Here is a 57,671-nt window from a genome sequence, read left to right as displayed (position 1 = left end):
ATACACGTACAAAAAATCCAACACGTTCGATTTTAGAGGCTGGTATAGCAGATTTAGAGAGTGGCGACGCGGGCTTTGCCTGTAGCTCTGGCATGGCAGCTATCCAACTTGTGTTATCACTCTTTAAACCTGGTGAAGAATTAATCGTTCCAGATGATTTATATGGTGGTACATATCGTCTCTTTAATTTCTTTAAAGAAATGTACAACATTAATCCTGTCTACTCAAAATTTGAGTCGGTAGAACAAGTAGAATCATTAATCAATGAAAATACACGTGCCATTTTCATTGAAACGCCAACAAATCCATTAATGCAAGAATTTGATTTAGCTATTTACGCAGAGCTAGCACATAAGCATAACGCTTGGCTAATCGTCGATAATACGTTCTATACACCGTATTTCCAACGCCCAATTGAATTAGGTGCTGATATCGTCCTACACTCAGCAACAAAATATATAGGCGGTCATAATGATGTTTTAGCAGGCTTGGTTGTTTCTAAAGGTGCCGAACTATCAGAACGAATTGCGTTTATCCATAACGGTAGTGGCATGGTACTTGGCGCAATGGATTCTTGGCTATTAATTCGTGGATTAAAAACAATGCACCTTCGCTTAAAACAGCATGATGCAAACGCTAAAGCAATTGCAGCTTACTTAGAACAAGAAGAACTTGTAACAGATGTATTATATACAGGTCAAGGTGGAATGCTTTCGTTCCGCTTACAAAAAGCTGAATGGGTAGATGCATTCCTACGCAATATGAAGCTTATTACTTTTGCTGAAAGTCTTGGCGGTGTGGAAAGCTTTATCACCTACCCTGCTACGCAAACACATGCAGATATGCCTTATGAAGAGCGCGTTGAGCGTGGTGTTTGTGACCGCTTATTACGCTTCTCTGTAGGAATTGAAGAAGCTGAAGATTTAATTACAGATTTGCAGCAAGTATTTGATACGCTTAGAAAAGAGGCCTAAAAGTTATGACACAACATATTGAAACAGCATTAATTCACGCGGGTGTGCGCGATGGCTTTGCAAATAAAAAAGGTGCCGTTAATGTACCTATGTATGTATCGTCAACATTCCACCAAGAAAGTATTGATGAATTCGGTGAATATGACTACGCTCGCTCTGGTAATCCTACACGCGATGCATTAGAAAAGGCAGTAGCAGAGCTTGAAGGTGGAGTTCGTGGTCATGCGTTTGCTTCTGGTATTGCTGCAGTATCAGCAACGTTAATGCTATTATCACAAGGTGATCACATTGTCATTACTGAAGATGTTTATGGTGGTACCTATCGTTTCGTAACCAAAGTACTTCCACGTTATGGCATTACACATACATTCGTTGATTTTACAGATTTAGCAGCGGTTGAGGCAGCAATTACACCAGCAACAAAGCTATTATTTTTGGAAACACCTTCAAACCCAACCCTAGGTATTACGGATATTCGAGGCGTTGTTGCAATCGCAAAGCAATATAATTGCCTTACATTTTTAGATAATACGTTTATGACACCGTTACATCAACGTCCGCTTGACCTTGGCGTTGATGTGGTCATTCATAGTGCGACGAAGTTTTTATCAGGACATTCAGATATTATCGCAGGACTTACGGTAGCAGCCGACGAGCAACTTGGAAACGATTTATACTTCATCCAAAATTCTTTTGGCAATATTCTAGGTGTACAAGATTCGTTTACATTACTCCAAAATATGAAGACGACGGATGTACGTTTTAGTCGTTCATGTGAGTCTGCGCAAAAAATCGCCGAATTTTTAGACGCAAATCCATTAGTTGAGCAGGTGTACTACCCAGGGCTTGCCTCACATCCTGGCTACGATGTCCATCATGGGCAGTCTACTAGTTCAGGTGCAGTATTATCGTTCCGTCTACCAACCTATGAGAAAGCTAAGGCACTTGTAGAAGCAATGAAAATCCCTGTATTTGCAGTATCTCTTGGCGGTGTGGAATCCATTCTTTCATATCCAGCGAAAATGAGTCATGCCTCAATGGAGCCTGAAGAACGTGAAAAACGCGGAATCACGGAAGGCCTATTACGATTCTCTGTAGGCCTAGAGCATGTTGATGATTTAATCGCTGACTTTGCACAAGCATTAGAAATTGCTGCGAAGGCATAAGCACAACATCTACTTTATGAAATAGGAAAAAGGTGACTCAGATTTCGTTCTGAGTCACCTTTTCCCTTGTTCGTTTCTTTATATCTTTTACTAATTGATAAGCTATAATACAATAGCCGATTACCAATATACTAAAATAATTTTTCGTACTATACTGTCCTGAGGCCTTTAGCCATACATAAGGCAAGACTGTAATCAGTAAGCCCGAAATAACCTTTTCGGTAAATCTAAAATGCCATTTTAAAGGTTTAAATACCAATCCCAAAATATTTAAGCTGTCACTCAAGATAAACAAGCTGAAAATGATAGATAAAGCTTCTTTATTTATTGGATTATTTTTTTAGGAAATTTATCATTAACAGTTGTTAATATATATTGTTGTAGTTCTTCCTGCTCGCTAGCACTAAGTGTTATAGTATGAGAATGTGTAAGTAGTGCATCTTCTAAAAAAAACGTAAATGGTATGGTTAGTATAGTTTGACGAGAGCTTACTAAGGGCGTCTTTTCCTCAATTGTATAATAGTGAGCGACCTCAGTTTCTAAGTAATTACCATTTCGGTCAAACACATCAACTATCACATACCGCGTACTGTTAATCACGCCACGCACCATTTTTTCTGTAGTATAAGCGTTGACCTTATGAAAGCCGATTGTTTGTCCTCTTTCTTGTACTTCCTCCACATAAGCTTCCATCGTTTCTTTTTCTTCTTTTTCCTTACATCCACCCAATAATAGACTCAGCAGACATATTACTAGAACGAATACTAGTTGACGTCTGATATACATGCCCATAAACTAACCACTTTGTACTTTTGATAGTACGCGGTATAAATAATCCCCATGCCCTTTTGCAAGTAAAACTTCCTGTGAATTATTTATCCAATAAAACGTAAACAGCAAGCCACTCTCATTCAAACCTGTTGGACTATGGTCCCATGAATCACGCAGCTCATGTGTAGTTAAATGATAAAAATAACGTTTATGCAAAACTCCTGTATAATGCTCGAAATAATCTTGTGCGATTAAATTATGAACAACTAAGTCAGTCAAACCCGTCTCCTCAAACATCTCTCGAGTAATTGCTTCTAACGGTGTTTCTCCTTGTTCAATCGTACCTTTAGGTATTTGAATACCCGAGCCTTCAGTATTTTGCTCAAAAACTAGTACTTGTAAACGTCCTTCATGTTCTCTCGTAATATAGCCATATGCTTTTTCCACAACTTGCATAACATCATCCCCTTTTGCACTCTATTATGCTATGATAACTAAAAATTCAGAATTGAAGGTGAATATTAATGACACTAATTATACGTCACATGACGCAAGATGACATCCCTTTCGTGCAAGAAATTGCCAAAATTAGTTGGCATACTACCTATGAAGGGATTATTCCAAGAGCGATTCAAGATAAGTTTTTACAAAATGCTTATAGTATAGATCGATTAATGCAACGCCTCCAAGGTAGCCCATTTTTTGTAGCTGAACTTAATGGAACACTTGTTGGCTTTGCTCATTTTTCTAATACGAAAGAAGAACAAGCAGAGCTTTTTGCCATTTATTTAATGCCGGATTTACAGAACCAAGGTATTGGGACAGCACTTTTACAGCATGGTATCCATGTGCTAGAAGATGCTGAAACGCTCACTGTTTGTGTAGAAAAAGATAATCTGACGGGTATTCATTTTTACAATGCGAAGGGTTTTAAAATCTTGGATGAGTTTGAGCATACATTCGATGATCATGTTTTAAAGACGGTACGGATGGTACTTGAATTACGAGAGGAATAGTGTGATTTCATCTGCAAAATATTTGTAAAAAACGTGTTACAAATGCCGTAAAGGCAACTGTAACACGTTTTTAACGTTATGAATATTCGAACTAATTAGAAAGCGATAAGTCCTTCTTAGCATCTTCATATGTTTTAAGCTGATTTCGACCACTTTCTTTAGCGACATAAAGAGCTTGATCGGCTTTATCAATCAACGATTCAATCTTTGATATATTGTCATAGGTAATTGATTCAGCAATACCAATACTCACCGTTACATGAATGAACTTGTCCGCCAATTCATACGGATTTGTTTCAATTGCTCTTCTTATTCTTTCGGCTATTCTCATAGCGCTATCCAATGATGTACTTGGAGCCAGTATAACGAATTCTTCCCCACCATATCTTGTAACAATATCTGTATCGCGTACGGAATCCATCATTATTTTGGCAACATGTTTCAGTACCTCATCACCAATTAGATGGCCATAAGTATCATTAACCTTTTTGAAAAAGTCGATATCCAGCGCTATACACGAACAATAATCCTCGTTTTTTAGACACTCATCAAATACTAACTCCCCATGCTCTATCAGATAGCGTCGATTATACAACTTCGTCAATTGACAGGTAATAGACAGCTCCTTCAATAAAATGGTATCCGCTTTCACTTTAGCGCTCATTTGATTGAAGGCCGAGCAAAGCTCTTGAAATTCATTCGCATATGGTGCAATTTGCTCTTCATCGATTTTATAATCATAATGCCCTTGTTCAACATTTCCAACCCCTTCTAGGAGTTGTTGAACAGGTTCTTCTATTTTCCGAGTAATATAAAGCATAATTTTTATCGTAAAAAATGACCCTAATAGAATAAAGATTGCTAGCAATACAAATTTCTTTATCAAAGGCATATAAGCTTCCCATACTTTTAACTCTGAAATAATATACCATTTCCCTTGGTTAATTGTTTGACTTTTTGCCAAAACCCAATCGCCCTTTGCATTTTTATAGCTTGCTGGCGATTGGGTTGATTCATCCTTTGCCAGCGCTAAAGCGTGCTCATCAATTATAAAATTTTTCGAGAATATATCTTTCTTTTCCTCGTCCACATTTTGTTTTTTTGAAGTGACCTCTGTTAACAAAACTCCATCTTGGTTCACGACATAAGCACGCCCTAAAAAACCAACTCTTGACTCATGAAGTAAGTGATCAACTATATTTAACTCCATTGTTCCAAAAATGACACCGTTAAACTGCTGCTTTTCATCAAGAATAGGCGACGCGAAGGCAATCATAGGTTGATTTGTTACTTTACTAATAAGAATATCCGTTATATGTGGCTCTTTTGTTTTTTTCGCTACTTGGAAATACTCCCTATCATTCACATCAATACCAACACCATTTTTACTATGATCATCGACAGTATCAAATTGAACGATTCCTTCTTTATTGACAAATATTAAATCCGAAAACTCCGTATTCTTTTTAAATTCTTTAAAGTATACTATCGACTCTTCATAATTATAGTCTTTAACAATATCCAAACTAGCAATCATATGTATATCCATCGAGCGCTCAGTCACCCAACTATCAAAAAAATAGGCTTGAGCGTCTAAATAATTCGTCATTTCTTCATCTTGATGCTTAATCGTTTGACGATATTCAATATAAAAGGTAGGAATAAAAATAAATAAGCTTATAATAACCGTAATAACAATTAGCCATCTACGTAGCTGGCTTTTTATAGTATTTTCAAAATTAATATTTTTAAAGATTTTCAAAAAATCCCCCCGTAAAAGCCATACCTATATATTTTCATATTGGGCTATAATCTCATTAAACACTATCTTTTATTGTACTCTACTTTCGGATCGATATAAGTTACCCTTTTATTACAATTTTGTTAACAAACCCACTAAATCCTACTCTCAATTTATTTATTTCTTCCGTCAATATCTCATAACCTACCGATCTTCGCTAAAATCAATTTTTAGAATTCTATGTATACATAAATAATTCTCTTCTAATGATAGGGGGCACTAGTTATTTTGCTACTAGTACCCGGCTTATACTTAAATGCTATCTCTAGTGAGGAATTTTTGGAATTGTTTTAAATCATTCGCTAAAAAATCGTTGGAAAGTGACGTATTAGCTGTTTTGATATTTTCTATAAAGTTAGAAAGGGATGTTTTATCAAGATTGCTAAAATGATTTGGAATTGTCGTATTTTCAATCATTTTTTTCCATTCAGCATAATTGCTGATTTTCTGTTGTACCAAATGTGGCTGATTTTTATATACATTTTTCGCCAAATTATCATACTCCTTAAAAGCAGCTATAAGAGCGTCGTAATCTTTACTTTCAAGCGCAGCCTGTCTTTTTGCTCTATTGGCTTCCCATTCCTCTGGATATGCTTCTTTTATGATATCACCCATATTAACATTATCATCTGGCGCACTGTTTAGCGGACCTTTCTCAATGGCAAAAGTATATTTCTCATCCTCGTTTTTCACACCATTAACAGCAAATTTCGCAATGGTCGTCATAGCGTCCATATAATCTATTGCTTGTTGACCTTCTAGATAATTATCCGCAATATATCGTGCTTTTTCTAAGCCAAGTGAAATCATAGCCTGGCGTTGTTCTTCAGTCATATCTCCAACATCTCGAAGTAAAAAGTTTTTAGAAATTGTAGTGAAGGTTGCATCACGTACTTGTTGACTTGCCCCCTCTAAACTATCTTGCAATTTACTATTTGTTTGGATATGGGGAATAATCAGTGTACCAACATTATGGTGGATTGATTCCTCAAATTCCGCCTGTTTCTCTGCACGAATAGCAAGTTCCTCCTCACTTTCAACATAGTGAAGTTTGCCTCCATTCACAAAGTGAGATGCTATTTTTTGGGCTATCTCATCTGAAACTTCTCTAAGTTGAGATTGCTCACCAAATAGATCACGTGCCTCCTGCCCAATTGTTACTGCATCTTCATTTTCTGTAATGGATGATCTATTCGTTTCCTTTGCCTGCGACGCTACATTCATTGATTGATAAAGAGTTACTGAGTTTGTGTGTGATGTGACTCTCATAGCATTCAATTCCCCCTTGAATATATGTACTACTATAGTTTATCGGTAAATTTATCCATTTATTGAATAGAAATGTCTATTTATTTCACATAATCTTTAGTCAATTCTCACTTGATTTCATGTATGCAAACTAAGATCAAATAACTCAATTGTTACTAAATACATAAGGATTAAGGAAATTGAACTCTACTTTTGTCTAAAGTTCCTATGAAAAAATCCAAATTCTAATAGCTAGAATCTGGATTTCAGTTACTGAATATTCATATCATCTATTTACTTTATAAAACGATTGCCGTTATTGACATCCACTAGAGCTAAAATGCTAAGACTGATTCCTACAATTTATTGCTCTTCCTTAATAAATGCACTAATAGCTGGCAGTAATTCTGGATGTAAAGGAAGTTTTGGATTTGCATATGTTGCTATGTTCCCTGCACGGTCTGTTGGTGCATCCTTTAAAACATGATTCATCCCTTCTACGTTTAGAAGTGTCGCATCCTCTTTGGCTTTCTTTAAAATCTCTGCATCAGTAACTGTAACTTGTATATCATTCGTTCCTTGAACAATCAATGTACGATTCTCGAGTTTTTGAAGAATGCTCGCAGGGTTATATTTTAACCACGAAATCATATAAGGTTGTATGGAAGGTCTAAACAGTCCTTGTAACTCTGCTGATACATTCTCGACAAGCTCACCTTTTTTTAGTGAAGCTAGCGCGTTCTTTGCTTCAGCTGCTAGCGCTGGTGTTAACTGACCTGCTAACTGTTCAAGTAATAATTCATCTACTGCTCTACCCGCACCTGCAAGAGATACAAAGGAATCCACATCTGTTTTTTGCGCTGCTAGCATACCGATTAAAGAACCTTCACTATGCCCCATGACATGTACGCTTGTAAATGCATCGTTTGATTGGAGATACTGAATAATTTGAACCGCGTCTTCTGCAAACAGCTCGAATGATACGTCCTCTTCTTTCGTGAATAACCCTATATTATCGCCTACTCCACGCTTATCATAACGAATTGTCGCTATACCTTCTTTTGCTAACCCTTCCGCTAACATTTTGTAACTGTCATTTTTCAAACCTGCAGCTGAGTTGCCATCTTTATCTGTTGGACCGGAACCCGCAATAATCAGTGCAACTGGCGAAGGCTTTCCCTCTGAGGCCGTTTCTAATGCTACTTTTAATTCCCCATTTTCAACGGGTATGCTAATTGTTTCATAAGTGACCGGCTGTTCTTCATATCTCATCAATGTAATTGGGAAAGTGCCACCATTTTGTGTGAATGTCGCCTTAATTTCTTCACCTTTTAATTCACCAGTAATTTTAATAACCATGCCTTGTAAATCTATAGAAATGTCTACTTGATCGCCATCGTACGAAAGACTTTGAAAAGGAAGACCCTTCACCCCCTGTGCAGGTACTGATAGCGTGCCAGCTTCTTTTGTTAACTCCACAATAATCGGCAGTGGTGTATTCGGAATTTCAATATTTCCAGTCCATTTCCCTACAAACCCTGAATTCATTTCACTCATTTCGTTCTTCTCCTCCTTCTTTGTACAAGCAGTTAATAACAACACAACTACACTTAAAAATAATATTCTTTTCATAAGTCCCTATCCTTTACCTAAAAATCACCACTATTGGCAATAAAATTTACAATCGAAGGCCAAATCCCTCTCTTACATGCTGTATTAATTCGTATGTATGTTGCCAACATGTTTATTACATTCTAGATCCGAACCTCACCTCCAAAATGAATTTTTTCACAGCTAAAACACATCTGTTATATAAATGGTATTACAGACGTGTCCTTAAAGTCAAATTTTTCTAAAAATATATAAATTGATACCCATTGCACTTCATATTTGCCAATGTATTATCTTTAGATTTATATCCTAATTTTGGCTTTGAATTGATGAAGGACTTCGCAGCAAAAAGAATGTCTGTATCTCCAATGCTGGATTATCTCTAAATAAGAAAATGATTTTGAGATAGAAGGTATAAGAAGATACTCGTTAGCGATAGATGTAGTATTTTTCGCCATTATTTATGACCAAATTATTAGAGGGTCTGGTCGCTTTTCATAACTAAGCAACTAATACTATTCATTCTTATAAGGCTATTAACAAAAAATAAATCCCTACTTTTTTATTGCAAAGTAGGGATTATTTTATGTTATAGATTTGTCTTTTGCACAAAGTACTACGTTTAAGCATATGGAAAGCAGCTTTATCATCCCCATACTTCTTTCAATGTGTTCCTAAACAAATCATCTAGTTTTTCAGTAGGGTCATCAATTTCAACTGTGAGTGTTTTAATATACGCTTCAAGGCGTATCATTTCGCTCTCCAAGAACTCATTGATCACTGTAATTCTCGGTTCAATATCTAATTCATCACCAATTATCTTCCGCTCTAAAAGTTTGTCTATTTCAGTTCGCAACTCGCCTTCTGGTACCATGGATTGTAATAATTCATGAAAATCGATTGGTGGAACTGTTTTACGCTCTTCAATCCATTTACAAGCCAATACTGGACGAAGAACATAAAAATATTTCTTGATTTTCACTTCTGTCCCTCGCAGGTATTCGCGATAATTATTTTTCGCCATATTTAAATAGTGATACAAGCTAGCGTTTGGATAGAATACTTCTGATTCTAACGATCGCAAATTATCGATAAATGAATACTGCTGAAAATAAAGTATATCGCTTCTCATCCATTCTAATAGAGGAGGATTACTTTTTCTAAAAAGCCGTAATGCTTTTGTGATTTCCCAACCGCTTATATCCAACAAATCATTAATTGGCAACTCAATTACATCTCTCTTCGCGCCAATCCCTTGTGGGTCAATAGAAAGATACCACTCTGGTTGATGAATATAAATAAAACGAACATCATAATCGCTGTCTTTTGAAGGAAAACCCCAAGCCCGACTTCCTGATTCTACAGCATATAGAACCTTTATTTGATACGCTTCTTCTATTTCTATTAATTTATTTTGAATGATCTCTTTCGTACAATACACTTCCCTAATACTATAAATTTTGAATACACCTATATCACTAGAACTAATATCAGATGAACTTTTACATTACTATATCCTATCCTCTTAGCTTTAACCTACGACTGCTTAAAAGATTTTTCATGTTGAAGTAGCCATTCTTTTCTCCATAAACCACCTGTGTAACCCGTTAATTTTCCGTTTGTACCAATAATACGATGACATGGAATGACAATACTTAATAAATTTTTGCCATTTGCACTTCCTACGGCTCTGATAGCTTTTTCATTTTGAATGGAAGCAGCAATTTCCTTATAAGATCCTGTTTCAGCGTAAGGTACTAACGTCAAAGCATTCCAAACCTTTTTTTGAAAATCCGTACCTTCTAAAATATATGGAAATGTAAATACATATCGCGAACCTTTAAAATACTCATGAAGTTGCTCCATGCAGTCTACCAAAACCTTTGGCGTTTCATCTTGTTTCACGTTTACTATTGTTTCTCGTTCAGAAAACATGATTGAACTGATAGCTTCATCTGTACCTATAATCTCAATTACGCCAATTGGAGATTCGTAATCTAATTTATACTGTCTCGTCATATAAAGACCTCCATAAATAAAAGGTAGCATATGCCTGCCAACCTTCCCAATGTGTTTCAATTTCTTTAAGTTCCTCTATTGTTGGTTTACGATTTAGTCCTAATTGGCTTTTTAATGCGTTATGAAGACCCACATCCGCAACTGGAAAGGCGTTTGGATCGTGAAAGCATTTCATCATTACATAATCTGCTGTCCACGCACCCACCCCTCTAATCCCCATTAAAAATTTTTTGACTTGTTGAGTATCTTCTTTTTGAAGCAACATATCTTTTGTCAATTCACCACTTGCCATACTCTTCGCAATGTCTATGATATATTCAGTCTTCCTACCAGTAAATTGAAGTCCTCTTAAATCATCCTCATTAACAGAAACAATCCTTTCAAATGAAGGGAATAACCAATATGTTTCTCCTCCAAAAGTTAAACATTCCCCATAATGTTCAACAAAGCGTTTTTTTAACGTATACGCGAATGTTAAGTTTATTTGTTGTCCCATTATCGCCCATACCAGAGCTTCAAATAAATCTGGCATACAAATCATTCGTAATCCGTAATATTTGTGAGTCAGAGGCTGCAAAATTTTATCATTACTTGCCATTTCATAAAAACGACTCAAGTCCCTTTCTAAGTCAAACCATTCACAGATGTATGCTGCAATTTTTTCTCGAATGCTTTTGGTCGGTGTACCTAATGGAAAGTCAACTTGAATAGAAGTTTGATCACAGCCAATTTTACATAAAATTAATTCTCCAGCTACCTTTAACAATTTATTTAAATTATCACCTTTTATTTGATGTAGCACTTCTTGATCAGACCTGCCTAAAAACTTTAAGCACTCCCTAAAATTGAATTCCAAGGGTGTACAAATCTCAATATATGATTCATAATCAAACCAATTCATATCTGTAGCTCCTTATCTATGAAGGTTTCGATATTCACTAGGTGAACAATTTTTAAATCGGCGAAATACTTTATAAAAATTTGATGGGCTTTGAAATCCACTATCATAACAAATTTCAAGATTTGTTCGATCTGTATTTATAAGAAGATTTGAAGCTTTATCGATTCTTATTTTTTCTAAATAAGTACGTGGCGTTTCGTCAGTTTCTTGTTTAAATAATCGTTCAAGATGAAACGGGCTAATACCAACATGATTGGCAATATCTTGTAGTGTTAGATTTTGTTTATATTCATTAATCAAAAAGGAGGTTACAGTTCTAATTAATTGTGTGTGCGGCGAGTGCTCAACTTTAGGCTGACACCTTTTACAAGCACGAAAACCAGCATTTTCAACTTTACGGATGTCATGATAGAATTCCACGTTAATCCGTTTTGGCTTTCTTGATCTACATGAAGGACGGCAGAAAATTTTAGTAGTTTTCACTGCCGTAAAAAATAGTCCATCGTATTTTTCATCACAAGCAATGATTTTATCCCACATTTCATCAAATGAAAGATTAATGCTGTCAATCATCGAATTCACCGTCCTATTTAAGTTAGTCCTCATATAAAAATGAAGTATCCTGCGACTCCATTATTAGTGTAGCATTCTTTGTTAGATAGGAAATAACTTTATCTGACAACGCATTGCCAAAGCTAAAACGTTTAACGCCCAACTCTTGAAGAGCTTTACAATTAGTTAGTCTCGGTAAAGATAGTAAGTTAATAGGGGCATCTACAGTCAACGTGATTTCCTTAATCTCACCATAATCGATCAATCCAGGGACGAATATGCCACTAGCTCCACTCTCCACATAAGCCTTTGCTCTATTTATTGTTTCAAGGAATGGTCTCTCGAGTTGAAGGTAAGTATCCGTTCTTGCATTTACATAAAAGCCTTCATAACCATGTTTATCTAATGCTGTTCTAATATCTGAAAGAAGATTACAATGTTCATTTATTGCTCTTAATCCTTTTTGTTTTTTGAGTGAATCCTCTATATTGATTCCAGCAACACCAACATCTGCGGTTCTTAATACATTTTCTACAATGGTTTTCGTGTCACTACCATAGCCTGCCTCAATATCTGCTGAAACAGGTATTTTTACATTCTCTGTAATCGTTTTGATGATTGCTAAATGTCTATCAAAATCAATTAATTCCCCGTCTGCATACCCAAGTGAATTGGCTATTCCCCAACTTGTTGTCCCAATTGCTTTGAATCCTGCCTTCTCGAGGGTTAATGCAGATAATAGATCCCAGGCATTTCCTATAAATAATAATTCTTGTGATGCATGTAGCTGATTGAACTCCAGAATTTTCGTCATGTTAATTCCTCCTAATAATTATTAGTCATCATATTAACAGGGAATCTACATGCATTTCGTCCTCATTCTTGCGCTTATGGTCTACTTAGGAAAATAACATATCAGCAAAATAAGACAGGTGGAAAAATGTGCAATACTTTTTTCCACCTGTCTTTGATTATTATTTTTCTTTAACAAAGATACCCCAGACTGTTTTAGAAACACATGATAATGTCCCCGATTTCCAACTTAGTTAAGAATTAAATACAACCAACTTCTGTCAATTACAATAGTTTATTGGTAAATAAAATCCAACAATATTACAAAGATATTACACCACAAAATAAAGTTCTAAAATACTTTTATAAAAGCACCGATTTTCTACTTCGTGATACAAATTCCATTTTTACTTTTGAGTTATTACGTAACACAAATGAAAAATTAAATATCGTTATTTTGTGATAATATTATTTTAGTCAAAAAAGTACTAGATTTTTGAGAGGAGTAAGTTTCCAGTGAAAAAAAAGTGGTTACTTCCAGTTTTTGCATCTTTCATGTTTTTTACAGGTGTTGGAATAAATGATGCAGAAGCAGCGACAATTACAGAATTAACAAATACAGCAAAATCATATATTGGAACTCCCTATAAATATGGTGGTACAGATATCAATACGGGTATTGATTGTTCAGCCTATACACAAATTGTATTCTCTAAATTGGGAATTTCATTAGATCGCAATACAAGAGCACAATATCAACAAGGTACTTCTGTATCGAAAGCTAATTTACAAGAAGGCGACCTAGTATTTTTTAATACTACAGGAGCCGGTATTTCTCACGTAGGCATATACATAGGAAGCGGTAAATTTATTTCATCTACAACAAGTTCAGGTGTTGTAGAAGATAACATAAACGATCCATATTATTGGGGATCTCGTTACATAGGTGCAAAACGAGTTGCAAACTTCACTGCACATGAAATGGAAGAAGTTAAAGATGCAGGAATCGATTTTAGTATATACGCATCACGTGGCGAAGTAGCTCTTCAACTTGCTAAAGCCTTAGGATTAGATACAAGTAACACAAATTCAAGTTTCCCAGATGTCAAACCATCTTCTAAGTATGCCGGTGCTGCGGTAGCCCTAAATAAACTTGGCATTTTTAATGGCGATTCGAATGGGAAATTCAATCCAGGCTCTCCGCTTACACGCGCTCAACTAGCAAAAGTATTAGTTGAAGCATTTGATTTACGTCTACAAGGACAAGCAGAAAAATTCACAGATGTTCCTAGCTCTCATTGGGCAAGTAATTATGTAGCAATCCTTTCTTCAAATAAGATTACGACAGGAAAAGGCGATGGTACATTTGGGATAAACGACAAAGTAACATTAAAGCATTTAAATGTCTTCTTGGATCGTTTGACTAAATAATTCTTCTATTATTAAAGAAAATTTTGCTCTTTAATGTTATTTGTACCTGATTTTAATCGAGGCATTGCTTGCAAACAAATTTTTGGTATAGGAACAAAATATCATATAAAACTTCGAAGGGTACTTCTCTATCACATAGTAGAAGTACCCTTCTTTTAGCCATTTTCCTTTAAAACCTTACCTATACTGGTATGGCTGTTCAGATATACAATCTAAAAAGCCCAGAATAAATTCTGGGCTCGAAAACACTAAATGCTTCTAGCTGATTAAAACTGTCGGGCTTTCGCTTCACTTCTCAAGAGTCGGTTATGCAGAGTAATCTCCGTTTCACCATTTACTTGAGATTTCGAATGCTTAATCCTTGTCCAGTTACGGTGGATTTTTTGAGATTTTGGGTCTAAATGTTCAGGCCTACTCATGCTCCATCCTCCTCATCAATTTAGACTTCATCAGTGAAATCTTTATTATTATGGCTACATTACGTAAAACTATACAGTCAATTTATTTTTTCTGCACTTTAACCTTACCTAGTGCTTTAGATCATTTCAATTTTCGAATTGCCGAACTTTAGATTGATTTTAGTTAACAGGTCTGAATTACAATCAATTACGATATGAAACGGAGTTGGCGGAAATATTACCGCTCCATGATCTCTTTCAATAATCCACTCCTTTATTGCACTATCCAAGCATTCAAGGAATGTATCTAATTCTTCTTCATCATGTAAGCAAATCATGTCAAAATCCTTAATAAATAAAACATATTTGTTACTCTCTGGCCACCCAAATTCAGTAAAACATTCCTCAAAAGCATCCCAATTATAGCCAAAGTAATCTGGGAAGTTTAATTTTCTTGAAAATTCCTCAAATAGACTTTGTTTGTCAGTACATTTTATTCCCTCAATGATTGTAGTGAACATACCTGCATCTTTTTTGTAAACTTCATTAACTAGTTTAAATTGATTAATCAACTTTTCAACGTCAAATGTAAAATGTACATATGGTTCATTTAGACAGTTAATGTTTTTTACAATTACTTCCATTAAAATCACCTTTACTATTTGCTAACATTAATTCAGTTGTGCCGTATCCACTAATCCCTCAGAATGTCATCTTAACTCTAATAATGTATCTTATCAATCAATGAAATCTCAGCTGCTTTTTATCAAGTTTGCCTAAAGGTGTATAGGGCATACTAGCAACGAAGACAATAGCTTTTGGCATTTGGAACCTCGCCACTCTTGGACGTAACCATTCCAGTAGTGCTTCTTCCGTGAGTTGAGTATTTAATGGCTGTACAAATGCCTGCAACCTTTGTCCAAATTGCTCATCGTCAATACCGATTACGGCTACAACTTCTACTTGAGAATGTTGAATTAGGACTTGCTCAATTTCAATTGGATAGACATTTTCACCAGCTGAAACCACCATATCATCTGTTCGCCCACGTAAAAAATAGTACCCATTTTTATCTCGAAAACCTAAATCACCAGTTTCAATCCAGTACTTTCGTTTATTTTGCATTGACCACCTGTTTTTAATGCAAAACTGACCTACTGTATCATCTTCAACTGGATTATTATTTTGATCCATTACCATTAATTGAACACCCTCAATTTTTTTACCAATAGTGTTCGTTGCATATCGCAAGTCCTGTGGTGTTGCAATCATATTCAAACCGGCTTCAGATGTTCCGTAAAGATTGTATAATACCCCGCCCAATTTACTAAAAACCTCTTCTACAAGCTTTGGATTAAGCTCTGCACCGCCCGAAGCAATACAAGTAAGAGAAGTTAAATCGGCCGCATTGGTTTTTAACATTTTATGTATCATTAACGGCACTACTGAAACTACTTCAACATTATGTTTACGAATGAGCTGACACGCCTCTTTCGCATGAAAGCCCTGACTAATAACAACCTTCTTTCCTAACGCAATACACGAAATTAAGATGGCTATCCCATACCCATGGAAAATAGGTGTTGCAATATATGCAGTTTGACATTTGAAAAGCTTCAATTTTGTCAATATCGCTAAGAATGGATTTAGAAAATTAAAAAGTGATGGCTTATGAGCGACTTCCTTCGATTTCCCTGTAGTCCCACTTGTCAGCAGTATGATTTGACCGCTAGAACATCGTGGTAATTTGTATTTATCATCAATCCTCGAATGCAACAATTGATTGATTGCTAGTAGGTCCTTATGGTAACTCAAAATCTTATCTTTCATGTACTCCGAATCTTCAAGAAAATGACTCAGTTCAAAATCATAGATCAAAAAATCAAAGTTATGCTGATGAACTAATTGTTTAAATTGCATTTTACTCATTTCTGTATTGAGTAAATATATGTCTAATCCTAAGCGTGACGTCGCAAAAATGGCTCTCACCATTGAAGCATGGTTTCTACATAAAAAAGCTACTTTTTGTCCTGCTTTCAATTTATATTTGTCTTTGAAAATAATTGCAAGTTTTTCAGCCTCTGATTGCAATTGTATAAAACTGACAGTTTCATCACCATCTACTAACGCAACCTTATGACTATAGGTTTCCCCAGCTATTTTCAACAAGGTCATCATATTTATTCCATTATTAATAATTGAAGCTATTAAACTGTATATCCCTACTGGCGTAAGTAATTTCATATGATATAAAACTATTATTAACCTAACGATCACCCTTTCCCCTCCTTCTCAAAACGGTAGGCATCACAGCTTCCCAAATCCCTCTAAAGAGGAGCGATGCCCACTGCCCAAAAATTAACCACCACGGTCTATATATCTTCTTTTTGGTATACATAGATTTACAGATAATTTTCGCCACATGACTGGGGCACATAGCTGGCATTTTTTTATATGCGGCTGTTGGCGCAATCATTGGCGTTCTCACTAACGGAAGATACAGAGTAGTTGTGGATATTCCCATTACATTCAGCTCTGGTAATGCTGAGCGAAACCAGGTGTCAAAGGCTGACTTTGAAGCCTGATATGCAGCCCAGTAAGGCATTGGTAGTAACAAAGCATTAACTGTCGATATATTGATAATTTGACCGTTATTTTTCTCAAGTAGCGGAATGACAGACAACATCAATTGAACCGGTGCAAGATAATTGATTGCTATCGTTCTTGTAAAATCATGATAGCGATTTAGTGAATGCTTTATAGAGCGATTAATTGATATACCAGCATTACTAATTACGATATCTACGCCTTTTGGTAGTTGATGAATAAATAAAAGTAACTGCGCCATCTCCTCCATATTTCTTAAGTCTGCCCTAAAAATGCTAACCTTCGCAGTCTTCTTTTCGATTGCATCTTTAATTGTTGCGAGCTTTTCCTCTCTTCTTGCCACTAAAATCAAATGAACATTTATATCAGCTAATAGATACGCTACCTGCTCACCTATCCCTGAACTAGCACCAGTTATCAGAATTGTCTTTCCTTTTACTGTGCGTTCCAGCTTCTCTTTATTTAAATTCGTTGAAAAAAATAAAAATCTCTCTAAAAGATTATATTTAAGCATACATAACAAGCCCCTTTTCGTGTTATTACACGGTAAAAACAAAGAAACAGATTTAATACAACATGCAACTTATTTCACATTTTGAATGATTAAGCTTGATTTTATTGTACATTGGTTGGAAAATAAATACATGTAGATATGCATGTATTCTGCAAACTTGTGTTATTTAATTTTAAAAGAGCATATAAGGGTTCAAAAAATTGATCCCATCTATACGTCAAAAGAATTTTATTGATAAACCGTACTTTCGGCATAAAAAAAGACCCAGAATAATTCTGGGTCCGTGGTCACTTATTGCCTACAATTGACTATAACTGGTTCGATTCAGCTTCAGATCTTTAGCAATAGCTATACAGAGTAAACTCTGATTTACCATTACATCTAAGATTTTTTGAAGCCTACTCCTTAATCAGTTGTGGCGGACTTTCCTGAGATTCTTGGTCTACCGGCTTCGAATTACTCATGATGCATCCTCCTCATCAAATTAGATTAATAAGAGTTACCTCAATCAGTATGAGCTGATTACAAACAATTTATACATAAACATATCGCTATTTTTTTCTCCGACGATATGAATCAAGAATACGCTGAGAAACTTAAGCGCCGTGATTAGATCGAGAAATGCTCATTAACATATCAAATGTTACACGTATTAATCCGTTAAAAAAATCCCTTTAGTTTAAGTACTGCCCTGTAATATTTAAATTCCACCTTTTTCGAAAACAAAAAAAGACCCAGAATAATTCTGGATCTCTTAACACCTATTGCCTACAATTGACTATAACTGGTTCGATTCAGCTTCAGACCCCAAGCAATAGCAATACAGAGTAAACTCTGAAGGACTAATTCACATGAGATTTTTTTGAAGCTTACTTCTTATTCAGTTGTGGCGGACTTTCCTGAGATTCTTGGTCTACCGGCTTCGAACTACTCATGATGCGCCCTCCTCATCAAATTAGATGAATAAGTGTTACCTTAATAATTATGAGCTACTTACAATAATTCTATACACGCAATGATAAAATTCCTCACTTTTTGTAAAATCAAAAACATTTCTCTCTTTCAACATAAATAATTTGAATAATTAGGGAAATCATATCAATCATTACTAGTTCCTCTAATTAATTCTCAATGATTTATAATAAAAACAGGTTATACTTTTTCAATTTTTAACGCTACTAGATTCATTGCTTCATTTACTAGTTTTTGCATTGTTTGTAGTTCATCATCGCTAATCTCTATTAGTTCCTCGAACATTTCAACAGACTCCCTGGAGATAAAGGCGATCTCTTTAATTGTTTTCATTATCTGCTGGGAACTAGAAGATAATTCTTCTGTACTTGCTGAAGCATTTAAATTATTTTCAGCAATGATCTCTGTAGTAGCTAGAATCTTTTTGAACATGGTACCTACTTCTACTATGGTTAAATTGGCATTTGAAAATTCTTCTGTTCCCTGATTCATGGATTCTACAACTATTCCAGTTTCTTCTTGAATATCCTTTACAATTTTTGATACTTCTGAAGAAGAGAGACGAGTTTGTTCTGCCAATTTTCGCACTTCATCAGCAACAACCGCAAAGCCTTTACCGTGTTCACCTGCTCGAGCTGCTTCTATTGCAGCATTCAATGCTAATAAATTAATTTGTTCTGAAATTCCTGTAATCACTTTTACAATGGTCCCAATTTCATGTGATTTTTCTCCAAGAATTTTTATCGCATCAAATGTTGCATTTATCGTTTTATTAAACTGCTCCATTTTTTCCATAGAGCCCTTTAACATATTGTTACCTTCTTGCGTCAATTCTAACGTTGTATTCGATTCTTCTGAAATTTGATTCGATCTTAGAGATAAATCTTCGATAGCCTGTGTCATATCTTCCATAGATACGGAGCTTTCTTCTATACCTACTAATTGTTTCTGTAATCCTCTACCTACCTCATCAATTGCTGCTCTTACAATATCCGCCTTCTCTGAAGCATATTCCCCGCTTTCAGCAAGATTTTCTCCTATTGCGGATACATTTTTTGAGTAAGAAAGAGACTTCTCTCTATCACGACTGAAAAAATCAATTAGTTGATTAAATACAGTATGGTCAGAACTTCTTTCCGCAACTTTGCTTGTGATATTCCCAGCTGATAATTCCTTCATTCCATTTATTATTTCAATACTATGAGGATGTTGTTTTACCGAAAAATATCGATAAGCAAAATACACTGATGTCCCCATTAAGATAACAATAATACATAATAAAATAGCTTCCATTATAAATACCCCCTTTTCTATCTATTGGTACTATCGTGATATAGAATGAGATACTTTTTCGATAAATGTACCTTTGAATTCAATTCTTTCAAGTATATTCCTAATTTGCACTTGTGCAATTTTAGAAGAAGGTTGTACTACTAACATATCTCTAAAACCTAAATTAGAATAAAATTGTATCGTTTGCTCCAACTGCGGTACAACTTTTGATGGGACAGGTGTTTGGTGAGTTGCATCTAAAACAAACGTATATGCATTTCTTGATACTTTATTAATCGTATCGTTTAAATCAATCAAATAACCTTCTACATCTTCCTCTCTTATTAGTCCATGTAGCTGTACATGTACTTCCTTCGAGACCTCATTTATCGCCATTTTGTATTTCTTCTTATCTACGACTATCATCTTCGATCACCTTTCCAGCTAAAATTTGTTATATGTCATTGTTACATTTGCATATTTTATGATAAGAGTCCAATAAAAAAAGCCATCCCAAATATAGATAAGGATAGCAAAAAATCGCTTATTATCAATATTCTTGGCAACCCGACTATCATTACCCAATGGGATTTAGACTCGTGGCTTTGCGTCCTTACCTTTCGATAAGTTTGCCTTTTCATTTAAGGAAAAACAGTACAAATATTACATTGATATATTATAACAGTATAAATTACTTGTCACTTTTTGTCGAACAAATTTTTCCTTTTCCATTGTATTTGATGCAAATAATATGTTCACGTCATGTCACAAAGTACTTTTATAGCGCTTGTTTTGTTTATTTAGCTGTTTTACAAAAAGATTCTATAAAATTCGGCTTAAATACTCCGAAAAACAATTTTTACCGTTTCGGGATAATCGGATTCCCTTACATATTCAACGACACCTTCCCTAAACTAAAATGAGCACGATACTTTACTATACTTAATGCTCAAATTCATTATTCTTTCACTGTTAGGTTCTTTTCTTGAAACACTTGTTTAGCGATGGTTAACGCATTTTGCACACGCGGGAAACCTATGTACGGTACTAGTTGTAGCAATGCTTCCACGATTTCAGTCGGTGTTAAACCAGCATGTAAACCACGCGTTATATGTGTTTTTGTTTGTAGTGCGGCACCTTGCGTGACAACGGCTGTGATCACAACTAACGCACGACTTTTGGCATCAAGTCCAGGTCGTGAATACACATCACCATATGCAAATTCAACAATCATTTTACGTAAATCTGGCGCAATATCAGCTAAAGCATCATGCTCCACCATACGCGTTGCCTCTTCTTCTGTCACATACTGCTTAATCGTTTCAAACCCCTTTGTAAAACGTTCACTCATTGTAAATCCCCCCACTAAATGGTAGCATATTTTTCACATACAAAGACCCCAATTCCACGTCTCCGGAAATGGGGATTGTCCTTCACATATGTAAGGTGCTCTTTTTCGATTCACCCTCTGGCTCTATCCGAAAAAGGAAAGTGTGTTTTTCATAGTGCCTCACGGGACATCTTTAATGAAATATCTATGCAAAAGTCACAAGGACATGCACGCAAGTAGAAAAGTGCATTTGCGCCCGTCAGCATGCGACAAGCGCTGGAGAGCCCGAAGCGACCTCGAGCATGCGGCGCAAATGCCTAGACATGAATTAGAGGCAAGCTTTGGCTTTCTCAATTTGGATTTTCACTTGATCAAAGCCAGTGCCACCTAATGAGTGACGGCGACGAACTGCCGCTTCTGGTGCTAACACATCGTAAATATCCGCTTCTAAAAGTTCGCTTTCTTTTTTCATGTCTTCAATCGGTAAATCCAGTAAGAAGATCCCTTTTTGAATACATGTGAAGACAAGTTTACCAGTCACTTCATGCGCCTCACGGAATGGCATACCTTTTGTTGCTAGGTAATCTGCAAGTTCAGTCGCATTTGAGAAGTCAGAGTGTACAGCCTTATGCAAACGCTCTGTGTTAACTGTCATTGTACGCACCATACCTTCAAAGATTTTAAGCGATCCAAGAATTGTATGCACTGTATCGAACATACCCTCTTTGTCTTCTTGCATATCTTTGTTGTATGTTAACGGCGTACCTTTTAAAACTGTTAATAAGCCCATTAAGTTGCCGTATACACGACCTGTTTTTCCGCGAATTAACTCTGCCATATCTGGATTTTTCTTCTGTGGCATAATTGATGAGCCTGTAGAGAATGCATCATCAAGCTCAATGAATTTAAATTCATCTGTTGACCAAAGAATAATTTCTTCAGCAAAACGCGATAAATGCGCCATCATTAATGATGAATTGCTTAAGAATTCGACGATGAAATCACGATCACTTACTGCATCCATAGAGTTTGCATAAACTTCGCTAAAGCCTAATAGCTCCGCTGATTTTAGACGATCGATTGGGAAAGTTGTGCCAGCCATCGCACCTGCACCTAGAGGTAAAATGTCAATGCGTTTCATAGATTCTGTAAAGCGTTGTTTATCACGCTCAAGCATCCAGAAATACGCCATTAAATGATGGGCAAAAGAAATTGGCTGTGCACGTTGTAAATGCGTATAGCCCGGAGCAATTGTTTCTACATGCTCTTCCGCTTTTTCAAGTAATGTTTTTTGGAATGCTTCAATTAAGCCAATTGCTTCTTTGACACGCTTTTTCAAGAAAATATGCATATCCGTTGCCACTTGGTCGTTACGGCTACGACCTGTATGTAATTTCCCGCCAACAGGACCAATCAAATCAATCAGCATTTTTTCTAAATTTAAGTGAATATCTTCATTCGCTACTGAGAATTCAAGCTCACCTGCGATTGCTTTTTCATGTAATTGTGCAAGACCACCAAGAATAGCTTCTACGTCAGCTGCTGGTAAAATACCTGTTGCGCCAAGCATTGTCACGTGTGCCACGCTACCTTCTAGATCTTCCATTACTAGTTGTTGGTCGAAGCCGATTGATGCACCGAACTCATCAACCCAAGCTTCTGCTGATTTTTGGAAACGTCCGCCCCATAGTTTTGTCATCACAGCTCACCTTTTCCTTCATATCTTATTGAAAAGGTGCAGTACAGCGCGAATGCTGCAATACACCTTTGTAAATTCATTGTTATTTTTTGTTTACAGAAGAGTTTACTACTGTTGGTAAGCCCCATAATTCGATGAAGCCAACTGCTGATGCGTGGTTGAATTGGTCTTCCTTCGAGTAAGTTGCTAATTTTTCACTATATAGTGAGTTTGGTGATTTACGTCCTTCAACGATAGCATGACCTTTGTAAAGTTTCACACGCACAGTACCATTTACGTATTGTTGTGACTCAGCAAGGAATGCTTGTAGTGCATCACGTAAAGGTGAGAACCATAAACCATCATAGATTAATTCAGATAATTTTTTCTCGATTACTGGTTTGAAGTGAGCTAATTCTTTTACAAGCGTTAAGTCTTCTAACTCTTTGTGAGCTGTTAAAAGAACTTTTGCACCCGGAATTTCATATACTTCACGAGATTTAATACCAACTAGACGGTTTTCTACGTGGTCGATACGTCCTACACCGTGTGCACCAGCTACTGCATTTAATTCTTGGATTAAATCTGCTAGTTTCATTTCTTTGCCGTTTAAAGCAACTGGTTTACCAGCAACGAATTCGATTTCTACAAATTCAGCTTCGTTAGGTGCATTTTCCACTGGAACAGTTAAGCCGTAAGCTTCTTCTGGTGGAGATACCCATGGATCTTCCATGACACCCGCTTCGTTTGCACGGCCCCATAAGTTTTGGTCGATTGAGAATGGTGAATCAAGTGTCGCAGGAATCGGTACATTATGTTTCATTGCATATTCGATTTCCTCGTCACGGCTCCAGCCCCACTCACGTACAGGTGCTAACACTTCTAAATCTGGGTTAAGTGCTTTAATAGAAACTTCAAAACGAACTTGGTCATTCCCTTTACCTGTGCAACCATGCGCTACTGCATCTGCATTGACTTCGTTTGCAATCTCAACTAATTTTTTAGAAATTAACGGACGAGAAAGTGCTGATACTAATGGATATTTTTGCTCATACCATGTATGTGCTTGTAAAGATACTAATGCATATTCTTCAGCGAATTCATCTTTTGCATCTACCATATATGATTCTACCGCTCCTACTTGAAGCGCTTTGTTTTTAATAAATTCTAGGTCTTTTCCTTCTCCAACATCTAGACAAACTGCGATAACGTCCCATCCTTGTTCTTTTAACCAAGGGATTGCTACTGATGTATCTAGACCACCTGAGTATGCTAAAACTACTTTTTTATTTGCCATGAAAAATGCGCCTCCAATTGCTCTATTCGATGTATGTTTATACATTCTATTAAAAGTTTATACACGAATAGTATCATGTTATAAAAATAAATACAAGTGCATTTTTATAAAAAATTAGACTTTTATGATTTATGTAAATAGTAAGGCATAACAATGTTTAAAGGCTCTATTCGAATAGGGATTCTTTTTACTCGAAAATACGTTATCTTCCTAAATCACCCAATGTATATGATATAAAAAAGATTCTGACATTGTTGATTTCCACTGCGGGCGGTTGCTTTCCACCCCAATCAACTAAATATGTAAATGAACATTACAATCTACTATAACTATGTAGACAGTACTTCCGAGGTGTCGAAAATGGATAAAGAAGAATCAAATCAGTGAACCTGAACAGTTAGAAAAAATGACAGTAGGTCAATGAATTATTAAAAGCAAATCTCTTACACCTCTTCGTTGAAATGAAACAAATTTATGCAAAATGTAACGAAAAAATGACAAAAGGCATCGAGAAGTCCATTCTCGATGCCTTTCATTCTGTGGATGAAGGATCTTGTCCATAAAAATTGAATTTGTAAATCGTTCTTAAAGATGTAGACACAGGCTCTTTCCTGCATGAGTAGCGTGGATTTTGCTAAATAGATAGTTCTTCTAAAATGTCTGAATAAGATCTGTCACTACCTTCTTACAAAATTAAATTGGACAATCCCCTTTTACTATCTCATTAAATACAAAAATCTAGTGAATTGGAGTGGAAGGTGGCGACTCCTAGGGAATCAGCGAGCAACTTGAGACCCTGCAGGAGCAGTGTGGTTTGCGACGAAAGCAAAGCGACGAAAGCAAAGCGACAGGAGCACAGCGACGAAGCGGCTCAAGGCTCGACCCCTGGAAAGCGTCCACCTATAACGGAAATTAACAGGTTCCTTAAACAACCAAACATCAACGTTCACAAAAAATGATTATCTTAATTGTTTTCAACAATATGAAAGATTCTGCAGTTGCAGAATCTTTTTATTTCTTATTAAAAAGTGGTTTTGCTAGACGTTCAATCGTAGCAGGAGCTAGCGCATACAGCCTACTTGTTAACCCCATAATACGTGGTAAATTCACCTCACGTACCGGACGCCCAATTGTCTTTATAGTCTCTTGTGCTACATGTTCAGGAGTAAGTAAAAAACGACCTAACGATTCTCGGTAACCACTTTCGTCATTCGCCTTGTCTAAAAATGGCGTATCAATTGGCCCTGGGTGAATGGCAGTAACGTTAATATTATACGGTGCTAGTTCCATACGTAAACCGTTAGTAAAACCGACAATTGCATGTTTCGTTGCTGCATAGACACTTGCTTTTGGTGTCGCAACCTTTCCTGCCTGTGAACCAATGAAAATAAGTTGGCCATAACCACGCTCCATCATTGGTGCAGCTAGACGTTTTGCCAAATACATCGGTACGGTTACATTTAAATCAACCATTTGGGCAATCGCCTCATCTGAAAGTTCAGGTGCAATACCAAACTTTCCAACACCAGCAGACAGTATAGCAACATCAATTTCAGGTAATTGAGCACAAACCTGATCAATTGCATCTAATGACGTTAAATCCGCTTGTATGACATTTGCTCCGAGACGCTCTAGCGCCTTGAGTGCTACTACATTGCGTCCGGTTGCATGTACTTGATGCCCCTCGGCAACTAATAATTCGGTAATTTTCAAACCAACCCCACTAGTCGCTCCAGTAACAAATATCGTTTTTTTATTCAAATTCATGTATAAACCTACTTTCGTTTAAACAAATAGACGCCCGCTTCATTTTTCTCCGCAGTAACAAAGTCATTTGCTTCTAAATAATCTAAATGTCCAATTGTTTTTGAAAGCGTCAACCCTAGCTGACGTTGGAATATTGAAGGATATAAGCGCTCTGTTAATTGTACAGCTGTTAATTGCTCCTCGCCTAGTAGCTCATGTACCTTCTTGGATTGCAGCTGCTGGCGCTCTAAACGCTTTTTAATAAGATCAGGTATATTTTCTAAATCCGCACCATGCCCTGTATACATCTTATTCACTGGTAATTGTCTTAGAATTTCGAGTGAATCATTATATTGTAGCAATGATTTTGTTCTTCCAAGCATTCGATCCAATGGTGGCTCAATTAACGGGTTGGGTGTGATTTTATCTAATAATAAATCTCCACCAATGACATTGTTTGTTCTCTCACTCCAAAAAATGAAGTGACTTTGCGCATGTCCAAGTGTCTCGATTGCTTTTAAGCCTGGATGGCCGGGCACCTCGTCACCATCATGGAGTATTTGAGTGAGCGGTCGCTCGCCGACAAGCTCCATCTCACGACGAACATGTACACTAGCTTGAATATATTCCCGTGGTACACCATGCTCATATAATCGCTCGCTATAAAATTGTTCATGATAATTTAGAAACTCCTCATCATGACGTAGCCATTTATCATTATATTCATGTCCAATAATTTCAGCATTTGGGAATGCATCTACCCAGCCAGCATGATCGGGATGATGATGTGTTAGCACGACTTGCTCAATATCTTGCAATTGATAGCCAGCTGCATGAACTCCCCATTTTAGCGCATCATACGCCTCCATTGTTTTTGGTCCAACATCAAAAATCGTTAGTGCATCGCCTTTGACTACAAATGCATTAACATCACCTACTGGATAGGGTGTTGGTATTTCGATTTTGTGTACCGACAAAGCTGTATCCCCCTCTTACTTAATGAATCTTCATTCATACTATTCTACAGGTTTTTTTCCATTTCGTCACGCTAGTGTTGACAGTGCACAAGTTTATCCCTATAATTTTGAATAATCTAAATTAAAAAAGGCTATGACGAAGCCAAGTATGCATTTGGTGAAGGTGTTGAAAGAGAGTGTTATATCTGCTGCAAGTAACACCACCCACTCCCACTGCTGAACCTACTTCTGAGCTGTTATGACAACATAACCGTCCCCCATTGCGATAAAAGGGTTTATGAGTTGTGCCCTATGGCAAACAAAGGTGGTACCGCGGAATGCAATAGCGTTTTCGTCCTTAATTTTAAGGACGGGAGCGCTTTTTATTTTATCAATTACGCCTCGGCGTAATTACGTCCAGATTTTGAATTGTGCTTACACAATTCACTCCTTTCAAAATCTGTGACATCCGCCGGAGGCTTAAACTTTATTCAGTCATCACTTGAACATCCACTGAATAAAAAACAAAACCAATTATACTTATTACCATCTATGGTGATAGGAAACATCTACTGAAGAAAGTTTAACTGGAGGTTTTTATTGTATGAAGAAAATTTTATTTATCGGTGCTGGCTCGATGGCCGAGGCACTTATGCAGGGCTGGATTAAACAGCAAGTTTTTAAGCCCCACCAAATATACATTACGAATCGTTCAGACAACGAGCGCTTACAATGTTTACATGACAAATACGGCGTGTCTATCCTACAAGACGATGAGACTTTCGCTCAATTAGATTCAATTATTTTAGCGATGAAGCCAAAAGATGCAGTTGCAGCTATGCAACTTCTACACGCTAAATTAGCTGATCATACGGCTGTCCTCTCTATTCTAGCAGGTATACCAATTGATACAATCATAGAAAACCTTGGCAATCGCCCCGTTGCTCGTGTCATGCCAAATACTTCTGCCACAATCGGGATGTCAGCAAGTGGCATTGCCTTTAATGAAGCTGTATCAGATGAGCAGCGTACAATATTCCTTCAATTATTAGAAGCTGTTGGTTCAGTGATTGAAGTAAAAGAAGATCAACTTCACGCGGTTACAGCCCTTTCAGGTAGTGGACCCGCTTATATTTATTATTTAATGGAAGCATTTGAACGTGTAGGCACAGAAGTTGGACTTGATAAAGATACAGTGCGTCTACTCATGACACAAACTTTAGCCGGTACTGCAGAAATGCTCAAACAATCCCCAGAAGAGCCAAACGAACTACGCAAAAAAGTAACTAGCCCTGGTGGCACAACGGAGGCTGGCATCAAAGCACTTGAACATTATCACTTCAATGACGCTATTGAAGCATGCATTAAAGGTGCTGAAGCTCGGTCTCGCGAACTTGCAAAAAGCAAATGATACAGGCAAAATACAGTATATCACCAAGAATTAGGAGGCATACCTTTGAATAAATTATTTGAACCTTATCAATTACAAAATATTTCTTTAAAAAATCGCGTTGTCATGGCACCAATGTGCATGTATTCTGCAGAGGATGATGGGCTTGTTACACCGTTCCACGTTGTGCACTACGCGACACGTGCAGCCGGTCAAGTTGGGCTAATCGTATTAGAAGCCACTGGTGTTTTACCAGAAGGACGAATTTCAAACAAAGACCTTGGCATCTGGGATGATGTACATATTGAAGGCTTAAAACAAGTCGTTGATGGCATTAAGGCATACGGCGCGAAAACAGCCATTCAATTAGCACACGCTGGGCGAAAAGCAACGGTTGAAGGTGAAATTTTCGCCCCTTCCGCAATTGCCTTTAACGATTCCTATAAAACTCCGACAGAAATGACTTTAACTGATATCGAAAAAGTCATTGAAGCTTTCAAACAAGCAGCGATTCGTGCAGACAAAGCTGGATTTGATGCCCTCGAAATTCACGGAGCACACGGTTATTTAATTAGTGAGTTCTTATCGCCTGCAACGAATAAGCGTACAGATGCATATGGCGGCTCACAGGAAAACCGCTATCGTCTCCTTCGCCAAGTAATCGATGCGATTCGTAGTGTTTGGGATGGACCGTTACTTGTACGTGTTTCTGCCGAGGACTATGCGGAAGACGGCACAACGATGGATGATTTCATCGTCTTTAGCCGTTGGATGAAATCTCAGGGTGTCGATTTAATCGATGTCTCTACAGGTGGTGTTGTCCCAGCCCGCATGAATGTATTCCCAGGCTATCAAGTACCACATGCAGAAGCCATCAAACACGGAGCTGGCATTCCAACAAGTGCGGTTGGTCTCATAACAACAGCCAACCAAGCGGAGGAAATCTTGCAAAACGATCGTGCTGATCTCATTTTCTTAGCACGTGTATTGTTACGCGATCCGTATTGGCCACTTCACGCAGCAAAAGCATTGGGTGAAGAAGTGACACCACCGACACCTTATGTGCGAGGTTGGTAAACACTTATTTAGGGATTCTATCGGCTATATTTCAAGTTCTATCAGCGATAATCTTAATTCTATCGGCGATTCTTAAGGATCTATCAGTAATTACATCGAATCAGAACAAACTATCTACTAAGACATGATCTAAAATAAAAACCGCTTTTGGCTATGCGCCAAAGCGGTTTTATAGTTAATTGTAATACTAAAAATCATACTCCGCATCTTTTTTCGTTCGAATTTCTGCGAAAGCATCGACTACCATCACAGTATCCTCCGCTAAACGTTCTAAGCGGAATAGGACGTCATCATTGATGATTTCTTTCCGTAAAAAGTCTTTTTCTTCTATAAATACATACGTTGGCACGATGTGTGCTTTCATATAAGCAAGAATTGGTTTTAATTGCTGTTCGACCATTAAATAATGTTTTGATGTACCAGCAGTAACGACTGTACTCACGACTTTGTCTCGGAAGGCATTCACCGGCAGTAAGTCGAAAATATTTTTTAATGTCGCTGGAATTGATGCTTGGAACGTTGGTGTACCAATAACAATTGCATCAGCTGCCATAATTGTTTCAGTCACATATTTTGTATCCCCATCGTATTCAAAGTAATTACGCCCATCACTAAATTCTAATTTGTATTCGGCTAAGTCCAGTAATGTCACTTCATGCTCAGGATATTTTTGTTGAAGCATTTCAACAACTTTCACCATCGCTGTTTTTGTTTTAGAGCCGACAATTGAGCCAGCTAGTGCTACGATTTTCATGTTGTTCGCTCCTTATTTCGCTGTATATTTTTTAATCGTTGGAAGAATGTCATTCCCGATTATTTCGATGTTTTTCATAATTTTATCGAATGGTACGCCACCAAAGTCAAGTTGAGCCATAAAACGTTGCATACCATATAGTTCAATTTGGTAAAGCATTTTTTCAATAATTTGTTCTTTGCTACCAACCATCAGTGCATCACGTGGGTCTGTTGATTGTGCAAATTGTTGTTTTGGATAGCCGCCACCACGAATTGCCTGGAAGCCACCATTAATATGTGGATACATGCCTTGTAATGCCTCTTGTGTTGTATCTGCTACATAGAATAAACTTGTTGTCGCAATCGGTAATGTACTTGGATCAAAGCCGCTACGATCTGCTGCTTCACGATACGCATCCACAGAAGCTTTGAAGTTCACAGCAGGACCCCCTAATGTAGTTAGCATCATTGGGATACCCATATAGCCTGCTTTAATAGCACTAGCCGGTGGGCCACCTACAGCTCGCCAAATTGGTAGGGAACCATTTTTTGGTTGCGGCAAGATTTGTGCACGATCTAACGGTGCACGGAATTGCCCGTTCCAAGTCACAATTTCCTCGTCATTTATCTTTTTCAGTAGTTCTAATTTTTCCTCAAAAATTTCTTCATAATCTTGTAATTCAACGCCAAGTAAGTGGTAGGCGCCAACACGAGAGCCACGACCTGCAACGATTTCAGCACGACCATTTGAAATTAAATCGATTGTCGCAAAATCCTCATATACACGAACAGGGTCAGATACACTTAATACTGTTGCAGAGCTTGCTATTTTAATTTTTTCAGTTGCTTGTGCGATAGCGCCTAAAACAACCGTATGTGCCTGCGTTGTAAAATACGTTTGGTGACTTTCACCGACACCAAATACATCAATGCCAGCTTGTTCTGCTAATTTACTAGCTTCAATTAGCTCATTAATTCGTTGTTGTGCGGAAATGCGCTCACCTGTTAGTGGGTTCGGGATATGATCCCCTAGTGAATAAAGTCCAAATTCAATACCTTTTGATTGATCAATACGATAGTTTTCCATGTTGTTTCGCTCCTTTAATCTAGTGGTTCTAAAATTGCTTCAATTTCTGTACGTTTACCTTCTAAAAATGGTGGTAAATCAAGTTCTTTACCTAGGTCTTCAATCTTTGAATCTACTGTAAAGCCAGGTCCATCTGTCGCCATTTCAAACAAAATGCCGTTACGATCTCTAAAGTATAAGCTTTGGAAGTAAAAACGATCGATAACGCCAGAACTGTCTAAGCCACGCTCTTTAATTAATGCATCCCATTTGTGTAATTCTTCAACAGTATCTACTCGTAATGCAAGGTGGTGGATACTTCCGCGACCAGGCTTTTCACTTGGCCCTTCTTGCTCTATAACAACAATCTCACCTAGTGTTTCTCCTTTGATTGATTGAAGGCGTGCTTCTTTGTCATTTTCCATAACGACTGTATAATCAAATAACTCCTGCAGTAAATTCACAGTGCGGCTTAAATAACGGACTGTCATTTCTACTGTGCCCATACCTAAAATACGATGCTCAGTTAGAACCTTTGAATCCTCCCATGCTTGCCACCCCGCTGGTGTCTCTTGCCCATTATGATTTAACAACACCATGCGTAAGCCTTCATGATCTTCAAACAATAGTGCATCTTTGCCTGCATACGTAGTAATTTCGCTATGCTCGACATCTAACAATTCAAAACGTTTCTTCCAGTACTCTAAACTTTCATAGCTAGGTACAAGTAATCCGATACGTGTAATGGCATTCGTCCCTCGTACTGTGCGACCTGCTACTGGCATTTCAAAAAAGGATAATTCTGTGCCGGCTGCTCCAGTCAAATCTCCATAAAATAAGTGATACATAGAGGGTGAATCCTGATTGACTGTTTTTTTCACACGACGTAAGCCAAGAATCTTTGTATAAAAGTCATTATTACGTTTCCCGTTTTTCGTTAGCATTGATATATGATGATGTCCGCTTAATTTGTTCATTATAGTTTCCTCCTACATTTCACTTGACTACGCAAGTGATAGTGTAAAAAAAATTACGTTGTCGGCAATTTTTTTTCCCGGCTATTCTTTTCTAATTTCGACATTAGTGTATATAGTGTTTTCATTTCTTCTTCAGTTAGAACATCTTCAAAAAATGAGGATTGAAAGTGAAGCTGACACGGTGTTGCTGTATCGATCATTTGCTCACCCTTTGCCGTTAGCGAAATCGTTTTTGTTTTCCAATCTTGCTTGCGCTCAATCAGTTCTTCTTTTTCAAGACGCGCGAGCATACGTGACATACCACCCTGCGTAACAGTAACTTTTTCAGCTAGCTCCGATTGTGTTAATGGAGCATATGTCTTAATCTGCATTAGCACATCAAATTGCGCCGTTGTTAAATCAAAGCGTTTTAGATATTCATTAGATAACTGATTACTTTGATTGGTAAAGCGCATCATTCGTAGCCATGTAAGTGAGCCCAGTGTATGTTTTCGCATTGCTTCGTCCCCCTCTCTGTGTTCTGTATTATCACTTTACCACGCAAGTGATAAATACGCAAGATAAATATCTCGAATTTGAGATATTTTTATTACCTCTAGAATTCTATTGATTCATTCTTGATAAATAAAACAAGGCGACTACCTGTTCAAAGCCGAACAAGAAGTCACCTATTGTTTTAGAAAGATATAAGTCACTTACTATATTTAGCAATTAAACCACACTCTGGCGAAAAGTAGTTGTCAAAAGAAGTTTCAACAACATTGTTAAATGTACTTACTTGGGTAGTGAATGTGTAATGTATAGCTCGAACAAATTCTTCATCCTTTTATGTGTCCCACGATCGAGTAACTTTTGAAGCTTTCTTAATCAACTTCTCAAAAGTATAGTTAACACCGTCTATTTCATAATTAAATATTTAATCCATTTCATTATACTCAATGAGCTGTTGATATTTTTTTGATTTATATCAGAGTCTTTAGCCACAACTCCAAATCGAATATAGCATTTCCCTTAATTTTGAGCAGGTTGGAGTATTTTCACCGAAATATAACCTCTACTACCTTCCATCGATTGAACTAGGAGATAGCCGTTTAATTCAATCCCTAACGACTTAAAAACTGTATCTTTTAAATAAATTGACAATGTATTTGTGGAATAATTGTCATTTAATAAAGATGGTTCATACCTTTCTGTCGCTCTTGCCCCACGGATTGGTCCTAGAAGCAACTGTGCATCGGCTGTTAATGTATAAAATCCTTCATCTCTTTTTGTTGTTTCTACAATTCTAATATCTGTTCCATCAATAATACCATTGACTGCATTCCCCTCTTCAAGGCTATAGTAGTAATCTAATTTTCCATTGTCGAAAGAAACAGAGCTAAAATGACTTCCCGGGACACTGTTATTAAATAAATGCTCTCCATATGCAAGGTCTATCATCGGATATTTTTCTTCAAAATAAGCAGTAGTTCCTTGACGATTGATCACGATATAACCTGGATTTTCATAAATTGAAGAGCGGATTTCAAAAGGCACTTCCTTAAAAACAACTAAATCCGTTGCTTGTACACGATAACCAGAGCTCATCCAATAAAATGTTTTATTGTCGTATTTTTCGATATTGTAAACACGGAAATAATTGTTTCGTTTAACAATCATTGAACTATATGTACCATTCGCATTTTTCTTATAAACTTTCACATCTTTTGTAAACGTCATTTTCCCTGTTTGATCTTTCACTACTTGTGCTCCATCCCAGTTAACTGTAGCTTTAGATTCTACTGGACTTGAGAAAATAACTAAACTCAAAAGGAAACCTACTAAGTATTTCTTCATTCAATCTACTCCATCTATGTTTAATTGTATTTCTAACTTAATTATAGCTTTTCAAAAAACTATTTGTCGCTACATTCTTATGAAAAGTCAAAAATATAACAGGCGCATTGATTTACCAATTTTCACTATTAAAGTGGGAGGTAAATTACCGCTACTAGCTTCTACATTTACGTGGTCAAGTATCATTTAGTATATGGGTAAAAAATCGTAACAAATGATAAGTATCAAACGTCTAATTTATAAGAAAAGGAGGTGTGTTTTTGAAAAAATACATAATTTTAATAACTGTTTTCTTAGGAAATCTATTGTTATGGGGATGTTCTGAAAGGGAAATTACCACGGTAACTTTTGATAATCCAACTGCACAAGAGATATTGAAAATGGATTCAGAAGCAGACATTTTTCAATGGGACAACACTATTTATCAAACGAATATTGATTGGGTAGATGGACTTATTTTAACAGAAGGTGATTTAGTTGGAGTAATAGAATATAATTCATCCAACTCAATTGATTTTAAAGATACTACTGCAAATATTTTACCAATTGGTACTGAAATCTATAAAGTTAAAGAACGTAATGATGTATTAATTGCAAAATATAAGAATGAATTGAAATACTATTTCCAATTAGTTGAAGGATAAATAATGGAGTTTAATGTAATCATTCCTTCCCCCTGCGACAGAAACAATAAGTATATTCGATTTAAATTGAATATGCTTATCAATATAATAAAAAACAAGAATCAAGTTAAACAAAGCTTAATTTATAAAAAAATGAAGCTATCCGAAAAGCAACAGACAGTTGACTTTTAGGATAGCCTCATTCAAATCTTACTTCAATAGTAGTGGAAGAAACTTGTTAAAATTCATAATGATACACGATTTTATAAAGTTCCATTAGTTCTTCATGTGTTGGCACTTTTGGATTGTTTCCTGGACTGCCGCTAGCAATTGCATCAACGGCCATCTTCGGAATTGCAGCATAAAAGGCATCTTCTTCAATACCCCACTGTTGTAAGTTCCCGATATCCATCTTTTTGCACATTTCCTTAATAGAAGAAATCGCTAAATCTGCAAGCTCGTCTTGAGTCAACGCCTCTCCTTCTTTATTAAAGAATTTACCGAGGTCAGCTAAACCATCCACACACGCATCTTTTGAGTATTCTAATACAGCAGGTAGAAGCATTGCATTCGAAATACCATGTGGTACGTGGAATAGTGCTCCGATTGGACGAGACATGCCATGAACTAAGGCCACCGAAGCATTGGAAAATGACAATCCGGCTTGCATTGCGCCAAGTGACATGGCCTCCCGTGCATCAATATCATCGCCTTGTTCATACACTTTCAAAATATTATTCACGATTAAATCCATCGCAGATAACGCCAAGACGTTAGAATATGGATGTGCTAAACGTGATAAATAACTTTCAATCGCATGACTTAATGCGTCAATACCCGTTGCGGCAGTAATTGATGGCGGTGAAGTCAATGTTAGCAGCGGATCAACAATTGCTACATTGGGCATAAATGCTGGTTGCTTAATCATCATTTTCACATCATTCGTCGTGCTTGTAATAACTGTCGCGTCTGTTGCCTCTGAGCCTGTACCAGCGGTTGTTGGAATGGCAATGTGAGGGATTGGTGTTTGATTAGCAATCTTTTGCATTTTCATATAATCCCCAATATAACCGCCATTTGTTGCAACAACTGCAATAGCTTTCGCAGTATCAATGCAACTTCCCCCACCAACTGAAATAATGATATCGCATTGTTCTGACTGTAAAAGTCGAAGCCCTTCCGTCACATACGTATCAACCGGCTCTGATATTACACCCAAATACGAAACCGCTTCCAAACCTTGCTCATTTAAATAAGAAGTACATTGATGAACAAAACCCAGACTATCCATAATCGGATCACTTATAATGAGTACCTTCGTTCCTATTTTTTTTGCATACACCCCTACTTCTTCAAATGAATCCCGACCATAAATGATTGTCCCCGGTGAATTAACGGTAAAGATTGTTTTTGTTTGAATCATTTCGTATCCCCCTCAATGATTGTGCCTTATCAATCTTTTATAAAAAAACTATTCTCGTATAAACGACTCTTCACAAGTCATTAGTCGGTATTACTTGGGAATGCAAATGTTGATGTTGTTGACGTGTTACTTGTCATCCAACGTTCAGAAACCATTTTTGTTTTTGTAAAGAAGCGTGCCTGATCTGGCCCAAACATATGCCCTTCACCAAAACGAGACCCCTTGAAGCCGGCAAAATTGTGATAACCAACCGGAATCGGAATAGGCACGTTCACACCAACCATCCCTACATCGATTTCTGTCGTGAACTTACGAGCTGCATAACCGTCATTTGTAAAAATCGTGACACCGTTTCCAAGTTCATGCTCATTAATGAGCTGAATCGCTTCATCTAATGAAGCAACGCGGACTACATTACGAACTGGACCGAAGACTTCTTGTTCATAAATTTCCATGCCTGGTTTTACATGATCTAATAATGTCGGACCTACAAAGAAACCATTTGATTCTTTCACTATAGCTAGTTCACGACCATCACAAACTACTTTCGCCCCGTCAAATTCCCCACGCTCAATGGCAGTTAAAATTGAGTCTTTCGATTGCTGTGAAATAACAGGACCAAAATCAGTATCTGCCTCTGTATAAGAACCCACTTTAAACGCTGCAATTTTCACTTTTAAGATGTCTACAAGACGGTCTGCTGTTTCTTGACCAACAGGCATTAATGTAGAGATGGCCATGCAACGTTGCGATGCTGCCCCATATGCCGCACCGATAAATGCATTCGCCACTTGCTCAAGTTCTGCATCTGGCATCACAACCATGTTGTTTTTACCTCCACCAAGGGCTGTCACTCGTTTACCGTTTTTCGCACCTGTTTCATAAATGTATTTAGCAACTGGTGTCGATCCTACAAACGATACTGCTTGTACTTTTGGATTTTCTAATATCTCATTGACAGCATCTTTATCACCGTTGACAACTGTCCAAATGCCATCTGGTAGACCCGCCTTTTTCCATAACTCGCTCACATATAAAGCTGTCATTGGTACTCGTTCAGATGCTTTTAGCACAACGGCGTTCCCAACAGCAACAGCCATAGTCGTTTGTGCTAATGGCACCATTATCGGGAAGTTAAAAGGTGAAATAGCCGCGACAACACCAAGTGGATATTTCGCAGAATAGGCGTTAATGTCACCACCTACATTTACTGAGTATTCCCCTTTTACTAAATGAGGTGCACCAATCGCTAAATCAACGGATTCAATTCCTCGCGTAATTTCACCGCGTGCATCCTCAATGGTTTTACCACTTTCTTTACAAATAATCCGCACCAATTCATCTGAATTTTCAGTAATTAAATTGCGGAATTTTAGTACTACTTCTGCACGTTTTGCCACAGATGTATCGCGCCATTTTGGAAATGCTAACAGTGCCTTATCAATTGCCTCGCGTGTTTCCTCTGCTGTTGCTAGTGGTACTTTTGCAATGACTTCTCCTGTTGTTGGATTGTATACCGAACCGTAGCGTCCGCTTTTTCCCTCGACCCATTCCCCACCGATAAAATGCGTTAATGTTGTTACCCCCTGTACTGTCGTCATATGTTTAGTCCTCCCTTTTCCCCACGAATTCTAAATAAATTATGTGATCCACTAGCGAAATTACTCTTTTTAACGTACCATAAATTACAAGATAATTTGAGCGACCTTAGTCATTGACTGCGGTCAACTAAATCATAATCTAACCCAATATCTATCGTCAATTCCTAAATTTTCTATAATAAACAAATAATCATTATAGAATATAATATTTTTGGAGGCCAAATATTTTGAATCTATTAACTACTCGCCAGAAAAAGGCATTAGAAACCAGAGAAAAATTACTGAAAAAGTCTTTAAATTTATTTAATAAATATGGATTTGAGCATGTATCTGTAGAACAAATTACAAAAGCTTGCAACGTTTCAAAGGGTACATTTTATACATATTTCCCTTCCAAGTATGATGTTATTTTAGAAAAATTTAAAGAACTAGATAGTTTTTATAGCACCGTGGAACAAAACATTAATCAGGCATTACCTGCAAGTGAGAAAATTCTAACGCTTTACAAAGAGCAAATGATGTATTTAATTAATGTCGTGGGCAAAGATTTAATGCGAACAGTCTATACTGCCGCGATGACTAACCAAGTTGAACAAGACCACTATTTAATTAGTCCTCAGCGGAAAATTTTTCAGATACTCAATACGTATATTGAGGAAGGGATTCGTCTTGGCGAGTTTCGTGAGGATTTAGACTTAACGCAGATACAGACTATTGTACAGCGATGCATGCGTGCCAATGTGTATGACTGGCTAATCCATAATGAAGAACTTGATTTAGTAGCTGAAATGCATTACTTTACTGCAGTCGTGTTAAATGGCTTAAAGGTTGTATCAAAGTAACATTAGATTTTATTAATTGTCATTAGGTCTTTTCATGGTATAACCCCTATTTTCCAATGTGATTTTACTAGGAGGAATGAGATGATAAAACACTTTATTACAATTGGCATTATCGCGACTATGGTACTCTTTATATTCCTCTACGAAATCAATAATAAGGTCACTACAATCACTGAAATAACGCCAGTAACTTCTGATGAGTATTTATCAATTGGTACATACGAATTGGAGAATCCAACTAAAGAAGATTTTATGAAACTTGTCGTAGAGGTTAATGTACGAGGCGGGACAGGTGATGGATCGATTGAAGTTCCTAATTTTAGAGATGTTATCAATTCGATTGATGGTCAAGAAAGGTATCGGTTTGGGAGTATGTCTCATTCAGACACATCATTTTGGATAGAGTTAGTTTTTTTATCACGAGGTTTAGAGAAAGCGGACATACAAAAAGCCTTTCAAAATGAACACATAAATATTCATTTTGACACTGATAATAATCAAGAAATAGCTATTTCATTTTATGTTAGAGGTAAAGTCAAAAGTAGTTTTAAGCCTTAAATCAAAAATCCCAAATAGACCTAACCTGAAAATTCAGAGGCAATGCTATTTAATACTTTAAAAAGTATTCATACTCACAATCTTTTCAAGTTGTGTACGAATAATAAAGCTCTTCAACAAAAAAATAGTTATTTAAAAAAATGATATGAAATTGGGTTTTTATATCATCTTTTAATATTGTCTCGTATACTGAACGTGAATTTTTGTGTATTTTTTCTATAGTATATTGCGAAATAAGAGTGTATAATTCATCCCGAAATGATAGAATTATAAAAATATTCAAAAATGAAAGAGGTAAAAATAATGGAGGCTAGTGCAGATGTTTTAATCGTTATCGATTTACAAAACGGCGTATGTTACAGCGGAGATCATTTATTTAATCTACAAAATTTACTCACAAAAGTAAATAATAGAATCGCCTTATATAGAGAATTACATAAACCAATCATTTTTGTTCAGCACTGTGATGAAGAATTAGTACCTGAAGAAGAACTTTGGGCTATTAATGCCGATTTAGATGTTCAAGAACACGACTTTTTATAAGAAAAACTCATGCAAATTCATTTTATAAAACGAACTTAAAAAATCTTTTAGACCAATTAGCTGTACATCGTATTGAATTTTGCGGCGCCCAAACAGAATACTGTATGGATGCTACGATTAAATTTGCTCATGGTTTGGGATATGAAAACTTTATGGTACAGAAAGCAACCTCTACTTTGAATAATCCATTTATGTCTGCAAAAGAGACAATTGATTTTTATGAAAATATATGGAACCACAGATTTTTAAAATTGATAGAAGATGAATCTTAGAATGAACGATTATATAAATCGGTCAATCAAAATAAAGATTCCTTTACAAAAATTATGAAACAAAAGAAAAACTCTCTTTTTAAACATCTTTAATAACCATCTATCAACGTAATAGATAGATGGTTACTGTATTTCTAAAAGTGAATTCAAACTATTTTATTACCAATAAACTCTATTTCCAAAGGTAAAAAAGCATATTCTCCAGCTTTAATAATCTCACATTTACGAACTGGGATAGGGTGTTTAAAAATCGGTCCATCTATTACTGTGGTATGGAACTCTCCACCTTCTCCGCAGGGATCAATACCACGTGCTTCAAGCTCCTTCACGTATTCATGAGTTAACGTTCGTCCTAAATCATCTTCTCGCATTCCTAATGATAAATTAACAGTTACAATAATCGTTACAAATCCCAGATTTATAAACTCTTCGACAGCTTCACGATGATCCATTTCCCATAATGGCATTCCAAGCTTTAATCCAGCATTCTTCGTAACTTTTTCATGCCAACAGCCATGAGCAGGCATATCTAAGTCTCCAGTTACTAACACTTCTGCCCCTTGATTTTTAGCTTTTTCTAAAAGGGACATAAATACTTTTTCATAATCTGTCCAGCTTGAAGCTGCAGTATATACGGGCAAACCAATAGATTTAGCTTGGGCATGTATGAGTTCCGGAGGCATTCCATGGGATCTAGAACATTTCCCTTCTTCCTCCAGCATTACGATCAATCCAATCGCTTCTCCAACCTTCCCTGCTTTATATAGAGCTAAGACACTATCCTTTCCCCCGCTAAAAGAAGCTATAAATTTATGCCCGTGAGCACTATTTTTCCAATCCTTTAATTCTGCCATTCCTATCTTTCCCCTTTATTTTAATGACTTTTTTACGATGCCTACTATTAGCCATTTCATATTTTATCGCTGTATTTGTATGATTTTATCACGATTGGACCTTACAGTTAGGATATTATTTCATACCGATACAAAAAAATTGAAATCCTAATGATGAAGAGAAAAGTTAAGTCATATCCTTAAAGGAAGAATTTCTTGAAATCACTACTGCAATTAAAAAATGATCAAACCTTATTTCAATGCTACAACGAATAACCCCCACAATCGCTAGATGTCTTCTAGCAATTGCAGGGGTTATTTTAAATTATATTCTCTTTAAAATTTGTCACATATGACCAGCACGAATTTTCTTCACAATACTGTATGAAGTCATCAAAGACATTGGTGCAAGAGCGGCAATTGAGATAACCCAAATTGTTAAGTTTTCTGCTGCCTTTAACTCTGCATAATTTGTTGAAACAAAAATAATTAGTCCACCTAATAGTATGTAGCTCAGCACGTTTGGAAAAATAACGAGTAAACGTAAAACGGCTGGTGGCATTTTCTGTTGATCCATAAAACCACACCCCTTTACTCAATTATACGGAAATAAGCTATCAAACGCACTATCTTTCTCTAAAACCTCCTAAACTAATAGGAGCTGCCTTAAAAGAAAAATAGTATACTGGGAGTACTTTTAGTATACTGTTTTTTGATATACAGGTAAAATTCCGCGTAGACTCCTGCGGGAACAGCACAAGACGTAAGACGCAACAAACCGCGCGTAGCGAGGGTTGCGACTTACGCTGTGCCCGCGGAAAGCGAAGCGGATTTTTACCATATAGAAAGGTAGTTGTTTTGCTTAAAGAGACTTCTTGGACATCCCTTATTATTATACTTTATATTTACCAGCAGATTGTTGTAATGTATCGGCTGTTGTGTTTAATCTATCGATGACAGCTGTCATTTCATTCATACTAGTTGCTTGGTCTTGTGCTTTTTGTGCTACTGCATCAACACTTGTAGACGTCTGTTTTGCAAGTAGTGAAACATCTTCCATCGTAGCTGTCACTTCCTCAGTGCTCGCTGCAATTTCTTCTGTTGAGCTCGATACTATGTCCACCTGGTCAGCTAGCACTTGAACACCATTATTAATTCCTTCAAATGCTTGCTGTGCGTCATTAGCAATTGTACGACCAGCGTTTAATACCTCAGCTGTAGAATTGATTGCTTCTACAATTTCTGTCGTTTCAATTTGCACACTAGAAACAACTTGTGAAATACGCTCGGCTGCTACTTTTGATTCTTCCGCTAATTTACGTACCTCTTCAGCTACAACCGCAAAACCTTTACCCGCCTCACCAGCACGTGCTGCTTCAATAGAAGCATTCAAAGCTAGTAAGTTTGTTTGGTCTGAAATACCTGTGATCACATTCGTAAATTCACCAATCATACCCGATAATTTTACTAACTCTTGTGTTCGTAAGACAGATACATCTGTCTTTTCATAGATAGTTGATAATTGTTTTTGTAAACGATTCATAATTTGCAAACCGTTATTAGCGTTTTCTTCGGTATCACGAGAAATTGAAGAGATTTCTGCAATGGACTCAGAAATATGCTGAATACTACGTGCTAATTCTTCCATCGAATGCGTACTATCCTCTGTATTTTTCAGTTGCCCGAAAGTTGCCTGCGCAACCTGTCTCGACTCTTCTTGAATGAGCTGAGAAGAAGCAAGCGTATCATATGCATTACTATGAATAATACTTGTGGCATCTTTAATTTGATGCGCTTCCTGCTTTAAATCGCGCATAATCGATTGGAAGTTTTCCATCATCTTGTTAAAGGACGTCACGAGCTGACCAATCTCGTCTTGAGATGTCACTTCAATACGCTTCGTTAAATCTGCCTCACCCTGACTAATGTCTTCAAGTGAATTACGCACACTCAAAATACGCGATACTTGTTTTGATACTGAAAGACCTGTTGTAAAGAATATGATACATACGACAATTAAAGACGCTATGATCGTCCCCTTCAAAATATTAGTTAATACAGTATTCGATACAACAACTGCTAAATACGAACCATTTGATAACGGTTTCACATACTGCGTTACGCGCGTTCCGTCATACTTTCCTGAAAAATCTGAAGCAGCCTTTGCTGAAAATTGATCTTTTGTAAAACCGATATCCCCTAATTTTTCATCTGATGTTGCGGCAATGGCTTCCCCTCTATCGTTGACAACCGCAGCAAATAACACTTTTGAGGATAAATTTTCTTTTAACTCGTTAATATAATATGGACTACCAATACTTGCTTCTAAATCAAGAAGTTGTTGACCATGACGTGCAACTTGGACAATTTGTGGAGTTGTAGGATCCCAACTACTGACACCTACAAATTTATAAAATTCTCCGTCGACATCTCGGATTTGAGCTTTTTGAACAATCTCTTTTGTATTACCCTCTAATAGTTGCATATATTCTGCTGCTTGTCCGTTTGGATCAGAGCCAAAATTAAAGTCTATAAAAGGTGCAACTGAAGTCACGCCCGTATTTCCTTTATCATCAGTACTCCAGATTTCATCCATACCACCACGTTCAGCAATTTCTTTTAAATCTTCATATGTAGCGCCCTTATTAATTATGTATGAAGCCATTACAGACTCAGCAATCATTTCCTTCTCCATAATTTCTTCGGTCTTTGCCATCGAGTGAATAGCCCCTTCCATCCCCATAGCGATTGAATTGACGAGTGCTTCACCATTACTCTTTTCACTTTTATAGGTCGCTTGAAAGATATAGACAGAAAATGCCCCGATTATCAACACAACAATTACCATAATTTCGAGCATCATTCTCCACTTCATTGACTTCACCATAACACCATTCCTCCCGACAACAATACATAATTTCACTCTCATCATACAATATCCAATTAATATATTTAATACATTCTTTACCAAAATTGTTGCATGGAATTTATTTTGGTTAGTAAAATGTCATTAATCCGTCACCGAAATTCAGAATTTTCAAAAGTAAGAGGAAAAATACTATCTTTATTAAGAAAATCACATGATTTTTATCATTTTTTATCTTTTCTACTTCATTATTTTATATAGATTTCAGTTCTCATTAGGTTTATTTGACCTATTTTCATAAAAGTAAAAAGCATCTTTTTTAATGTTCATTCATTAAAAAAGATGCTTACTTCAACTATTCTGTTCCGTCACATATTAACTATGTGTATATTTAAATTAATGGTTCAACTCACCGTTTTGCCAACTAAATATAGCATAATCTGAAGTTAAGTATGTTTGTGCAAAAATCTCTTGCGCTTCTGCTAAAAAATTGGGTAAATCACTTGGTAAAAAGCGGGCACTTAAATGATTTAATAATAAATAACGAGCTTGTGCATGTTTGGCAACAGTCGCCGCTTCTATATTTGTTGAATGACCATAATTGGCTGCTAAGTCAATGGTAGAACCATCAAATGTAGCTTCATGTACAACAATATCTGCACCTTCTGCTAAAGCAATCGATTCTTCACAATATTTTGTGTCGCCTAAAATGGCTAAAGTAAAACCTTTTTGGGGCGGTGCCACTACATCCGTAGCACGAACTATCACACCGTCATCTAATGTAATATCTTGTCCGCTTTTTAACTGACCTAGTGGTGGACCCTTCGGCACTCCAAGCGCTAGAGCTTTTTCAATCAATAACTCTCCCGGCAAGTCCTTTTGCTCAATGCGGTAGCCAAAGCAAGGCACAACATGGCGCAACTCACCTGCTCGTACGATAAACTGTGCATCCTCGTAAATAATGCCATCACTTACCTCTATAAACTTTATTGGATATGTCAAATGTGTTTTCGATAAGGAAAGTGTCATCTCAATCCATTGTTGTATGCCAGCTGGACCAAAAATCGTCAGCTCCTCATCCCCACCTTGAAAAGAACGTGAACTAAGGAAACCCGGCAAACCGAAAATATGATCTCCATGTAAATGTGTTATAAAAATCTTTGTCACCTTACGAGGCTTTAAAGATGTACGCAAAATTTGATGTTGCGTGGCCTCACCACAATCAAATAGCCACATTTCGCCGATTTCATCAAGTAACTTCACCATTAATGCACTTGTGTTTCGTTCCTTTGATGGCATCCCTGCACCAGTCCCTAAAAAATGCAACTGCATATACTTCACCTCTTTTTACTCTGTTTCTTAATTTTATAAACCAAATATGATTAGTAATAAATAGAGTTATTATAACATGAGTAACCACTACTAACTACTTATCCACCATAACTTGAGGTTGATTTCCGTTCCGACTGGGTGCTTTCCGTGGGGCGTCTGATGAGCCGCTTCGGGACAACAGGATGTTGGTCACGAAGGCGTTGTCACAGGACGTGACGCTTTTAGCCTTCGTTCCCCTACAAGCTCGCTCCAGGGTCTAATCTAGGACGCTAATCCCCCAAGAGTCGCCCAGCCTCCACTACAATCAACTAGCATTTTAATATTGATATACCATTAACCAATTATCATCCCAGACTTTTGATGATGAACAAAAAAAAATAATTATTTCAAGAGTCAAATCATAAAAATACGCACATTAGCTTACTATCATTTCTTCCAATCAGCTGCATAAAATCAGAGACCTCGACAACTATCAAAGCCACAGTTTTTCTCATGTCGCATTAATAAGAAATCTTCCTTGTTTAGCTTTAATTTCAAAGTAATATTTTTCATTTTTCTTTAGGCCTTCCAATTGTACGCTTGTTCCAGGTGATACCAGCAATTCACCTGCTACTAAATTTCCATTTTCATCTTTTACCCTTAGCAATATGTCACTTGGATTATTAGCGTAATTAGTAATCTCTTTATTCCAAAAGACGCTATCATATATCAGATAATCTTTGTCGTTTTTAGGATGCTTTATGTCGCTAAAAATTACTCTTTCCCACTCTTCCATACCATCTGTTGAATCTACAACTACAACGGCGCTTCTCATAGGGAAAAAGATTTGATTCACAGCCCCTACATCTTGAATCACTAACCCTCCTATAATCGTTATCATTAATGTCATAACAATGGCTACAGCGACTTGAATATGCCGCTTTTTATTAATTTTCTTTAAAGGGGAAATTGCTTTTTTAGCTTCTTCTGGTATCTGTTGAATATAATCTGTTTGCTGTTGCATCCTTTTTAACATCTGCTTACATTCTTCACAATGGGGTATATGTTCTTCAATCGCTTTTACAGTATCATCACTACAAATACCATCAATATATGACGGTAGTAAATCTTTAATAATATTACAATTCATTCAGATCAATCCTTTCTGCTAGTTTTAGTTTGGCACGATAATAGGTAACCCTCGCCCAGTTCTCACTTTTATCAAATATCTCACCAATCTCTTTAAAACTCAGATTAATGGATGTTCTTAGTAAAAATATTTCACGATATGGCTCCTTTAATAAATGTATTTCTTTGTGTATCGAAACAAATGTATTACGTTTAACTACCTCAACGTCTGGTACATCAGCTTTAGATGGGATATCTACACCCATATGCATCATATTTTCTACACTCATATGAGTATTACGTTTTTCCTTTTTTAAGTAGTTATAATATGTATGTTTTGCAATCTGGCATAACCAAACAGACATTTTACATTCACCGTTAAATCGCCCAATAGACTTAACTGCTTGGTAAAAGGTTTCTTGGGTTAGTTCTTCTGCTAAATCTACATTTGAAGTTAAACAAATAAGAAAATACTTTACTTCATCTGCATACGATTTGTAGATTTCATTTAAATCCTCCACCTGCCCCCTCCTCTCTACAAATATAAACTGAGATACTTATATATAGATTTTAAACAGAATTCGTTACAAAATTTAAAATTATTTCAAAAAAATGTCCTATGTATGGCCAAGTGTAAAATATACCAACGTTTCCCATTACACACCATATTTCACGTACCTGTCTCAAAGATATATTTAACTGTTTCATAAAATAAACTGCCCTAAAGGTTGCTCGATTACAGTCTTGCTCTTATGCAAATGCTTTCTTAAGTTTAAATACACACAATCTCTTCAAATTTGAAGGTTTTTTATCGTCTTGCGGCTCATTTGTTATAATTAGATAAATTATCTTGCTGGTCATACTATCAATTACAACCTCAAAATCAACAACCCTAGTACTAAAATAGGCAAGTATGAATCCAATATGGAATTCATACTTGCCTTTAGCTGCTATTCCTAACTGTTGGTAGCCATAAGAGAACAACTAGCTTGTTTTTTAATTGATGCTATTTATTTGTTCGATATAAAGAGAATAATTTGTATCTAGTTTTTCGCTGTTTTCATTAATGATTTTACCTTCATATAAGGATTCCCCTGTACGTAAATCACCAATATAGAACGAATAACTGTCAGAAACACGATTCACAAAATATAGCTTATCATCTGTAATCTCCAAAAAAGGTGTATCTTTATCATTAATAGTGCTTGGATAATTAAAATGCATAGGCTCTTCCCACCGTTTAGTTTCAATATTGTAATGGTTCAGCTCTATATTGTTGGCTGAAAAAACAGGAACGAATATTTTTTCCCCATGAAGAATCATCAAGTCCTTATTTGGTTTTAATTCGGCAGGAATCGTCCATTCTTCCACTTCATTATTAACATTATTATAAATATACATTTGGCTAGAGATAGTATCAGGCCTACCCCCTCCCATTCGTTCCTTATATTTTTCTATCATATAAAAGTAATAGTTTTCATTTTGAATTTTATTGAAATTATTAAAAAATGAAATATCCGAATAAATTTCTTCTTCTTGCTCTATTTTCGCAATTATTGCGTCATTTTCTAATACCTTGCTCTTTTCATTTACTGTATAAATATGTAACTCCCTCCCACCATTAATGAGATAGTTCGTTACAAATATCTTTATTTCCTCATTTTTTACATAGACATCATTCACATACATCCGGTCATAGCTTGCTTGCGCTGTCGTATTGATTTCTAATGATGAACTGTTATTTGTACGCTTGTCGAGTATATCGATTTGAAGTGTTAAAAGATTTCCTTGAATTACTTTCTGCCCATTATTTGGATCAGTTGTGTAAATCAAACGCTCTTCGTCTTCAAAGTACTTCCATGGAGTTAATTCTTTTCCGCGCATAAACTTACGATGTTCTTGAATATATTTTTGAAGCATTAAAGGTACTGGAGGAGCTATCAAACCTTCAATATATGCCTGGCGACCCAACAGATTAGTCGAACCCTCCTTTGATATGTTCAACAAACGATAAATAGCTCCATTCTGATAACCCGCTTGAAGGATAAGGTTTTCGATTTCTTCCTTATTTCCGCTAGTCGTTTCAATTTTAAAGGGGAAATCATTTTTAGTTGCCCTTGCTGCTTGGATATAGTAAGATCCGATTGTTGTCACGATCACTAAACTGATCATTATCGTTTTCCAGTATTTTTTCATCAAAATCCCCCCCGTTAGACCCTTATTTTATTTTTCAGCAACTGATTCGCGATCCAAATGGCGCTTCCTAAAATAATCATACTTGTTACCAGTTCCATTAGATAGATTTCATGTGGGTAAAAATAGCGTGTATAAATGCCTGTCAATATTAAAGGCGTAATAAGTACACCGAACGATATCACTCCATAAACGACTCCAATGAAAATACCTTTTAAACCGTAACTTCGCTCTATCAATATGGCTGTGAAAATTATTGCTACAAAAACTAGCCCTATTCCATAAATCAGGAGAAATCCTCTGAATGTGTTCGGATATAGAAAGGCCAACATATCTATATTATAGATTGCGGAAAGTGGCAAATACGTTCTGAAATCTGCCGGTATAATACTTTTTACAATCTGCATTTCGATAGGAATCAATAATATTTGTAAGGTTATAAAACCAAATACCAAAAACATAACGGTAGACAATTTGGCGAAATAAATATTAATTCTTCTAGTCGGCAACATTAATAATCTGTAAATGAACGTATTTTTCCCAAACCAATCCCGATACCAAATAAAGAAAACATAAATCATCAACATGGCGATACAAAAAACAATCGGCAATATAAACCAACCAGAATTAGCGAGATGGCTAAAAGAAAACACACTGTATTGCTCAATATATTGACTCACTGAAAGTTGATTTTCATACATCACCTGATTTGCATTTTTTATATATCCTTTTGAGACAATAACCGCACCGATGAGCTGAGAGACAACTGTCAATCCAATTAGAATTAGGTACAATTTGAAAAATCTATTTATTTCGAAATTAACAAGTTTTATATAACTTTTCATCTACGATACACCTCCCGCATCACATCAACGACTGATTTCCCTTCATTCTCACGTACTTCCTCTACACTAAAGTCCTTTAAAACTTCACCTTCATCAATAAGCACTGCTCTATCTATCAAGTGCTCAATATCATTAATTTCATGGGTTGTGAGAATTACACCACGATCTTCAATCAAATGGCTTGTAAACACTTCTGCAATTTGTTCACGGGAAAAAATATCAATACCTGAGAATGGTTCATCCATCAGTAAGTAGTCCACATCCAGTGCCAAACCTAATAGCATGTTGACTTTAGCTGTATTCCCCTTCGATAAATTGGCAATCCGTTCGGTAGGGTCTAGTTTGAAAAATTTCAACAGCTCCTCAGCCCTTTGTGGATTCCAGCTTTTATAAAAATCCGCCATAAACGCGAAGGCTTCAGCAATTTTCATTTGTGGCAACATCGTGATTGTATCCGGTATAAAGGTGATTTTGTCATAGCTTTCTTTCCTGATTTTTTCCCCATCTATCAAAATTTCACCGCTATTAATCGGCGTGAGGGCCATAATCGCTTTCATAATTGTCGTCTTCCCTACTCCGTTTATCCCGATTAAACAAGTAATTTCACCTTTTTTAGCCGTGAAAGAGATACCTTTTAAAACCTGTTTTCTGCCGTATTTTTTCTTGACATTTTTCACTTCTATCATTTCGATTCCTCCGCTTCCCCGCTTTCGGCATCGTACTTTTTCTCAACTAGTTCCAACACTTCGGATAACGGCACATTGATGGATTTTATAGAACCTAAAAATAAGTCAACCGCTTCGATAATCAATTCCTCACGGACACTTTTAAGGACTCCTTCATCTTTCGTAATACAACTTGGCATATTTCCCTCAGTAAAAATCAATCCTTGTTCCTCCATTTCCTTATAAGCTCGTTGTGCGGTATTGGGGTTAATCTTCAGCTGATTGGCTAGTTCCCTTCTTGATGGAATCTCCTGACCTGGTTCAAAATATCCCTTGGCGATTTGCTCTTTAAAATGCCGGATAACCTGAACATAAAGTGGATCCCGATTATTAAACTTTACATTCAATACACTCAACTCCTAGAAAATCATATTTTCGCGTATTAAACTCTTAATACACACTACGCATAATGATAGGCTATGCACTTTTCTAAAGAAGTACGTTCTATATCATTTAGTCATTGCAACCACTAACCCACTATGTGTATTAACCACTTAATACACCTACATCAAAAAAATGTATTAAACAAGTAATACACCCTTTAAAGTGCATTATATACTTAATACACATTTTATGGCAACTGATTTCGTGGAAATTAATCTCAAAAAACTCATAGAGATTAAAAACGATAGGACTTAAACGGTTTTTATCAAACTTTATTGCACATCCACATCAATTTTCCCTATTAATCGAAAATACTCTAGTGAATTGGACGTTGCCAGGGCTGCCTTACCTCTATAAAAAACAACTGTATTCCACTTAATAGTAAGAGGAATACAGTTGATTATCTTATTCAATGTGTGATTGACACTATTTCGGCTCCCAAGAAACAAGTGCTGCATGGAAATCGTGACGATAAAAATAGCGCCCATCTACTTCTTCAATAAATGGAGCTAACGCCTCTTCAACGTGCGCCCGCTGATAGCCATCAGATAAAATTTTACTACTTTGCGTCTTAATGAGTTGTTCATAAGAATCGTATTCATATGTACGTTTAAGTTTAACAATCTCACATTCCGCATAAATATCCATTTCATAGAGTAGATTCAAAAACTCAATATAATCTCTACGTGGAAACTTGATATCATAACCATATCGTTCATGTAATACCTGATAATGTGGCTGAATCGGACCTGTCGTCATCCCAATGATGGCACGCTTTTTCGCAAGGCGGTTCATATGACGAAGCGCCTCTTTAATGTGAAACATACGATAAAAGCAATTTACCCCGATTACCACATCATGCGCTTCTAGCGTATCTTCGCCCAACTCTTCCCACTTCTCATGAACATAGCTCACATGCTCCTGATCATTTAAACAGCTTTCTAAGTATGCTAGTACACTTTTGGAACTATCAACGCATGTTAGCTTCTCTGCATAATCTGCAAGTGGAAATGTGTAATTCCCCCAGCCTGGTCCAATCTCTAAAACAGATTGTTGCGGCTCAATTTTTTCGCGTATCGCTTCAAAAATACGTGTCGCATATGGGTCGGTTTGTCCTACTTTTTTACGTGCAATTGACTGAGCCCAAAATTGTTCTTCTAACGAATCATCTACCATTCGTTCTGGCATTTTCCCGTGCCAATCTTTCATACCTTCTTGCCATAATGCTTCATAATTAAAAGCGAGTGGGCCTTTTCTTGTCATGCTTTCACCTCTAAATTAAGCAGTTCATACACTTTTTCCATATCTAAATTTGCACGCACATGTTTAGCCAGCATATTATAGGCATCTTCTCGGCGTTCTGCATCACTCTTCACATCACTTGGTAGCACTGCTAACCCTTTTTTTACACGCAATTCATTAACGAGTTTTCGCGTAAATTGACGATTATGGAAAAGTCCATGGAAATACGAACCGATTACTTGCCCATCTTTACTCACAGCCCCGTCAACACGTCCATCTGCTAATTGTAAAAAAGGTTCTACTTCCTCACGCAAAATCGCCGTACGTCCGAGATGAATCTCATAACCAGTTAACCTCATATCACTTCCGGTTAACTTGCCCGACATCTGTACTGTTTTTTTATCGCCTACAAAGATTGTTTCAATTGGCAATAACGCTAGCCCTTGTGCATTGTCACCATTTCCTTCTACTGCATCAGGGTCTAATAACGTTTCCCCAAGCATTTGGAAGCCTCCACAAATACCGATAATTTTCGTACCTTTTGCACGCAAATTTTCAATAGCCATCTCAAATCCTTGTGCCTTTAACCACGCTAAATCATCCATTGTACTCTTCGTTCCCGGCACAATCAATAGATCTGGTGTACCAAGCTCAGTCACATTCGCAATTAAACGAACACCAACCTCCGGCTCATCAAAAAATGGATCGACATCCGTAAAATTCGAAATGCGTGGCAAACGAATCATCGCAACATCAATCTCAAACTCATCTTTTTTTGGTTTTTTAAATCGCAGTGAAGAAAGTGCTAGGGAATCTTCCGCTTCGATATTGACATCCATATACGGTACTACGCCAAGGACAGGAATTCCTGTTTCCTCTTCAAGCCAAGTAAGGCCGTCATCCAGTAATTCACGCATACCACGGAATTTATTGATCACAATGCCTTTCACACGAGCACGCTCAGCCTCATCTAAAAGCGCTAGCGTCCCAATAATAGAAGCGAAGACGCCACCCCTATCAATATCTGCCACCAAAACAACCGCTGCATCGGCTAAATGTGCCATGCGCATATTGGCAATATCACGGTCTTTCAAATTGATTTCAGCTGGACTCCCCGCACCTTCTAGCACAATGACATCATATGTATTTTGTAATTTCCGTACGGATTGTTCTACGATAGGCATTGCTTCACTGACAAAATTATTGCGATAGCTTTTTGCATCCATATCTAAGAAATGCTTACCATGTACAATTACTTCTGACATCATCTCTTGCTTTGGTTTTAATAAAATTGGGTTCATATCCGTCGTAGCGACCACACGCGCTGCTTCCGCCTGTACACCTTGTGCACGACCGATTTCTCCACCATCCTCTGTCACGAACGAATTGAGTGCCATATTTTGTGACTTAAATGGCACTACGCGCAGACCGTCATTCGAAAAAATACGACAAAGTGCAGTACAAATCATACTTTTCCCCACATCTGAAGCCGTTCCTTGAATCATAATTGACTTTGCAGGCATTTCTGTCCCCCCCTAAAACTCAAGTCCCTTTACAGCCGGTATTCCTTCATCATAATAATGTTTCGTCGCATCAATTGTTGACACCAAATCTGCCATTGCCATAAGTGCTGGATTTGCACTACGTCCAGTTACGACAAGATGCATCGTTGCTGGTCGGTTTTGAATAGCCTCGATCACTTCAGCTAAAGGTAATACATCATCGACAGGGAATTTTGTAATAGCAAGTGCATTATTGAGTTCATCTAAAACAAGCAAGTCGATACTGTCATCTTGCAAAGCTACTTTCGTTTTTTTCCAAGCCTTTGCAAGGGCTACTCGGTGTTCTTCTGGCGTTTTCGTCCACGTAAAGCCTATCCCCATCTGTTCCATCTCAACACCAAGCTTACTAAGAGCAATTTGCTCTCCATATGTACGCTCAGGGGATTTGATAAACTGCATATAGCGTACATTTAAGCCGCGTCCTACTGCACGCAAAGTAACACCTAGTGAGGCAGTTGTTTTCCCTTTCCCTTCACCTGTGTACATTAAAAATAAGCCTTTTCTAGCCATATATTCTCATCTCCTCTAAGCGAGCCAAGTTGTTTTCTTTTCAAATGAAGTACGTTTCTTTTCTGGTAACTCTTGCTCTTCTGGATATCCTATAAAAATCGTCCCTACTACTTTTTGTATATCACTTGCACCGATAAAATCATGCATACGTGTATCATGTACAAGCCCAACACCACGCGTACGCCATACAAATCCAAGTCCTAGTTCTTCTGCAGCTAGCCACATTGACATAATGGCACTGCTTACAGCAAAAACATTATCTGCTGTTGCATCTGTATCACCTTCAACAATATCTGACGTCACAACAATGGCAACTGGTGTCGTTTGCACAACTTTTAATGAGCTCTCAACTAAATTAGGTTTTGTCGGAAAACGTTCTTGTAAATATGCTGCCGCCATTTCTTCATAGCGGTTCATCGCTTCACCTTGCATAACGTAAAAATGCCAAGGCTCGCGCATTCTATCATTTGGCGCGTAAGTGGCTGCTTGTAAGATTTGCTCAATCTTCTCTTTTTCAACAGGCTGTGTCGTGTAATTACGGATCGCTCGTCTTTGTTTTAATGCTTTGATGACTGACATTTTGATCTCCCCTTATTGCGTAATTTCTAGTTGTTGCTCTTGGAACCACTGGATTTTCTCCCGTACATTAACAACATCTCCAACGACAATCATTGAAGGATTATGATAACCTTCACGTTCAATGATGTTTGCGATTTCATCGAGTTGCCCTGTAATCGTACGTTGGTTGTCTGTAGTGCCCCACTCAATGACCGCAACAGGAGTTGTTGCTTTGCGTCCATGCTCAATAAGTTTTCTCGCAATATATGAAATATTGCCCACGCTCATATAAAAAGCAACCGTATCAATTCCTGTTGCAAGCGCAGGCCAATTTAAAAAGTCTTGCCCTTTTTCTTCGCGGCCATGACCCGTGACAAGTGCAAAACTTGTGGCAAAATCACGATGTGTAACTGGAATTCCTGCGTATGCTGGTGCGGCAATTCCCGCTGTAATGCCCGGGACAACTTCATAAGGAATACCATGATTTTTTAATACTTCCGCTTCTTCTGCACCACGTCCAAAAACGAATGGATCTCCACCTTTTAAGCGTGTTACAACTTTTCCTTCTTTCGCTTTTGCGACAAGCAGTTCATGTATTTCATCTTGAATTAAGTGATGTTTCCCGGGCAATTTTCCGCAAAAAATGAGTTCTGCATCTTTTTTTGCATAGTTCAACAATTTAGGATTAACGAGGCGATCATAGGCAATCACATCAGCCTTTTGAATACATTCAAGGCCATATACGGTAATTAACTTCGGATCACCAGGACCCGCTCCAACTAAATAAACTACTCCGTTACTCATAGTGATTCTCCCGTCAATAATTGTTGTAAATAAACTTCTCGTTTGTCGATGTCACCACTGCGTGTCCATTCTAATAAAGACGGTTCAAGTAAAGCTTTTAAAGCCTTAGTACGCTTTTCACCCTTTTCGATCGCAGCAGTAACCATCAAGCGTGCTTGCTGTAAAAAATGTACATAATCTTCATAGACATCATCAAACTGCTGTTCTAAATCTTTTTTTATTTTTCGTGCTAATGCAGGGCTTGCTCCTGACGTTGAAACAGTTAAAACGAGTGGCCCGCGACGTACTGTTGCTGGTGTAATAAAATCACTTGTCCCTTGTACATCTGCACGATTCAACAGCTGCCAGTGTTGCGCAGCTTCTTGCACGGCATCATTGACAGATGGTTCATTCGTTGCCGCAATAATCATTGTGGCATCATCTAAATCACGTGGCTCAAATTCTTTTTCACGCCATGTAATTTCACCGTTCTCGGCAAGTGGCACCAGTGTTTCTTGCAATGTAGGACTGATAATTACGATATTTGCTTTTGCTGGTAGTAACGATGCCACTTTTTGCGTTGCAACATGCCCCCCGCCAACAATAACAACCGTTTTATACTCGATATTTAAATGTATTGGAAAATAATTAGTCATCGTTTTTCACCTTCTTACATGCTGTAATCCAATTGTCCACGAGTTGTGGATTTGATACGAAATGAAAATGTGTATAGCCAGCTACTAAGTTGTTTACGTTATAGCCTTCCTGCTTTTTACCGAATCGCCCCTTCGTTTCATAAGCAGGTGTTGCATGCTCTCCGCTGTATTTCGAAAAATGGAATTCATGCCCTTTCGCTTCTTCATTCGCCTCTATTAAAAAGTTACCCTCTGTGCCAAAAATCTCGCGATACCCAAGTGCCGCGAGTTTTGTTTGCATCGCTACCTCACCCGGAATAACACCAAGCATCTCATAGCGCTCACCAGAACTATTCGTAATAGCTTTTGTACAATACATAAAGCCTCCGCATTCTGCCAATGTCGGCAAGCCTTTGTGTATCGCTTCACGAATCGACTGCTTGGCAACTTCATTTTGTGCAAGTGTTTGTGCAAATTCTTCCGGGAACCCCCCACCGATATATAGCCCATCTGCCTCAGCAGGTACAGGCTCATTCGCTAATGGAGAGAAAAACTGCAACGTCGCACCTTTCGCGCGTAGCAATGCTAAATTTTCCTCATAATAAAAGTTAAATGCTGCATCTTTCGCTACCGCTATACACACATCTTGTTGTGGTTGTTTAACAAATAGAGTTCCCGTTTCTTCAAGTACTGGTGCTTTTGTTAAAGCAAGAAGCAGCTCTAAATCAATCGTTTCAGCCATTAATGCACCAAGCTTATCAAAAAAGGTATCTAGCTCTCCACGCTCAATTGCAGGGATTAACCCTAAATGACGGCTAGGAATATCAATGTCTGCCTCACGCTTTAAATACCCAATGACTGGAATACCACATTCCTGTTCAATGGCCGCTTTAGCAATTTCATAATGCCCAACGCTACCGACTTGATTGGCTATGACACCAACAATATTCGGCTTATCGGACAGCAGTTGAAATCCCTTTACAACAGCAGCAACACTTCTTGCCATGCTCGCGCAGTTGACAATTAAAATCACAGGACTTTCCGTAACGACACTGATTTCAGCAGCTGACCCTGCATCTGATAAAGGGCTTTTGCCATCATAAAAGCCCATGACACCTTCAACAATCGAAACATCCGCATCCTTACTTGCACGTGCCACAATATCACGCACTGCCTCATGCGCAAACATCCAGCTATCAATATTACGCGATACACGTCCTGTCACTGCTGTATGATAGGTCGGGTCAATATAATCAGGACCACATTTAAAGCCTTGCACGATATTCCCTTTATCCTGTAATGCCTTCATGAGACCAATTGTAAATGTCGTTTTACCAACACCACTACCCGTCCCGGCAAGTACAAAGCGATTTGTTTCCATGCAATTCCTCCTTAAAATGGGCGTCTCGCAACAGAAATCGTTGCATTGCCTGATTTTTTCTTTTGTAAAATTAATGTCTCAACCTGGGCGTAACGCATCGCTGCTGGTTCACTCACACCGTACGCGCCTGTATATTTAAACACCGTATCAGACGGTGTTGGAAAATCAATTTCATTCAATTCGGCTGGTGTATACGTGATGAATTCCCAGTCGTATTTTTTAGTAATATCGATAAAGCACTGCTCGTCTTTCTTTAAATCAATCGTACAAAGTGCTTTGACACTTTTTTTCGATAGCTTTAGTTCAGCAAGTGTTTCATCTATGACTTGTTCAATTTCTTCAATTGATGTTCCACGATTACAGCCCATCCCAAGAACCACTGATTTCGGGCGATAAATCACACCATTTTCAAGTAGTACTTCTTCTTCTGGTTCAATGATACGGTCAGTAATGAGTAACGTCGCATGAGGGTTTACGGCAATTGCCGCTTGTGTCGATGGATACACTTTTATTTGTTCTGGCATCGGCGTATCACGCATCCACCAATTTCGCTCACCAGTTTCCTGTACGATGGCAACATGCTCCTCATTAACAACAGAAGCACTAACAGGTGTTAATTTCTCATCACTTTCCCACACCCAACCAAAACGCGAACCGAATAAATCAACTGGAATCGTTTTTTGCACATCTGATGCAGTTGTAATAATTGGATTTGCCCCC

Annotated in this window: 55 protein-coding genes, 1 pseudogene and 1 riboswitch (2 of these 57 cut by a window edge); of the genes and pseudogenes, 10 read left to right on the top strand and 46 right to left on the bottom strand. The window is 37.2% G+C overall.

Features of this window, described 5'->3' with window-relative positions:
- Together ACIQ2D_RS05245 and ACIQ2D_RS05240 are read left to right on the top strand one after the other, a co-directional pair.
- A protein-coding gene (locus tag ACIQ2D_RS05245; RefSeq protein WP_402860453.1) for a methionine biosynthesis PLP-dependent protein crosses the window boundary here: on the top strand, positions 1–974 show its 3' portion. It extends 142 nt beyond the left edge of the window; the window shows 974 of its 1,116 coding nt (coding positions 143–1,116); the start codon falls outside the window, past its left edge; the stop codon is at positions 972–974.
- 5 nt (positions 975–979) lie between these two features.
- Complete coding sequence (locus tag ACIQ2D_RS05240) at positions 980–2,140, top strand: aminotransferase class I/II-fold pyridoxal phosphate-dependent enzyme (RefSeq protein ID WP_402860450.1); 1,161 nt, start codon at positions 980–982, stop codon at positions 2,138–2,140.
- A 324-nt stretch (positions 2,141–2,464) separates the two neighbouring features.
- On the opposite strand, the gene ACIQ2D_RS05235 is transcribed toward ACIQ2D_RS05240, so the two are convergent.
- Both ACIQ2D_RS05235 and ACIQ2D_RS05230 read right to left on the bottom strand, forming a co-directional pair.
- Positions 2,465–2,932 carry a hypothetical protein gene (locus ACIQ2D_RS05235; RefSeq protein WP_402860447.1) on the bottom strand — a complete coding sequence of 156 codons (468 nt, stop codon included), beginning with the start codon at positions 2,930–2,932 and terminating at the stop codon, positions 2,465–2,467.
- Positions 2,933–2,935: 3 nt separating this feature from the next.
- Positions 2,936–3,367, bottom strand: a complete 432-nt coding sequence (locus ACIQ2D_RS05230; RefSeq protein ID WP_402860444.1) for an NUDIX hydrolase — start codon at positions 3,365–3,367, stop codon at positions 2,936–2,938.
- A gap of 68 nt (positions 3,368–3,435) precedes the next feature.
- Here ACIQ2D_RS05230 and ACIQ2D_RS05225 point away from each other — a divergent pair, with 68 nt between their 5' ends.
- A complete protein-coding gene (locus tag ACIQ2D_RS05225) occupies positions 3,436–3,927 on the top strand; it encodes a GNAT family N-acetyltransferase (RefSeq protein ID WP_402860441.1) in 492 nt (163 codons plus the stop codon).
- A 91-nt stretch (positions 3,928–4,018) separates the two neighbouring features.
- Here the strand turns inward: ACIQ2D_RS05225 and ACIQ2D_RS05220 are convergent, their stop codons facing one another.
- From ACIQ2D_RS05220 to ACIQ2D_RS05185, 8 genes are all read right to left on the bottom strand, one after another.
- A complete protein-coding gene (locus tag ACIQ2D_RS05220; RefSeq protein ID WP_402860438.1) occupies positions 4,019–5,689 on the bottom strand; it encodes a sensor domain-containing diguanylate cyclase in 1,671 nt (556 codons plus the stop codon).
- Positions 5,690–5,980: 291 nt separating this feature from the next.
- A complete protein-coding gene (locus tag ACIQ2D_RS05215) occupies positions 5,981–6,997 on the bottom strand; it encodes a hypothetical protein (RefSeq protein ID WP_402860435.1) in 1,017 nt (338 codons plus the stop codon).
- Positions 6,998–7,339: 342 nt separating this feature from the next.
- Positions 7,340–8,608, bottom strand: a complete 1,269-nt coding sequence (locus ACIQ2D_RS05210; RefSeq protein WP_402860431.1) for an alpha/beta hydrolase — start codon at positions 8,606–8,608, stop codon at positions 7,340–7,342.
- A 625-nt stretch (positions 8,609–9,233) separates the two neighbouring features.
- Positions 9,234–10,028, bottom strand: coding sequence for a nucleotidyltransferase domain-containing protein (locus ACIQ2D_RS05205; protein WP_402860428.1), 795 nt, complete (start codon positions 10,026–10,028; stop codon positions 9,234–9,236).
- A gap of 95 nt (positions 10,029–10,123) precedes the next feature.
- Positions 10,124–10,606: a methylated-DNA--[protein]-cysteine S-methyltransferase gene (locus ACIQ2D_RS05200; RefSeq protein ID WP_402860425.1), complete on the bottom strand. Its 483-nt coding sequence runs from the start codon at positions 10,604–10,606 to the stop codon at positions 10,124–10,126.
- A complete protein-coding gene (locus tag ACIQ2D_RS05195) occupies positions 10,590–11,507 on the bottom strand; it encodes a DNA-3-methyladenine glycosylase family protein (protein WP_402860422.1) in 918 nt (305 codons plus the stop codon). Before ACIQ2D_RS05195 ends, ACIQ2D_RS05200 begins: the two co-directional genes overlap by 17 nt.
- A gap of 12 nt (positions 11,508–11,519) precedes the next feature.
- On the bottom strand, positions 11,520–12,080 hold the full coding sequence (locus ACIQ2D_RS05190; RefSeq protein ID WP_402860419.1) for a bifunctional transcriptional activator/DNA repair enzyme AdaA: 561 nt from the start codon (positions 12,078–12,080) through the stop codon (positions 11,520–11,522).
- A 22-nt stretch (positions 12,081–12,102) separates the two neighbouring features.
- Positions 12,103–12,873 (bottom strand): isocitrate lyase/PEP mutase family protein, encoded by a 771-nt coding sequence (locus ACIQ2D_RS05185; RefSeq protein WP_402860416.1) that lies wholly within the window; start codon positions 12,871–12,873, stop codon positions 12,103–12,105.
- A gap of 494 nt (positions 12,874–13,367) precedes the next feature.
- Here ACIQ2D_RS05185 and ACIQ2D_RS05180 point away from each other — a divergent pair, with 494 nt between their 5' ends.
- On the top strand, positions 13,368–14,282 hold the full coding sequence (locus ACIQ2D_RS05180) for a C40 family peptidase (protein ID WP_402860413.1): 915 nt from the start codon (positions 13,368–13,370) through the stop codon (positions 14,280–14,282).
- Between the two features lie 266 nt (positions 14,283–14,548).
- Here the strand turns inward: ACIQ2D_RS05180 and ACIQ2D_RS05175 are convergent, their stop codons facing one another.
- From ACIQ2D_RS05175 to ACIQ2D_RS05125, 11 genes are all read right to left on the bottom strand, one after another.
- Complete coding sequence (locus ACIQ2D_RS05175) at positions 14,549–14,701, bottom strand: YpzG family protein (RefSeq protein WP_402860410.1); 153 nt, start codon at positions 14,699–14,701, stop codon at positions 14,549–14,551.
- A 116-nt stretch (positions 14,702–14,817) separates the two neighbouring features.
- Positions 14,818–15,324 carry a barstar family protein gene (locus ACIQ2D_RS05170; RefSeq protein ID WP_402860407.1) on the bottom strand — a complete coding sequence of 169 codons (507 nt, stop codon included), beginning with the start codon at positions 15,322–15,324 and terminating at the stop codon, positions 14,818–14,820.
- 97 nt (positions 15,325–15,421) lie between these two features.
- Positions 15,422–16,957 carry an AMP-binding protein gene (locus tag ACIQ2D_RS05165; protein WP_402860404.1) on the bottom strand — a complete coding sequence of 512 codons (1,536 nt, stop codon included), beginning with the start codon at positions 16,955–16,957 and terminating at the stop codon, positions 15,422–15,424.
- Positions 16,947–17,801, bottom strand: a complete 855-nt coding sequence (locus ACIQ2D_RS05160; RefSeq protein WP_402860401.1) for an SDR family NAD(P)-dependent oxidoreductase — start codon at positions 17,799–17,801, stop codon at positions 16,947–16,949. Before ACIQ2D_RS05160 ends, ACIQ2D_RS05165 begins: the two co-directional genes overlap by 11 nt.
- A gap of 1,152 nt (positions 17,802–18,953) precedes the next feature.
- Entirely contained in the window at positions 18,954–20,066 is a 1,113-nt protein-coding gene (locus ACIQ2D_RS05155; protein ID WP_402860398.1) for a methyl-accepting chemotaxis protein, read from the bottom strand.
- A 30-nt stretch (positions 20,067–20,096) separates the two neighbouring features.
- A complete protein-coding gene (locus ACIQ2D_RS05150) occupies positions 20,097–20,471 on the bottom strand; it encodes a hypothetical protein (protein ID WP_402860395.1) in 375 nt (124 codons plus the stop codon).
- A 132-nt stretch (positions 20,472–20,603) separates the two neighbouring features.
- Positions 20,604–20,689: riboswitch (cyclic di-GMP riboswitch) on the bottom strand.
- Between the two features lie 314 nt (positions 20,690–21,003).
- Complete coding sequence (locus ACIQ2D_RS05145) at positions 21,004–21,396, bottom strand: carboxymuconolactone decarboxylase family protein (protein ID WP_402860392.1); 393 nt, start codon at positions 21,394–21,396, stop codon at positions 21,004–21,006.
- 307 nt (positions 21,397–21,703) lie between these two features.
- Complete coding sequence (gene argH / locus ACIQ2D_RS05140) at positions 21,704–23,074, bottom strand: argininosuccinate lyase (protein WP_402860389.1); 1,371 nt, start codon at positions 23,072–23,074, stop codon at positions 21,704–21,706.
- Between the two features lie 82 nt (positions 23,075–23,156).
- Positions 23,157–24,350 (bottom strand): argininosuccinate synthase, encoded by a 1,194-nt coding sequence (locus tag ACIQ2D_RS05135; protein WP_402860386.1) that lies wholly within the window; start codon positions 24,348–24,350, stop codon positions 23,157–23,159.
- 1,011 nt (positions 24,351–25,361) lie between these two features.
- A complete protein-coding gene (locus ACIQ2D_RS05130; RefSeq protein WP_402860383.1) occupies positions 25,362–26,117 on the bottom strand; it encodes an SDR family NAD(P)-dependent oxidoreductase in 756 nt (251 codons plus the stop codon).
- Between the two features lie 8 nt (positions 26,118–26,125).
- Complete coding sequence (locus ACIQ2D_RS05125) at positions 26,126–27,073, bottom strand: MBL fold metallo-hydrolase (protein ID WP_402860380.1); 948 nt, start codon at positions 27,071–27,073, stop codon at positions 26,126–26,128.
- A 583-nt stretch (positions 27,074–27,656) separates the two neighbouring features.
- On the opposite strand from ACIQ2D_RS05125, the gene proC reads away from it, so the two are divergent.
- Positions 27,657–28,463 (top strand): pyrroline-5-carboxylate reductase, encoded by an 807-nt coding sequence (proC, locus tag ACIQ2D_RS05120; RefSeq protein ID WP_402860377.1) that lies wholly within the window; start codon positions 27,657–27,659, stop codon positions 28,461–28,463.
- Positions 28,464–28,508: 45 nt separating this feature from the next.
- Positions 28,509–29,519 carry an NADPH dehydrogenase NamA gene (namA, locus tag ACIQ2D_RS05115; protein ID WP_402860374.1) on the top strand — a complete coding sequence of 337 codons (1,011 nt, stop codon included), beginning with the start codon at positions 28,509–28,511 and terminating at the stop codon, positions 29,517–29,519.
- A gap of 187 nt (positions 29,520–29,706) precedes the next feature.
- On the opposite strand, the gene ACIQ2D_RS05110 is transcribed toward namA, so the two are convergent.
- The 5 genes from ACIQ2D_RS05110 to ACIQ2D_RS05090 form a co-directional block, all read right to left on the bottom strand.
- Positions 29,707–30,273 (bottom strand): NADPH-dependent FMN reductase, encoded by a 567-nt coding sequence (locus ACIQ2D_RS05110; protein WP_402860371.1) that lies wholly within the window; start codon positions 30,271–30,273, stop codon positions 29,707–29,709.
- Positions 30,274–30,285: 12 nt separating this feature from the next.
- Positions 30,286–31,341 carry an LLM class flavin-dependent oxidoreductase gene (locus ACIQ2D_RS05105; RefSeq protein WP_402860368.1) on the bottom strand — a complete coding sequence of 352 codons (1,056 nt, stop codon included), beginning with the start codon at positions 31,339–31,341 and terminating at the stop codon, positions 30,286–30,288.
- A gap of 14 nt (positions 31,342–31,355) precedes the next feature.
- Positions 31,356–32,297 carry a ring-cleaving dioxygenase gene (locus tag ACIQ2D_RS05100; protein ID WP_402860365.1) on the bottom strand — a complete coding sequence of 314 codons (942 nt, stop codon included), beginning with the start codon at positions 32,295–32,297 and terminating at the stop codon, positions 31,356–31,358.
- 53 nt (positions 32,298–32,350) lie between these two features.
- Entirely contained in the window at positions 32,351–32,794 is a 444-nt protein-coding gene (locus tag ACIQ2D_RS05095; protein ID WP_402860362.1) for a MarR family winged helix-turn-helix transcriptional regulator, read from the bottom strand.
- Between the two features lie 514 nt (positions 32,795–33,308).
- A complete protein-coding gene (locus ACIQ2D_RS05090; RefSeq protein WP_402860359.1) occupies positions 33,309–34,133 on the bottom strand; it encodes a hypothetical protein in 825 nt (274 codons plus the stop codon).
- A gap of 260 nt (positions 34,134–34,393) precedes the next feature.
- Between ACIQ2D_RS05090 and ACIQ2D_RS05085 the strand changes: the two genes are divergently transcribed.
- A complete protein-coding gene (locus ACIQ2D_RS05085; RefSeq protein ID WP_402860356.1) occupies positions 34,394–34,777 on the top strand; it encodes a hypothetical protein in 384 nt (127 codons plus the stop codon).
- Between the two features lie 217 nt (positions 34,778–34,994).
- Here the strand turns inward: ACIQ2D_RS05085 and ACIQ2D_RS05080 are convergent, their stop codons facing one another.
- Positions 34,995–36,179 (bottom strand): iron-containing alcohol dehydrogenase, encoded by a 1,185-nt coding sequence (locus ACIQ2D_RS05080; protein ID WP_402860353.1) that lies wholly within the window; start codon positions 36,177–36,179, stop codon positions 34,995–34,997.
- Positions 36,180–36,259: 80 nt separating this feature from the next.
- A complete protein-coding gene (locus tag ACIQ2D_RS05075; protein ID WP_402860350.1) occupies positions 36,260–37,780 on the bottom strand; it encodes a CoA-acylating methylmalonate-semialdehyde dehydrogenase in 1,521 nt (506 codons plus the stop codon).
- A gap of 227 nt (positions 37,781–38,007) precedes the next feature.
- Between ACIQ2D_RS05075 and ACIQ2D_RS05070 the strand changes: the two genes are divergently transcribed.
- The 3 genes and pseudogenes from ACIQ2D_RS05070 (at position 38,008) to ACIQ2D_RS05060 (ending at position 39,995) form a co-directional block, all read left to right on the top strand.
- Positions 38,008–38,622 (top strand): TetR/AcrR family transcriptional regulator, encoded by a 615-nt coding sequence (locus ACIQ2D_RS05070; protein ID WP_402860347.1) that lies wholly within the window; start codon positions 38,008–38,010, stop codon positions 38,620–38,622.
- An 81-nt stretch (positions 38,623–38,703) separates the two neighbouring features.
- Positions 38,704–39,180: a hypothetical protein gene (locus ACIQ2D_RS05065; protein WP_402860344.1), complete on the top strand. Its 477-nt coding sequence runs from the start codon at positions 38,704–38,706 to the stop codon at positions 39,178–39,180.
- A 303-nt stretch (positions 39,181–39,483) separates the two neighbouring features.
- Positions 39,484–39,995 (top strand): annotated as a pseudogene (locus ACIQ2D_RS05060) (cysteine hydrolase family protein).
- Positions 39,996–40,141: 146 nt separating this feature from the next.
- On the opposite strand, the gene ACIQ2D_RS05055 reads toward ACIQ2D_RS05060, so the two are convergent.
- The 18 genes from ACIQ2D_RS05055 to ACIQ2D_RS04970 all read right to left on the bottom strand — a co-directional run.
- The gene (locus tag ACIQ2D_RS05055; RefSeq protein ID WP_402860341.1) at positions 40,142–40,849 is read right to left on the bottom strand and encodes a Dph6-related ATP pyrophosphatase; all 708 of its coding nucleotides are present in this window, start codon (positions 40,847–40,849) and stop codon (positions 40,142–40,144) included.
- A gap of 325 nt (positions 40,850–41,174) precedes the next feature.
- The gene (locus tag ACIQ2D_RS05050) at positions 41,175–41,405 is read right to left on the bottom strand and encodes an acyl-phosphate glycerol 3-phosphate acyltransferase (protein ID WP_402860338.1); all 231 of its coding nucleotides are present in this window, start codon (positions 41,403–41,405) and stop codon (positions 41,175–41,177) included.
- Positions 41,406–41,720: 315 nt separating this feature from the next.
- The gene (locus ACIQ2D_RS05045) at positions 41,721–43,715 is read right to left on the bottom strand and encodes a methyl-accepting chemotaxis protein (protein ID WP_402860335.1); all 1,995 of its coding nucleotides are present in this window, start codon (positions 43,713–43,715) and stop codon (positions 41,721–41,723) included.
- Positions 43,716–44,090: 375 nt separating this feature from the next.
- On the bottom strand, positions 44,091–45,026 hold the full coding sequence (gene rnz, locus ACIQ2D_RS05040; protein WP_402860332.1) for a ribonuclease Z: 936 nt from the start codon (positions 45,024–45,026) through the stop codon (positions 44,091–44,093).
- 490 nt (positions 45,027–45,516) lie between these two features.
- A complete protein-coding gene (locus ACIQ2D_RS05035; RefSeq protein ID WP_402860329.1) occupies positions 45,517–46,155 on the bottom strand; it encodes an anti-sigma factor family protein in 639 nt (212 codons plus the stop codon).
- The gene (locus ACIQ2D_RS05030) at positions 46,145–46,654 is read right to left on the bottom strand and encodes an RNA polymerase sigma factor (RefSeq protein WP_402860326.1); all 510 of its coding nucleotides are present in this window, start codon (positions 46,652–46,654) and stop codon (positions 46,145–46,147) included. The genes ACIQ2D_RS05035 and ACIQ2D_RS05030 overlap by 11 nt, the downstream gene beginning before the upstream one ends.
- Positions 46,655–47,129: 475 nt before the next feature.
- A complete protein-coding gene (locus tag ACIQ2D_RS05025; protein ID WP_402860323.1) occupies positions 47,130–48,329 on the bottom strand; it encodes a hypothetical protein in 1,200 nt (399 codons plus the stop codon).
- Between the two features lie 14 nt (positions 48,330–48,343).
- Positions 48,344–49,171, bottom strand: coding sequence for a hypothetical protein (locus tag ACIQ2D_RS05020; RefSeq protein WP_402860320.1), 828 nt, complete (start codon positions 49,169–49,171; stop codon positions 48,344–48,346).
- The gene (locus ACIQ2D_RS05015; RefSeq protein WP_402860317.1) at positions 49,168–49,857 is read right to left on the bottom strand and encodes an ABC transporter ATP-binding protein; all 690 of its coding nucleotides are present in this window, start codon (positions 49,855–49,857) and stop codon (positions 49,168–49,170) included. The genes ACIQ2D_RS05020 and ACIQ2D_RS05015 overlap by 4 nt, the downstream gene beginning before the upstream one ends.
- A complete protein-coding gene (locus ACIQ2D_RS05010; protein ID WP_402860314.1) occupies positions 49,854–50,243 on the bottom strand; it encodes a GntR family transcriptional regulator in 390 nt (129 codons plus the stop codon). The genes ACIQ2D_RS05015 and ACIQ2D_RS05010 overlap by 4 nt, the downstream gene beginning before the upstream one ends.
- A 463-nt stretch (positions 50,244–50,706) precedes the next feature.
- A complete protein-coding gene (locus ACIQ2D_RS05005; RefSeq protein WP_402860310.1) occupies positions 50,707–51,543 on the bottom strand; it encodes a class I SAM-dependent methyltransferase in 837 nt (278 codons plus the stop codon).
- A complete protein-coding gene (locus ACIQ2D_RS05000) occupies positions 51,540–53,045 on the bottom strand; it encodes a cobyric acid synthase (protein ID WP_402860307.1) in 1,506 nt (501 codons plus the stop codon). The genes ACIQ2D_RS05005 and ACIQ2D_RS05000 overlap by 4 nt, the downstream gene beginning before the upstream one ends.
- A gap of 12 nt (positions 53,046–53,057) precedes the next feature.
- Positions 53,058–53,594, bottom strand: coding sequence for a cob(I)yrinic acid a,c-diamide adenosyltransferase (locus tag ACIQ2D_RS04995; protein ID WP_402860304.1), 537 nt, complete (start codon positions 53,592–53,594; stop codon positions 53,058–53,060).
- Positions 53,595–53,609: 15 nt separating this feature from the next.
- Positions 53,610–54,173, bottom strand: a complete 564-nt coding sequence (locus ACIQ2D_RS04990; RefSeq protein ID WP_402860301.1) for a nitroreductase family protein — start codon at positions 54,171–54,173, stop codon at positions 53,610–53,612.
- Positions 54,174–54,185: 12 nt separating this feature from the next.
- Positions 54,186–54,956, bottom strand: coding sequence for a uroporphyrinogen-III C-methyltransferase (cobA, locus tag ACIQ2D_RS04985; protein ID WP_402860298.1), 771 nt, complete (start codon positions 54,954–54,956; stop codon positions 54,186–54,188).
- A complete protein-coding gene (locus ACIQ2D_RS04980; RefSeq protein WP_402860296.1) occupies positions 54,953–55,591 on the bottom strand; it encodes a precorrin-2 dehydrogenase/sirohydrochlorin ferrochelatase family protein in 639 nt (212 codons plus the stop codon). The genes cobA and ACIQ2D_RS04980 overlap by 4 nt, the downstream gene beginning before the upstream one ends.
- Positions 55,584–56,951, bottom strand: coding sequence for a cobyrinic acid a,c-diamide synthase CobB (locus ACIQ2D_RS04975; protein WP_402860293.1), 1,368 nt, complete (start codon positions 56,949–56,951; stop codon positions 55,584–55,586). Before ACIQ2D_RS04975 ends, ACIQ2D_RS04980 begins: the two co-directional genes overlap by 8 nt.
- Positions 56,952–56,962: 11 nt before the next feature.
- Positions 56,963–57,671 carry the 3' portion of a cobalt-precorrin 5A hydrolase gene (locus ACIQ2D_RS04970; protein WP_402860290.1) on the bottom strand. Its footprint extends 413 nt past the window's final position, so only the last 709 of its 1,122 coding nucleotides appear in the window; its start codon lies beyond the right edge, outside the window; its stop codon occupies positions 56,963–56,965.

Source organism: Lysinibacillus sp. NPDC097287 (genome assembly GCF_044761695.1).
GTDB lineage: Bacteria > Bacillota > Bacilli > Bacillales_A > Planococcaceae > Lysinibacillus.
The sequence above is the reverse complement of the archived record's forward strand: the minus strand, read 5'-3'. Positions and strand labels throughout refer to the sequence as shown.

What these genes read in the sequence shown, in the direction of transcription:
- ACIQ2D_RS04995 (WP_402860304.1), bottom strand. Translation starts at nt 53,594, where the DNA reads ATGGCTAGAAAAGGCTTATTTTTAATGTACACAGGTGAAGGGAAAGGG.
- ACIQ2D_RS05195 (WP_402860422.1), bottom strand. Translation starts at nt 11,507, where the DNA reads ATGAATTGGTTTGATTATGAATCATATATTGAGATTTGTACACCCTTG.
- ACIQ2D_RS05190 (WP_402860419.1), bottom strand. Translation starts at nt 12,080, where the DNA reads ATGATTGACAGCATTAATCTTTCATTTGATGAAATGTGGGATAAAATC.
- ACIQ2D_RS05170 (WP_402860407.1), bottom strand. Translation starts at nt 15,324, where the DNA reads ATGGAAGTAATTGTAAAAAACATTAACTGTCTAAATGAACCATATGTA.
- proC (WP_402860377.1), top strand. Translation starts at nt 27,657, where the DNA reads ATGAAGAAAATTTTATTTATCGGTGCTGGCTCGATGGCCGAGGCACTT.
- ACIQ2D_RS05230 (WP_402860444.1), bottom strand. Translation starts at nt 3,367, where the DNA reads ATGCAAGTTGTGGAAAAAGCATATGGCTATATTACGAGAGAACATGAA.
- ACIQ2D_RS05015 (WP_402860317.1), bottom strand. Translation starts at nt 49,857, where the DNA reads ATGATAGAAGTGAAAAATGTCAAGAAAAAATACGGCAGAAAACAGGTT.
- ACIQ2D_RS05155 (WP_402860398.1), bottom strand. Translation starts at nt 20,066, where the DNA reads ATGGAAGCTATTTTATTATGTATTATTGTTATCTTAATGGGGACATCA.
- ACIQ2D_RS05200 (WP_402860425.1), bottom strand. Translation starts at nt 10,606, where the DNA reads ATGACGAGACAGTATAAATTAGATTACGAATCTCCAATTGGCGTAATT.
- ACIQ2D_RS05110 (WP_402860371.1), bottom strand. Translation starts at nt 30,273, where the DNA reads ATGAAAATCGTAGCACTAGCTGGCTCAATTGTCGGCTCTAAAACAAAA.
- ACIQ2D_RS05050 (WP_402860338.1), bottom strand. Translation starts at nt 41,405, where the DNA reads ATGGATCAACAGAAAATGCCACCAGCCGTTTTACGTTTACTCGTTATT.
- ACIQ2D_RS05135 (WP_402860386.1), bottom strand. Translation starts at nt 24,350, where the DNA reads ATGGCAAATAAAAAAGTAGTTTTAGCATACTCAGGTGGTCTAGATACA.
- ACIQ2D_RS05080 (WP_402860353.1), bottom strand. Translation starts at nt 36,179, where the DNA reads ATGATTCAAACAAAAACAATCTTTACCGTTAATTCACCGGGGACAATC.
- ACIQ2D_RS05005 (WP_402860310.1), bottom strand. Translation starts at nt 51,543, where the DNA reads ATGACAAGAAAAGGCCCACTCGCTTTTAATTATGAAGCATTATGGCAA.
- ACIQ2D_RS05240 (WP_402860450.1), top strand. Translation starts at nt 980, where the DNA reads ATGACACAACATATTGAAACAGCATTAATTCACGCGGGTGTGCGCGAT.
- ACIQ2D_RS05100 (WP_402860365.1), bottom strand. Translation starts at nt 32,297, where the DNA reads ATGAACAAATTAAGCGGACATCATCATATATCAATGCTAACGAAAAAC.
- ACIQ2D_RS05150 (WP_402860395.1), bottom strand. Translation starts at nt 20,471, where the DNA reads ATGATAGTCGTAGATAAGAAGAAATACAAAATGGCGATAAATGAGGTC.
- cobA (WP_402860298.1), bottom strand. Translation starts at nt 54,956, where the DNA reads ATGAGTAACGGAGTAGTTTATTTAGTTGGAGCGGGTCCTGGTGATCCG.
- ACIQ2D_RS04975 (WP_402860293.1), bottom strand. Translation starts at nt 56,951, where the DNA reads ATGGAAACAAATCGCTTTGTACTTGCCGGGACGGGTAGTGGTGTTGGT.
- ACIQ2D_RS05000 (WP_402860307.1), bottom strand. Translation starts at nt 53,045, where the DNA reads ATGCCTGCAAAGTCAATTATGATTCAAGGAACGGCTTCAGATGTGGGG.
- ACIQ2D_RS05225 (WP_402860441.1), top strand. Translation starts at nt 3,436, where the DNA reads ATGACACTAATTATACGTCACATGACGCAAGATGACATCCCTTTCGTG.
- ACIQ2D_RS05065 (WP_402860344.1), top strand. Translation starts at nt 38,704, where the DNA reads ATGATAAAACACTTTATTACAATTGGCATTATCGCGACTATGGTACTC.
- ACIQ2D_RS05055 (WP_402860341.1), bottom strand. Translation starts at nt 40,849, where the DNA reads ATGGCAGAATTAAAGGATTGGAAAAATAGTGCTCACGGGCATAAATTT.
- ACIQ2D_RS05175 (WP_402860410.1), bottom strand. Translation starts at nt 14,701, where the DNA reads ATGAGTAGGCCTGAACATTTAGACCCAAAATCTCAAAAAATCCACCGT.
- ACIQ2D_RS05185 (WP_402860416.1), bottom strand. Translation starts at nt 12,873, where the DNA reads ATGACGAAAATTCTGGAGTTCAATCAGCTACATGCATCACAAGAATTA.
- ACIQ2D_RS05130 (WP_402860383.1), bottom strand. Translation starts at nt 26,117, where the DNA reads ATGAATTTGAATAAAAAAACGATATTTGTTACTGGAGCGACTAGTGGG.
- ACIQ2D_RS05235 (WP_402860447.1), bottom strand. Translation starts at nt 2,932, where the DNA reads ATGGGCATGTATATCAGACGTCAACTAGTATTCGTTCTAGTAATATGT.
- ACIQ2D_RS05095 (WP_402860362.1), bottom strand. Translation starts at nt 32,794, where the DNA reads ATGCGAAAACATACACTGGGCTCACTTACATGGCTACGAATGATGCGC.
- ACIQ2D_RS05145 (WP_402860392.1), bottom strand. Translation starts at nt 21,396, where the DNA reads ATGAGTGAACGTTTTACAAAGGGGTTTGAAACGATTAAGCAGTATGTG.
- ACIQ2D_RS04990 (WP_402860301.1), bottom strand. Translation starts at nt 54,173, where the DNA reads ATGTCAGTCATCAAAGCATTAAAACAAAGACGAGCGATCCGTAATTAC.
- ACIQ2D_RS05160 (WP_402860401.1), bottom strand. Translation starts at nt 17,801, where the DNA reads ATGCTTAAATATAATCTTTTAGAGAGATTTTTATTTTTTTCAACGAAT.
- rnz (WP_402860332.1), bottom strand. Translation starts at nt 45,026, where the DNA reads ATGCAGTTGCATTTTTTAGGGACTGGTGCAGGGATGCCATCAAAGGAA.
- ACIQ2D_RS05025 (WP_402860323.1), bottom strand. Translation starts at nt 48,329, where the DNA reads ATGAAAAAATACTGGAAAACGATAATGATCAGTTTAGTGATCGTGACA.
- ACIQ2D_RS05215 (WP_402860435.1), bottom strand. Translation starts at nt 6,997, where the DNA reads ATGAGAGTCACATCACACACAAACTCAGTAACTCTTTATCAATCAATG.
- argH (WP_402860389.1), bottom strand. Translation starts at nt 23,074, where the DNA reads ATGACAAAACTATGGGGCGGACGTTTCCAAAAATCAGCAGAAGCTTGG.
- ACIQ2D_RS05210 (WP_402860431.1), bottom strand. Translation starts at nt 8,608, where the DNA reads ATGAAAAGAATATTATTTTTAAGTGTAGTTGTGTTGTTATTAACTGCT.
- ACIQ2D_RS05035 (WP_402860329.1), bottom strand. Translation starts at nt 46,155, where the DNA reads ATGAATTGTAATATTATTAAAGATTTACTACCGTCATATATTGATGGT.
- ACIQ2D_RS04980 (WP_402860296.1), bottom strand. Translation starts at nt 55,591, where the DNA reads ATGACTAATTATTTTCCAATACATTTAAATATCGAGTATAAAACGGTT.
- ACIQ2D_RS05045 (WP_402860335.1), bottom strand. Translation starts at nt 43,715, where the DNA reads ATGGTGAAGTCAATGAAGTGGAGAATGATGCTCGAAATTATGGTAATT.
- ACIQ2D_RS05105 (WP_402860368.1), bottom strand. Translation starts at nt 31,341, where the DNA reads ATGGAAAACTATCGTATTGATCAATCAAAAGGTATTGAATTTGGACTT.
- ACIQ2D_RS05075 (WP_402860350.1), bottom strand. Translation starts at nt 37,780, where the DNA reads ATGACGACAGTACAGGGGGTAACAACATTAACGCATTTTATCGGTGGG.
- ACIQ2D_RS05020 (WP_402860320.1), bottom strand. Translation starts at nt 49,171, where the DNA reads ATGAAAAGTTATATAAAACTTGTTAATTTCGAAATAAATAGATTTTTC.
- ACIQ2D_RS05090 (WP_402860359.1), bottom strand. Translation starts at nt 34,133, where the DNA reads ATGAAGAAATACTTAGTAGGTTTCCTTTTGAGTTTAGTTATTTTCTCA.